Origin of the sequence: Nostoc sp. DedSLP04 (assembly GCF_034530775.1) — a bacterium.
GTDB lineage: Bacteria > Cyanobacteriota > Cyanobacteriia > Cyanobacteriales > Nostocaceae > Nostoc.
This window is the reverse complement of sequence record NZ_JAVRCL010000035.1, coordinates 1-57,671: the sequence shown is the minus strand read 5'-3', so window position 1 is coordinate 57,671 and position 57,671 is coordinate 1. Positions and strand designations below refer to the sequence as shown.

50 protein-coding genes, 2 tRNA genes and 1 pseudogene (1 of these 53 running past the window's edge) are annotated in these 57,671 nt (G+C 41.8%); 23 read left to right on the top strand and 30 right to left on the bottom strand.

The genetic code is table 11. From position 1 onward, the window contains the following. Positions 1 to 1,227, bottom strand: partial view of an Asp-tRNA(Asn)/Glu-tRNA(Gln) amidotransferase subunit GatA gene (gatA, locus tag RMX89_RS20265; protein ID WP_322690198.1) — the 5' portion only. Its footprint begins 234 nt before the window's first position; only the first 1,227 of its 1,461 coding nucleotides appear in the window; its start codon is at positions 1,225 to 1,227; the stop codon falls past the left edge of the window. A gap of 566 nt (positions 1,228 to 1,793) precedes the next feature. Here gatA and RMX89_RS20260 point away from each other — a divergent pair. Both RMX89_RS20260 and RMX89_RS20255 read left to right on the top strand, forming a co-directional pair. Next, entirely contained in the window at positions 1,794 to 3,146 is a 1,353-nt protein-coding gene (locus RMX89_RS20260) for an OB-fold nucleic acid binding domain-containing protein (RefSeq protein WP_322690197.1), read from the top strand. 202 nt (positions 3,147 to 3,348) lie between these two features. Beyond that, the gene (locus RMX89_RS20255) at positions 3,349 to 3,945 is read left to right on the top strand and encodes a hypothetical protein (protein WP_322690218.1); all 597 of its coding nucleotides are present in this window, start codon (positions 3,349 to 3,351) and stop codon (positions 3,943 to 3,945) included. A gap of 114 nt (positions 3,946 to 4,059) precedes the next feature. Here the strand turns inward: RMX89_RS20255 and RMX89_RS20250 are convergent, their stop codons facing one another. The 5 genes from RMX89_RS20250 to RMX89_RS20230 all read right to left on the bottom strand — a co-directional run bounded on the left by RMX89_RS20250 (position 4,060) and on the right by RMX89_RS20230 (position 8,581). Then, on the bottom strand, positions 4,060 to 4,662 hold the full coding sequence (locus RMX89_RS20250; RefSeq protein WP_322690196.1) for a heme-copper oxidase subunit III: 603 nt from the start codon (positions 4,660 to 4,662) through the stop codon (positions 4,060 to 4,062). 97 nt (positions 4,663 to 4,759) lie between these two features. Further along, positions 4,760 to 6,421: a cytochrome c oxidase subunit I gene (ctaD, locus tag RMX89_RS20245; RefSeq protein ID WP_322690195.1), complete on the bottom strand. Its 1,662-nt coding sequence runs from the start codon at positions 6,419 to 6,421 to the stop codon at positions 4,760 to 4,762. A 13-nt stretch (positions 6,422 to 6,434) separates the two neighbouring features. Beyond that, positions 6,435 to 7,361, bottom strand: coding sequence for a cytochrome c oxidase subunit II (locus RMX89_RS20240; protein ID WP_322690217.1), 927 nt, complete (start codon positions 7,359 to 7,361; stop codon positions 6,435 to 6,437). Between the two features lie 105 nt (positions 7,362 to 7,466). After that, a complete protein-coding gene (locus RMX89_RS20235; protein WP_322690194.1) occupies positions 7,467 to 8,084 on the bottom strand; it encodes a DUF2231 domain-containing protein in 618 nt (205 codons plus the stop codon). Then, positions 8,081 to 8,581, bottom strand: a complete 501-nt coding sequence (locus RMX89_RS20230) for a DUF2231 domain-containing protein (protein WP_322684619.1) — start codon at positions 8,579 to 8,581, stop codon at positions 8,081 to 8,083. Before RMX89_RS20230 ends, RMX89_RS20235 begins: the two co-directional genes overlap by 4 nt. Before the next feature lie 806 nt (positions 8,582 to 9,387). Between RMX89_RS20230 and RMX89_RS20225 the strand changes: the two genes are divergently transcribed. The 5 genes from RMX89_RS20225 to RMX89_RS20205 all read left to right on the top strand — a co-directional run bounded on the left by RMX89_RS20225 (position 9,388) and on the right by RMX89_RS20205 (position 15,046). After that, positions 9,388 to 10,386, top strand: a complete 999-nt coding sequence (locus RMX89_RS20225) for a metal ABC transporter substrate-binding protein (protein WP_322690193.1) — start codon at positions 9,388 to 9,390, stop codon at positions 10,384 to 10,386. Between the two features lie 149 nt (positions 10,387 to 10,535). Beyond that, positions 10,536 to 11,315, top strand: coding sequence for a metal ABC transporter ATP-binding protein (locus RMX89_RS20220; protein ID WP_322690192.1), 780 nt, complete (start codon positions 10,536 to 10,538; stop codon positions 11,313 to 11,315). 45 nt (positions 11,316 to 11,360) lie between these two features. Next, positions 11,361 to 12,224 (top strand): metal ABC transporter permease, encoded by an 864-nt coding sequence (locus RMX89_RS20215; RefSeq protein ID WP_322674946.1) that lies wholly within the window; start codon positions 11,361 to 11,363, stop codon positions 12,222 to 12,224. 64 nt (positions 12,225 to 12,288) lie between these two features. Beyond that, the gene (locus RMX89_RS20210; protein ID WP_322690191.1) at positions 12,289 to 12,861 is read left to right on the top strand and encodes a chemotaxis protein CheB; all 573 of its coding nucleotides are present in this window, start codon (positions 12,289 to 12,291) and stop codon (positions 12,859 to 12,861) included. 4 nt (positions 12,862 to 12,865) lie between these two features. Next, on the top strand, positions 12,866 to 15,046 hold the full coding sequence (locus RMX89_RS20205; RefSeq protein WP_322690190.1) for a response regulator: 2,181 nt from the start codon (positions 12,866 to 12,868) through the stop codon (positions 15,044 to 15,046). Between the two features lie 89 nt (positions 15,047 to 15,135). On the opposite strand, the gene RMX89_RS20200 is transcribed toward RMX89_RS20205, so the two are convergent. Next, a complete protein-coding gene (locus RMX89_RS20200) occupies positions 15,136 to 15,507 on the bottom strand; it encodes a DUF2237 domain-containing protein (RefSeq protein WP_322690189.1) in 372 nt (123 codons plus the stop codon). A 1,041-nt stretch (positions 15,508 to 16,548) separates the two neighbouring features. On the opposite strand from RMX89_RS20200, the gene psbA reads away from it, so the two are divergent. The 3 genes from psbA to RMX89_RS20185 all read left to right on the top strand — a co-directional run bounded on the left by psbA (position 16,549) and on the right by RMX89_RS20185 (position 22,269). Further along, complete coding sequence (gene psbA, locus RMX89_RS20195; protein WP_322690188.1) at positions 16,549 to 17,631, top strand: photosystem II q(b) protein; 1,083 nt, start codon at positions 16,549 to 16,551, stop codon at positions 17,629 to 17,631. Positions 17,632 to 18,434: 803 nt separating this feature from the next. Beyond that, a complete protein-coding gene (locus RMX89_RS20190) occupies positions 18,435 to 20,783 on the top strand; it encodes a PAS domain S-box protein (protein WP_322690187.1) in 2,349 nt (782 codons plus the stop codon). After that, on the top strand, positions 20,770 to 22,269 hold the full coding sequence (locus RMX89_RS20185) for an ATP-binding protein (protein WP_322690186.1): 1,500 nt from the start codon (positions 20,770 to 20,772) through the stop codon (positions 22,267 to 22,269). The genes RMX89_RS20190 and RMX89_RS20185 overlap by 14 nt, the downstream gene beginning before the upstream one ends. A gap of 15 nt (positions 22,270 to 22,284) precedes the next feature. On the opposite strand, the gene RMX89_RS20180 is transcribed toward RMX89_RS20185, so the two are convergent. After that, complete coding sequence (locus RMX89_RS20180; protein WP_322690185.1) at positions 22,285 to 23,199, bottom strand: rhodanese-related sulfurtransferase; 915 nt, start codon at positions 23,197 to 23,199, stop codon at positions 22,285 to 22,287. A 68-nt stretch (positions 23,200 to 23,267) separates the two neighbouring features. Here RMX89_RS20180 and RMX89_RS20175 point away from each other — a divergent pair. From RMX89_RS20175 to RMX89_RS20165, 3 genes are all read left to right on the top strand, one after another. Next, positions 23,268 to 23,340 (top strand) — tRNA-Ala (locus RMX89_RS20175). Positions 23,341 to 23,617: 277 nt separating this feature from the next. After that, entirely contained in the window at positions 23,618 to 24,064 is a 447-nt protein-coding gene (locus RMX89_RS20170; RefSeq protein ID WP_322683097.1) for a DUF2127 domain-containing protein, read from the top strand. A gap of 166 nt (positions 24,065 to 24,230) precedes the next feature. Beyond that, positions 24,231 to 25,637 (top strand): 1-acyl-sn-glycerol-3-phosphate acyltransferase, encoded by a 1,407-nt coding sequence (locus tag RMX89_RS20165; protein ID WP_322690184.1) that lies wholly within the window; start codon positions 24,231 to 24,233, stop codon positions 25,635 to 25,637. A 40-nt stretch (positions 25,638 to 25,677) separates the two neighbouring features. On the opposite strand, the gene RMX89_RS20160 is transcribed toward RMX89_RS20165, so the two are convergent. Both RMX89_RS20160 and RMX89_RS20155 read right to left on the bottom strand, forming a co-directional pair. Then, positions 25,678 to 25,749 (bottom strand) — tRNA-Val (locus RMX89_RS20160). Positions 25,750 to 26,254: 505 nt separating this feature from the next. Further along, on the bottom strand, positions 26,255 to 26,743 hold the full coding sequence (locus RMX89_RS20155) for a DUF1499 domain-containing protein (protein ID WP_322690183.1): 489 nt from the start codon (positions 26,741 to 26,743) through the stop codon (positions 26,255 to 26,257). A 324-nt stretch (positions 26,744 to 27,067) separates the two neighbouring features. Here RMX89_RS20155 and RMX89_RS20150 point away from each other — a divergent pair, with 324 nt between their 5' ends. The 5 genes from RMX89_RS20150 to opcA all read left to right on the top strand — a co-directional run bounded on the left by RMX89_RS20150 (position 27,068) and on the right by opcA (position 33,872). Further along, a complete protein-coding gene (locus RMX89_RS20150; protein WP_194043027.1) occupies positions 27,068 to 27,331 on the top strand; it encodes a hypothetical protein in 264 nt (87 codons plus the stop codon). Between the two features lie 819 nt (positions 27,332 to 28,150). Next, on the top strand, positions 28,151 to 29,200 hold the full coding sequence (gene fbp / locus RMX89_RS20145) for a class 1 fructose-bisphosphatase (RefSeq protein WP_322674815.1): 1,050 nt from the start codon (positions 28,151 to 28,153) through the stop codon (positions 29,198 to 29,200). Positions 29,201 to 29,492: 292 nt separating this feature from the next. Next, positions 29,493 to 30,638: a transaldolase gene (tal, locus tag RMX89_RS20140; RefSeq protein WP_322690182.1), complete on the top strand. Its 1,146-nt coding sequence runs from the start codon at positions 29,493 to 29,495 to the stop codon at positions 30,636 to 30,638. Between the two features lie 165 nt (positions 30,639 to 30,803). Further along, positions 30,804 to 32,333, top strand: coding sequence for a glucose-6-phosphate dehydrogenase (gene zwf / locus RMX89_RS20135; RefSeq protein ID WP_322690216.1), 1,530 nt, complete (start codon positions 30,804 to 30,806; stop codon positions 32,331 to 32,333). Between the two features lie 162 nt (positions 32,334 to 32,495). Further along, on the top strand, positions 32,496 to 33,872 hold the full coding sequence (gene opcA / locus RMX89_RS20130; protein WP_322690181.1) for a glucose-6-phosphate dehydrogenase assembly protein OpcA: 1,377 nt from the start codon (positions 32,496 to 32,498) through the stop codon (positions 33,870 to 33,872). Positions 33,873 to 34,578: 706 nt separating this feature from the next. Here the strand turns inward: opcA and RMX89_RS20125 are convergent. Further along, complete coding sequence (locus RMX89_RS20125; protein WP_322686594.1) at positions 34,579 to 35,214, bottom strand: glutathione S-transferase; 636 nt, start codon at positions 35,212 to 35,214, stop codon at positions 34,579 to 34,581. 237 nt (positions 35,215 to 35,451) lie between these two features. Here RMX89_RS20125 and RMX89_RS20120 point away from each other — a divergent pair, with 237 nt between their 5' ends. Continuing rightward, the gene (locus tag RMX89_RS20120) at positions 35,452 to 36,885 is read left to right on the top strand and encodes a cobyrinate a,c-diamide synthase (RefSeq protein ID WP_322690180.1); all 1,434 of its coding nucleotides are present in this window, start codon (positions 35,452 to 35,454) and stop codon (positions 36,883 to 36,885) included. A 310-nt stretch (positions 36,886 to 37,195) separates the two neighbouring features. Here RMX89_RS20120 and RMX89_RS20115 read toward each other — a convergent pair whose 3' ends face one another. From RMX89_RS20115 to RMX89_RS20080, 8 genes are all read right to left on the bottom strand, one after another. Next, positions 37,196 to 37,618 (bottom strand): TerB family tellurite resistance protein, encoded by a 423-nt coding sequence (locus RMX89_RS20115; protein ID WP_194043291.1) that lies wholly within the window; start codon positions 37,616 to 37,618, stop codon positions 37,196 to 37,198. 57 nt (positions 37,619 to 37,675) lie between these two features. Continuing rightward, positions 37,676 to 39,112, bottom strand: a complete 1,437-nt coding sequence (locus RMX89_RS20110; RefSeq protein ID WP_322690179.1) for a 16S rRNA (cytosine(967)-C(5))-methyltransferase — start codon at positions 39,110 to 39,112, stop codon at positions 37,676 to 37,678. Positions 39,113 to 39,300: 188 nt separating this feature from the next. Further along, positions 39,301 to 40,752 carry a glycoside hydrolase 100 family protein gene (locus RMX89_RS20105; RefSeq protein ID WP_322690215.1) on the bottom strand — a complete coding sequence of 484 codons (1,452 nt, stop codon included), beginning with the start codon at positions 40,750 to 40,752 and terminating at the stop codon, positions 39,301 to 39,303. Between the two features lie 706 nt (positions 40,753 to 41,458). Beyond that, positions 41,459 to 42,079 (bottom strand): Uma2 family endonuclease, encoded by a 621-nt coding sequence (locus RMX89_RS20100; protein ID WP_322690178.1) that lies wholly within the window; start codon positions 42,077 to 42,079, stop codon positions 41,459 to 41,461. Between the two features lie 57 nt (positions 42,080 to 42,136). Further along, a complete protein-coding gene (locus RMX89_RS20095) occupies positions 42,137 to 43,876 on the bottom strand; it encodes a DnaJ domain-containing protein (protein WP_322690177.1) in 1,740 nt (579 codons plus the stop codon). Continuing rightward, positions 43,860 to 44,666, bottom strand: coding sequence for a hypothetical protein (locus RMX89_RS20090; protein ID WP_322690176.1), 807 nt, complete (start codon positions 44,664 to 44,666; stop codon positions 43,860 to 43,862). The genes RMX89_RS20095 and RMX89_RS20090 overlap by 17 nt, the downstream gene beginning before the upstream one ends. A gap of 215 nt (positions 44,667 to 44,881) precedes the next feature. Beyond that, positions 44,882 to 45,280, bottom strand: a complete 399-nt coding sequence (locus RMX89_RS20085; RefSeq protein WP_322690175.1) for a type II toxin-antitoxin system VapC family toxin — start codon at positions 45,278 to 45,280, stop codon at positions 44,882 to 44,884. 6 nt (positions 45,281 to 45,286) lie between these two features. Further along, the gene (locus tag RMX89_RS20080) at positions 45,287 to 45,520 is read right to left on the bottom strand and encodes a hypothetical protein (RefSeq protein WP_322674803.1); all 234 of its coding nucleotides are present in this window, start codon (positions 45,518 to 45,520) and stop codon (positions 45,287 to 45,289) included. Between the two features lie 60 nt (positions 45,521 to 45,580). On the opposite strand from RMX89_RS20080, the gene RMX89_RS20075 reads away from it, so the two are divergent. Then, positions 45,581 to 45,814: a hypothetical protein gene (locus RMX89_RS20075; RefSeq protein ID WP_322674802.1), complete on the top strand. Its 234-nt coding sequence runs from the start codon at positions 45,581 to 45,583 to the stop codon at positions 45,812 to 45,814. Between the two features lie 62 nt (positions 45,815 to 45,876). Beyond that, positions 45,877 to 47,562 (top strand): SulP family inorganic anion transporter, encoded by a 1,686-nt coding sequence (locus RMX89_RS20070; RefSeq protein ID WP_322686589.1) that lies wholly within the window; start codon positions 45,877 to 45,879, stop codon positions 47,560 to 47,562. Positions 47,563 to 48,050: 488 nt separating this feature from the next. Here the strand turns inward: RMX89_RS20070 and RMX89_RS20065 are convergent, their stop codons facing one another. The 3 genes from RMX89_RS20065 to RMX89_RS20055 form a co-directional block, all read right to left on the bottom strand. Next, a complete protein-coding gene (locus tag RMX89_RS20065; RefSeq protein WP_322690214.1) occupies positions 48,051 to 48,722 on the bottom strand; it encodes a pentapeptide repeat-containing protein in 672 nt (223 codons plus the stop codon). A gap of 115 nt (positions 48,723 to 48,837) precedes the next feature. After that, the gene (locus RMX89_RS20060) at positions 48,838 to 48,960 is read right to left on the bottom strand and encodes a hypothetical protein (protein WP_322690174.1); all 123 of its coding nucleotides are present in this window, start codon (positions 48,958 to 48,960) and stop codon (positions 48,838 to 48,840) included. 2 nt (positions 48,961 to 48,962) lie between these two features. After that, positions 48,963 to 49,637, bottom strand: coding sequence for a cadmium resistance transporter (locus tag RMX89_RS20055; RefSeq protein WP_322674799.1), 675 nt, complete (start codon positions 49,635 to 49,637; stop codon positions 48,963 to 48,965). 587 nt (positions 49,638 to 50,224) lie between these two features. On the opposite strand from RMX89_RS20055, the gene RMX89_RS20050 reads away from it, so the two are divergent. Continuing rightward, positions 50,225 to 50,665 (top strand): Crp/Fnr family transcriptional regulator, encoded by a 441-nt coding sequence (locus RMX89_RS20050; protein ID WP_069074674.1) that lies wholly within the window; start codon positions 50,225 to 50,227, stop codon positions 50,663 to 50,665. A 126-nt stretch (positions 50,666 to 50,791) separates the two neighbouring features. Here RMX89_RS20050 and psb35 read toward each other — a convergent pair whose 3' ends face one another. From psb35 to RMX89_RS20020, 6 genes and pseudogenes are all read right to left on the bottom strand, one after another. Beyond that, the gene (psb35, locus tag RMX89_RS20045) at positions 50,792 to 51,019 is read right to left on the bottom strand and encodes a photosystem II assembly protein Psb35 (RefSeq protein ID WP_322674798.1); all 228 of its coding nucleotides are present in this window, start codon (positions 51,017 to 51,019) and stop codon (positions 50,792 to 50,794) included. A gap of 315 nt (positions 51,020 to 51,334) precedes the next feature. Then, entirely contained in the window at positions 51,335 to 52,375 is a 1,041-nt protein-coding gene (locus tag RMX89_RS20040; protein WP_322690173.1) for a D-alanine--D-alanine ligase, read from the bottom strand. A 39-nt stretch (positions 52,376 to 52,414) separates the two neighbouring features. Beyond that, positions 52,415 to 52,576, bottom strand: a pseudogene (locus RMX89_RS20035) (SET domain-containing protein-lysine N-methyltransferase); the annotation flags it as partial. A gap of 40 nt (positions 52,577 to 52,616) precedes the next feature. Beyond that, positions 52,617 to 53,771, bottom strand: coding sequence for a KamA family radical SAM protein (locus RMX89_RS20030; protein ID WP_322690172.1), 1,155 nt, complete (start codon positions 53,769 to 53,771; stop codon positions 52,617 to 52,619). A gap of 375 nt (positions 53,772 to 54,146) precedes the next feature. Continuing rightward, positions 54,147 to 54,770 (bottom strand): Uma2 family endonuclease, encoded by a 624-nt coding sequence (locus tag RMX89_RS20025; RefSeq protein WP_322690171.1) that lies wholly within the window; start codon positions 54,768 to 54,770, stop codon positions 54,147 to 54,149. 72 nt (positions 54,771 to 54,842) lie between these two features. Next, positions 54,843 to 55,775: a hypothetical protein gene (locus RMX89_RS20020; protein WP_322690170.1), complete on the bottom strand. Its 933-nt coding sequence runs from the start codon at positions 55,773 to 55,775 to the stop codon at positions 54,843 to 54,845. Between the two features lie 184 nt (positions 55,776 to 55,959). Here RMX89_RS20020 and RMX89_RS20015 point away from each other — a divergent pair, with 184 nt between their 5' ends. Then, positions 55,960 to 56,295: a hypothetical protein gene (locus RMX89_RS20015; protein ID WP_292733993.1), complete on the top strand. Its 336-nt coding sequence runs from the start codon at positions 55,960 to 55,962 to the stop codon at positions 56,293 to 56,295. A 186-nt stretch (positions 56,296 to 56,481) separates the two neighbouring features. On the opposite strand, the gene RMX89_RS20010 is transcribed toward RMX89_RS20015, so the two are convergent. Beyond that, on the bottom strand, positions 56,482 to 56,787 hold the full coding sequence (locus RMX89_RS20010; protein ID WP_322674792.1) for a hypothetical protein: 306 nt from the start codon (positions 56,785 to 56,787) through the stop codon (positions 56,482 to 56,484). Between the two features lie 241 nt (positions 56,788 to 57,028). After that, the gene (gene coaE / locus RMX89_RS20005; protein WP_322690169.1) at positions 57,029 to 57,625 is read right to left on the bottom strand and encodes a dephospho-CoA kinase; all 597 of its coding nucleotides are present in this window, start codon (positions 57,623 to 57,625) and stop codon (positions 57,029 to 57,031) included. Between the last annotated feature and the right edge of the window lie 46 nt (positions 57,626 to 57,671).

Genomic DNA, 57,671 nt, shown 5'->3' with positions numbered 1-57,671 from the left:
TTTGAATGCTGTAGTGGGAGATGTGGGACAAACTAACACATCGACCGCGCCAAAAGCCTTTTCAAAGTCTTGCTTAATCAAAGTACGGACTTTTTGCGCTTTCAGGTAGTAAGCGTCATAATAGCCAGCCGAAAGGGCGTAAGTGCCAATCATAATCCGGCGTTTGACTTCTGTACCAAAACCAGCGGCACGGGTACGAGTGTACATTGATAGCAGATTATCTGCATCAGGAGCGCGATACCCATATTTAACGCCATCGTAACGAGCCAGATTTGCTGATGCTTCTGATGGGGCGATGATGTAGTAGGTGGGTAAGCCATAGCGAAAGCGGGGACAGGAAATTATATGAATTTCGGCTCCCAAACTTTGTAGTTGATCTACTGCTTTGGTAACAGCTTGTTCCACTACAGAGTCTAAACCTTCACCAAAAGTTTCTTTAATGATACCAATTCTTAGCTGACCTCTAGGTTTGAAGTTTGGTTTTAAGCTAGCAGCATAGTTGGGAATGGGAACTTTCAGGCTGGTAGAGTCTTTGGGATCGTAACCTGCGATCGCACCTAATAATATTGCCGCATCTTCTACCGTATTTCCAAATGGCCCAATTTGATCCAAAGACGAAGCGTAAGCCACCAAGCCATAACGGGAAACCAAACCATAAGTAGGTTTCATTCCCACCACACCGCAGAAAGATGCAGGTTGGCGAATCGAACCGCCAGTATCAGAACCGAGAGCAACTACACATTCTTGAGCCGCCACCGCCGCCGCCGACCCTCCAGAAGAACCACCTGGAACTCGTGACAAATCCCAAGGATTAGCCGTGACTTGATAGGCAGAGTTTTCTGTAGAACTACCCATTGCAAACTCATCCAAGTTGGTTTTACCTACCATTACCGCCCCAGCATCTGCCAGTTTTTGCGTCGCTGTTGATTCATAAGGCGGCACAAAATTTTCCAAAATCCGGGAGGCGCAGGTGGTAGGAATCCCTTTGGTACACATATTGTCCTTAATACCCACAGGAATGCCCGCTAGCAGCCCAATTTCTTCTCCTGCGGCAATTTTGGCATCCACAGCACCCGCCTGCTCTAATGCCCGGTCTGCCGTTACACATAAAAAGCTGTGCAATTTCGGCTCTAACGCTTGAATGCGCTCTAAAGCTTCTTGGGTAATTTCAACGGCAGAACGTTCTTTTTTAACCAGCTGTTGGTGCAACTCGCGGATGGATGCCATGATTGCTCTCTTTGTGACTCAAGTCATTGATTCTAGTACATATTGGTCAAAATTGGGTATTGGTTATTGGGCATTAGACTTCTTGCAGCAGTTGGGTAAAGGGTAAAGGGGAAAGGGATAGAATTAACATTCCCCTTTAACATGAACCCCCTTTCCCTACAAGAGTGCAAAAGGTACAAATGCCAAGAAACTTCATGAGTGGAACTTACAAGGAACAATAAAAATATCTCTTCCCCAGTCCCCAGTTCCCAGTCCCCAGTCCCCAGTCCCCAGTCCCTATTTTTAAGGCAGGTCTATTGCTTATTCTCCTCTGCTTGCCATTCCCCATTCATCTGACTAAGCGGATTAATATGTATTGAAATGTGTTTAATATGTTTTTAAAAACAGCAAATACATGGCTATCAACCTTCTATTGAATAGTTTGTCAAAGTTTTCATATATATTGGCTGCTTTTGTGTAAGAGTATAGCAGTGTTTTCTAATGATATAATTTTGTATTACACCTTATTAATACTACAAACTTCATAATTTTATTCAACTCCACAAAATTTTTCGAGGTGAGGTAGGATGATAAAAATAGCCACACGTAAATATTTAGGCAAACAAAATGTTTATGACATTGGGGTGGAGCGTGACCATAATTTTACGATAAAAAATGGCTTAATAGCTGCTAATTGTTTCAATAAATCCCATTCGACAGCCTATGGTTATGTAACATATCAAACAGCATATTTAAAAGCTAATTACCCATTGGAATATATGGCGGCCCTGTTAACAGCTAACAGTGGTGATACCGATAAGGTACAGAGATACATTACTAACTGTACAAATATGGGGATATCCATAGATCCACCAGATATTAATCGTTCTGGTGTTGATTTTACGCCAACGGCAGGAAAAATTCTGTTTGGATTTTCAGCAGTGCGTAACGTGGGACAAAATGCGATCGCTTCTATTTTGTCAGCGAGAAATGAGACAGGAGAGTTTAAATCACTCGCTGATTTTTGCGATCGCGTCGATTTGCGTGCTGTTAATCGCCGAACTCTGGAGTCGCTGATTTACTGTGGAGCCTTTGACAAAATTGAATCCAACCGCCAACAGTTAATTAACGACTCAGAATTAGTGTATGATTGGGCACAATCTCGTGCGAAAGATAGAGCTAGTGGTCAAGGGAATCTATTTGATTTATTGGGCGACGGCTTTTCTTCGACTCAGAATAAAAGAGCAAATAATGCCTTTGAAACTGCTCCCAAATCTAAACCTGTGACAGATTTACCCCCACAGAAAAAGTTGCAGATGGAGAAAGAATTATTAGGCTTTTATGTATCAGATCATCCACTGAAATCCTTACGGCAAATAGCACCGCTTTTGACACCAATTAACCTTTCGCAACTAGGAGAACAAAGGGAAGATACACGGCTTTGTGCAGTTGTGATGTTAAATAACGTCAAAAAAGTGGTGACAAAAAAAGGCGATCAGATGGCGATCTTGCAAGTAGAAGACCTAACTACACAATCAGAAGCTGTAGTTTTTCCGAAAACTTATGAACGCATAAGTTCCCTACTCCAAGTTGATACTAGATTGATTATTTGGGGCAAAGTAGACCGACGTGACGAGCAAACTCAATTTATTCTTGAAGATGCAGAACCAGTGGAAACAGTACAAATGGTAATGGTGGAATTAAATCCCCAGCAAGCAGGTAATATGGAAGATTTACATCGCTTGAAAACGATTTTACAAGACCATTCAGTAGACAAAGAAAAGGCAAAAATGCCAGTGATTGGAATTATTCAAACTGAAACTTCTCGTAAACTTGTTCGCTTAGGTTGGCAATTTTGTGTACAAGATTCTCGAATAACTGTTCAAGCTTTGCAAAACGCCAGTTTTCCTGCTCATATAAAATCGCTGACTGGTAGCTGAGGCCAGGTGTGAAAAATCCACCAATACTGAAAAGCAACTTAAAAATTCCTTTGATTGAACTGTCAACAGTAAATTGCCTTAAGTATCTAGGATTTTAATCGTTTTTTTAGTTACTTATGCGGATGATAATTTCCTTGAGAGAGTGGTATCTTTTGATGCTAAGACCCTTAAGGCTGCGACCGGGGGAAGGAGTTAGAACTTGATGATTGTCAACGAGCTACATAGATTTGTTTCATACTGTAAAAAAATTCAACCCCAAACTCATGAGGACATTCAAAAATTTTTTGAAGGAGTGATATTATTTCCTTATGATAAGGAACTTCTATTGCAAGCTTATTTATTTCTGAATATTAAAGAATTGTTTCCCTCGTGCGCTGAATTACTGTTATTTGAAAAGTCTCCAATTTCAGATTATACAGATTTAGGAAAATGCGATTTTGTCTTCCTAACCTTTAAGGGTAGTCTCTTTTTAATTGAAACTAAGTTTATTGATACAGAAGCAACTGGAGCAACAGAACGAAAAAGGAGAAATAAGCATAGAAACAAAGTATTTGAGCAAGTCATTACTTTAAAAGGTCGATTTAGCGAATATTGGAATATGAGGCTAGATCAATTAGAGTGCGGGGTTTTCACAACAGATTCAGAAGTTGCTTGGCGAGGAAATGGTGTGAATGTTACATCTAAATCAATATCTATAGATAAGCTCGAACAATGGCGAAGAAATTATCACAGTAGTGAAAAATTTTTATCTCATCAAGATGGGTCAAAGTTTGAGAATAAGGTTAATTTAAAAAGTTGAACTAAGACCCAAATATAGTTATTACAGTGAATGGTGTATGGGGCATAAAAGTAATTAACAATGCCACATACACCAACCCAGAGAGTTTATCTGGGTTTTCCTTCCCACCAATCTTTACTGCCAAACATAGATAAGGATAAACAAAATAATCCAGATAACATCGACGAAGTGCCAAAACAATGAAGTTGCATTGACGCCGAAGTGACCTGTATCGTAGTTGCCAGGTAGAAAAGAACGTACCAAAATTATCAATTGCAACAGAATACCAGTGAAAACGTGCAAACCGTGGAAGCCTGTAAGTAGATAGAAGGTTCCACCAAATACCCCGGAGGTGAAACCAAAAGCCAGGCCGTTCCATTCAATCGCCTGTCCAACTAAAAAGTAAGTTCCCATCGCCATTGTTGCTAAGAGAAACAGGCGAAATTTCACTAAGTCATGGCGTTGAAGGGCGCGTTCTGCTAAGTAAATTACAAAGCTACTAGCAACAAGAATTACTGTGTTGATTGCCGGTTCTTTTACTTCTAATCCAGAAACACCTGCTGGTAGCCAGTTAGGGGTTGTTGTTTTGTAGATGGCATATCCGGCGAAAAAACTCAAGAAAATGACGCTTTCTGAGAGCAGGAAGACGATGAAGCCAAACATTTTGTTGCCTTCTTCGTCGTGGCTGTGTTCTGCGCTTGTATGGGGCAATTCGTGGGAATTGATATAGCTGTCCATTTTGATTTTTGAGGGGGGAGAATTTGAAACGCAAAGGTACGCAAAGGGAAGCGCAGAGGTACGCGGAGGGTTTTTGCGTCTTCCCGATAGTTTGCGTTTATTCTGGGAGATTGGCTGTTAAGGGTTCTGATTTGCCGTAGCCGTAGGGTTCGGAGATGATGATGGGAGTTTCTTCAAAGTTTTCTACTGGGGGTGGTGAAGAAACTAACCACTCTAGTCCGATTGCTCGCCAAGGGTTAGCGGGTGCTTTCTCGCCTTGCATCCAAGAAATCACCATGTTGAAGATGAAGGGCAAGGTGGACATTCCTAAGAGAAATCCGCCGAGGCTGGCGATGATATTCCAGAATTGATACTCTGGGGCGTAGGAAGCAACTCGGCGTAACATTCCTTGCAATCCCAAGGGGTGCATGGGCAAAAAGTTGAGGTTTGTGCCGATGAAGGCTAACCAAAAGTGGATTTTACCCCAGCTTTCGGAGTACATCCGTCCAGTCATTTTGGGGAACCAGTGATAGATGGCTGCAAATAAGCCCATCGTCACGGTGCCGTAGAGGACGTAGTGGAAGTGTCCGACTACAAAGTAGGTATTGTTAACGTGGACATCGACCGGCACTGAGGAAAGCATGATGCCTGTGATGCCGGCGAAGACAAACATGATTAATCCGCCCAAGGCAAAAAGCATGGCGGTATTTAGCCGCAGTTTACCGCCCCAAATAGTTGCTACCCAAGCAAATACTTTAATTCCCGTGGGGACAGACACGCACATTGTCGTCAGCATGAAAATCAACCGCATCCAGCCTGATGTACCACTGACGTACATGTGGTGTACCCAAACAATGCCGCTTACTCCTGCAATCAAGATGGATGAAATAGCAACTACTTTGTAACCAAATAAAGGTTTACGTGAATAAACTGGGAAGATTTCTGAGAAAATCGCAAAGACAGGCAGAATGATCACGTAAACGGCGGGGTGGGAGTAGAACCAGAAGTAATGCTGGAACATGACTGGATTCCCACCTTTGCTAGGGTCAAAAAAGGCGGTGCCAGCTGTGAGGTCGAGTAGCAGCATCACCGCGCCAGCTGTCAATGCAGGTAGTCCGAATAGTTGGATAATCTGGGCGCTAAATACTCCCCAGACAAACAAGGGCATCCGAAAGAAGCCCATTCCTGGGGCCCGCATCTTCACGATTGTAGTGACAAAGTTGACTGCCCCCATAATTGAGGATACGCCGGATATTGCCACTGCTAAGAGCCAGAGAACTTGACCATTAATCAAGTTACCTGTGGGATTCTGGAGACTGACTGGCGGGTAAGACCACCAACCGGCTTGGGCTGGGCCACCAGGGACGAAGAAGCTCCCCATCATCAAAATCCCAACTACTGGCACCATCCAAAAGGCAACGGCATTCAGGCGGGGAAATGCCATATCTCGCGCCCCAATCATCAGGGGTACTAGATAGTTGGCAAAACCAACCAGTGAGGGAAATGTCCACAAAAACAGCATCACAGTGCCGTGCATGGTGAACATACCGTTGTAGATGGTGCGATCGACTAAATCTGATTCGGGTGTCATCAGTTCTCCCCGCATCACCATCGCAAAGATACCGCCAACGAGAAAGAAGAAAAATGAGGTAACGAGATACTGGATACCAATTACCTTGTGGTCGGTACTAAAGCTGAAGTATTCTTTCCAGCTACTTGAAGATTCGTGGTTATGCTTCTCATCAGGGAGAAGAATACCTTCAATAGGAACATTAGTCATGATTACTTTCCTTTCAACCAGGTGAATTGACTAGAGGTGGTGCAGCAGGTGGAACTGTAACCCAACCTGTTTGGACTGATTGATTGGATGTTTGGGCATACTCAGAAGCTGCCTGATTATTTGCTAGGGATGGCTTTTGGATTGCAGCTTGTGCTAGCCACCGCTGATAATCTTCAGGAGATTCGACGACTACATTTGCTTGCATCGTCGCAAAGTATGTGCCGCTATATTGGGAATCGGTTAATCGGTATTGTCCGGCGCGGATGGGAGTAAATTCAAAGTCGATCGCATGGTTGGGAATAATATCCTGCTTGAGGCGGAACGCAGGAATATAGAAGCCGTGGAGAACATCCTGTGATTTCAGCGCTAAACGTATCCGGCGATCGCTAGGTAAATGCAATTCGCTACTGGTAATATCTTTTTCAGGATAATGAAAAACCCACGCCCACTGTTTAGCTAATACGTCGATTTTTTCTACAGGTTCCGCTAAAGCGTTAGCTGGTACATCTTTTGGTTCTGCATGAGCCGATTGCATTGCTAGCGGATTATGCAGGTGAACTAATTCCGATGGGCCTTGAATCCCCATTTGTTCATAAACTTGGTAGCTGTAACCCGCAATCCAAAACACCAAAAGAATTGGGATTGCTGTCCAGACAACTTCTAAGGTGACATTGCCATGAATTGGGGGGCCGTCAGTGAAGTCATCTTTGATGGCCCGATGGAAGACCACAGAATACATTAAAGTACTTGTTACTCCCAAGAAAATGAAGGCACCGAGGGTTACTAAGAAGCTAATCAAATCATCAATTAGTAGGGATTCGGCTGCTGCTTGGGGGGGAAGCCAAAAGTAAGCCTGCTTCCCGATCCAGAGACTCGTAACAGTCACTGCGATCGCGCCTGTAAGCAGCGTCAAAATATTTAAAATCTTCTGGATTTTCATCATTGGTTATTAGTCATTGGTCATTGGTCATTGGTCATTGGTATTAGTCATTGGTCATTGATCAAAGGACAAATGACAAAGGACTAAGGACAAATAACAAATGACTTACTTGAGTGTTGTATTGAGGTCTTGGCCTAATCGCAGCAAACTATCTGCGGTATTGTGTACGCCAAATTCGGTGGCTAGTTGCGCTCCTAGTGTGCCGTGGATGTACAGGATGAACATGATTCCTATGCCTGCGAACAGATAGATCCATTGCACTTCTCTATCTGTCTGTTTATATTCTTGTTTGCCCCAAACGAAGTGCTGCCATGCTCTCCAGATGGTCATGCCAACAATCAGCGCTAATAAGAACACACCACCCACACCATGCCAAAGCATAGTTTCCATTGCCTGCAATCCCCAGGCACTCTTTATATCAGCTGGTGGTGCTGCCAATAGCATTTCGTAAAAGCCTGCTCCCACTGTGAAAAATGTGATGATGCTGGCAGCTAACATGTTGTACCAGCCAACAGCAAATAAGTTGTCACGTTCGACAGTAATTGCCAAAAATTTGAAGACCCATTTTTCAAAGGGGAACAGAACACCAGCAATATCGAAGGTCATCGCAATGATGAACAAACCTATTGTCAGATGCACTAAGTTGGGATGAATGGGAATTGTGTAAGGTAATCCGTTTGCACCTAAAGAACCGTTCAATTGGTCAATTAATTCTGAGTTCATCGCAACACACCATCCTTTACTGCTTCCACAACTGGCACGGTATGCAATCCATATACCCAAACAAGTTCATCTCCGAGATATACTTGTAAGCCAACTATCAGGGTTAAAACTAGTCCGGCTCCCAAATAATAAATCGGTACTTTTTTAGGATTGCGGGCACGAATTACATAGCGCCAAGCTGTAATCGCTGTGATAATTCCTGAAAGCGACCAACCAATTAGCGTATGCAAATTCAGCACCGATTTCGCTAGGCTGTAAGGCTGTGCTAAACCCGCTTCAAACTGACCAAAAATAATCGCGACGAAGATGGCGATCGTGGCAACTAACATATTCCACCAACTCACCTCAAAAAGACCGGATTTACCAGTAAAATAGCCAATTACATCGCAGAAGAAGGAAAACAACACCATCGCAATTACGAAGTGGACAACGATGGGATGAATCGTATCTGGATAGGGCAAATTGTGGTCGTTCAAAGATGTCAAATACTCAAGCATCGTCTTCTCCTGGACATATCTACCGCACTTTGGTCAATAAATTTTGGATTTTGGATTTTGGATTTTGGATTGCGATCGCGCAGTCTTAGCGAGCGTCTTTTAGATTTATTCCGTCTCAGACGAGATATAAACTAGAAGACCCTAATCAAAAATCTAAAATCGCTAGTCAAGCTTCAATAATTTATGGATACTCACTAACATCACCACAAGTATCCATCCATAATTGACCGAATTCTGTTCAATATCTGCGCGGTGCAATACGCTTAATCATGTCTTAGCTTTTTGTAGCCAAATTTGGTTAAATTGCCTACATGGAATAATTTTTGTTTTGATTCATTTCCTTATACCAATAGTCTGCAACAGCAATTCTTGATGTAGCTAAATCAAATCGCTGTCGTTTGTTGATTTGCTTAACCTATCCTTTAGCTTAAGTAAATTTTTATGAATTGTCAAAACAATAAATATTAAACTTTTAAAGGTTAGTTTTTTAACAAAAAAAGATTTTCATAATGTATTTACTTTTGCATTTTTTTAAATACAAAAAAGCCGAAAAATCATATTTGTCTGTAAGTTATTTCACAATAGTAAAATATTTGTTTGTGATGTAAATAACAAAAATATTTGAATCAGTCAAAAAAACCTTTAAAAAGACAAAAGTAAGGAATCATGGTTAAGCCAGAACTCAGAAATACAGTTTATTGCAATAGGTTCGCTTTTTTGCTCTGAAATTATTTTCATAATTCTTTCATTTTTATCTTACTTCTGCTAAAGTGAAACAAAAGTGAGAAGATTATGAAATTGCTATAATGAGATTTAATATCAATAACTTTCAGATGCAACTACCGCAGCACGGACAAAAATTGCCTGTAGCGTCTGGGCTGCTATTGTGGCTATGTTTGAGTGGGTGTAGCCCGTCAATCTCCAATTCTCAACCACAGTTAAGTCCAAACCCAGGCACAACTAACACCAACCTAGATAAAAAAGGTAAAAAAGTAGTTCTTACCACCTTTACAGTCATTGCAGATATGGCGCAAAACGTGGCAGGAGATAAGGCGATTGTTGAATCTTTGACCAAACCAGGGGCAGAAATTCATGGTTACGAACCAACTCCTAGTGATTTGGTGAGGGCGCAAAAAGCAGACCTCATTTTGAATAATGGTCTGAATTTAGAGCGTTGGGCACAGAAATTGTATAACAGTGTCCCTAATGTCCCTCACGTTACCTTAAGTGAGGGAATTAAGCCTGTTGAAATTGCGGAGGATGCTTACAAAGGGAAACCTAATCCCCATGCTTGGATGTCACCAGAAAATGCCTTAATTTACGTAGAGAATATTCGTAAAGCATTGGTTAATTTGGACTCAGCGAATGCAGAGACTTATAACACCAATGCCAAAGTATACAGTCAAAAGATTAAGGAAGTTGATGAGAAACTGCGAAAAGCCGTGTCGGTAGTTCCAGCAGACAAGCGCTACATGGTAAGCTGTGAAGGCGCTTTCTCATACGTCACCCGCGATTATGGCTTGAAAGAAGCTTATCTCTGGGCAGTCAACTCTGAACAACAAGCTACTCCCAAACAGCTAGAGAAAGTCATTGATATAGTTAAAAAAAATAAAATACCTGTAGTTTTCTGTGAAAGTACAGTTAACGATGGAGCGCAACGTCAGGTAGCTAGAGAATCGGGAGCAAGGTTTGGTGGAGTGTTTTATGTTGATTCCCTGTCTCCAGCCAATGGGCCAGCACCAACTTATCTCAAGTTGCTAGAAGGTAATATTAATACTCTAACTCAGGGATTAGAGCAAAAATGAGCAAGTATGCAAGAATAAATCTAACTATTGTAAATAAGCTTGTAGTAACGAATTTAGTCCTATTTTGTTCTCTGGAAAACGTTACGTCTTTGGAAAGAGGGCTGAAGCCGCTCACTACAAACTATTAATTAATTTTAGAGGTGATTTTAATGAAATCCATTAGTATTGATGTCGAAAATTTGACAGTAGCTTACCACGGCAAAGTTGCTTTACATGGTGCTTATTTGCAAATTCAAGCAGGTTCAATCAGTGGTTTAGTAGGGATGAATGGTAGTGGTAAATCAACCCTATTTAAAGCGATTATGGGTTTTTTGAAGCCAGTTACAGGAAGGGTTTTGATTAATGGTTTACCGATAAAGACTGTACAGAAAAAAAGCTTGGTCGCTTATGTACCACAGTCAGAAGAGGTGGACTGGAATTTTCCAGTAAGTGTCCATGATGTGGTGATGATGGGACGCTACGGATACATGAATATACTGCGAATTCCATCGGCGAACGATCGAAGAGTGGTAAGGGAGAGTTTAGAGAGGGTACAAATGTGGTCGATGCGCGATCGCCAAATTGGAGAACTCTCTGGGGGACAGAAAAAACGTGCCTTTCTCGCCCGTGCTTTGGCACAACAGGGAACAGTTTTGCTATTAGATGAACCTTTCACCGGGGTAGATATCAAAACAGAAAAAGCGATGATTGACTTATTACTGGAATTGCGAGAGGAAGGTCATACAATTTTGATTTCTACTCATGACTTAGCATCTATCACTACTTTCTGTGACCAAGTAGTACTCATTAACCGTACTATTTTAGCTTATGGTGATACATCCGAAGTTTTCACAGAAGAGAATCTCTCACGGACTTTTGGCGGTTCTCTTGGAGATTTATCTCTCAACAAAAGTCAGCTAATCCGTGGAAATCAAGGTGAATCTGATTGATTGAGAATTTTTAGTTGATATTGCTTGGATTAAAGTTATAAAAATATGAATACTCTTGCATTCTTAGACTGGTTCACTACACCCCTACAGCATGAATTCATGGTGAAGGCAATTTGTGTAAGTGCCTTAGTTGGGGTGGTTTGTTCTGTTTTATCTTGTTTTATGACCCTCAAAGGTTGGGCACTAATGGGAGATGCTGTTTCTCATGCAGTAATGCCTGGGGTTGTAATTGCTTATGTTTTAAATATCCCTTTTGCTGTGGGTGCTTTTGTTTTTGGAGTGGGTTCAGTTATTGCGATCGGTTATATCAAAGCGAAAACGAGAATTAAAGAAGATACTGTCATTGGACTTGTATTTACAGGATTTTTTGCTCTTGGTTTGGTACTAGTTTCCAAAACTCCAAGCAGCGTAGACTTGACCCACATCTTGTTTGGAAATGTCTTAGGTATTTCTAATGAAGACATTATCCAAACGGTGATTATTAGTGTAATTACTTTAGTAACAATAGCTGTTTTACGCAAAGACTTACTATTATTTTGTTTTGACCCCACTCATGCACGTTCCATCGGCTTGAACACAGGAGTACTGCACTATATTTTACTATCATTACTCTCGCTAACTGCTGTCGCCGGACTCCAAACAGTGGGAATTATTCTGGTTGTCGCTATGTTAGTTACTCCGGGAGCAACGGCTTATTTGTTAACAGACCGTTTCGACCACATGATACTAATTGCAATGGCATCGGGCGTATTTTCTAGTGTCATGGGGACTTACATCAGCTATCATATCGATGGTGCAACTGGGGGTTGTATAGTGGTGTTACAAACCTTGTTGTTTATCATAGCAATGATTTTTGCACCTAAACATGGGTTACTGGTAAGAGCAAAGAAGCAAGAAAACACTGACTGATTCAGTATGAAATACCCTTTGCTATTTACGTAACCCCCATTCTACAGGTGTGAGGGCGAAATAAGTGTCGTTTAAAATTGTGGTAATTGGTACTTCTTTAGGCGGATTATCAGCATTGAAAATCGTCTTGGGTAATTTACCCGCAGACTTTCCTGTAGCGATCGCGATTGTACAACACCGTCATAAAGAATCTAGCAACACACTCCAGGATTTATTACAAGAATCCACTTTGTTGAAAATTCGCGAAGTGGAAGACAAGGACGAAATACTACCGGGATATATCTACATAGCCCCAGCAGATTATCATTTACTGGTTGAACCAGGTCACTTTGCTCTTTCGACTGATGAGCCTGTTTCTTATGCTAGACCATCTATTGATGTGCTGTTTGAGTCGGCAGCCGATGTCTACACAGAAGAAGTTATTGGTGTAATATTGACAGGAGCGAACCAAGATGGTATGCAAGGTCTTAAGAAAATAAAAGCGCGGGGAGGAATTACTATTGTACAAGAACCTGCCACAGCTGAAAGCGACATTATGCCAGAGGCAGCAATTTCTGCTATTGAAGTAGACTGGATTTTGACACTCTCAAACATTGCTTCCCAGATGGTCAAGCTTTGTCAATTATCACCGAAATAAACCGATGCAGATGGAACGCAAAGTCAACATCCTCCTAGTAGATGATAAACTAGAAAATTTGCTGGCACTAGAGGCAATCCTAGAAAAATTAGGGGAGAATCTCGTGAGAGCTACTTCCGGGGAAGAAGCTTTGAGGTGTCTGCTTCATCAAGACTTTGCGGTGATTTTGCTGGATGTGCAAATGCCTGGGATGGATGGCTTTGAAACTGCTACCTTAATTCGTAATCGGGGGCGATCGCGTCACACTCCAATTATCTTTCTCACCGCCTTTAGTACCAGCGACCAAATGCTGTTTAAAGGTTATGCCTTGGGTGCTGTTGATTATCTGCTCAAACCACTAGACCCCAATATTTTGACTTCTAAAGTCACCGTATTTGTAGAACTATTTAAGAAAACAGAAGCCATCAAGCAACAAACAGCGCAATTGGTAGCTGTAAATACCGAACTCAGGCAAAGTGAAGAACGATTCCGATCGCTAAGTACCTGCTCACCCGTTGGCATTTTTGAAACTGATACCGAAGGTGACTGTAAATATACTAATCCCCGATATCAGATAATTTGTGGCTTGAAAGCCGCAGAGAGTTTAGAGAAGAGATGGCTGGAATCTGTTCATCCAGAAGATAGAGAACGAGCGATCGCTAGTTGGTCTGCTTACATTTGTGAAGGTCGGGAATACTCAGAAGAATTTCGCTTTCAGGCTGCTCATGGTAATATTCGTTGGGTTCAAGTTCGCTCATCACCGATGCTTTCCAGTCAAGGAGACTTATTGGGTTATGTAGGCACTCTTGAAGATATTACCGAACGCAAGCAAGCAGAAGAAGTCCGCGCTCAAGTGATTCGCGAACAAACGGCAAGACAAGAAGCAGAAGCTGCAAATCGGATGAAAGATGAGTTTCTAGCAGTTCTTTCCCACGAACTGCGCACGCCTCTAACCTCAATGCTGGGCTGGTCAAAAATCCTCCGCACCAAGAAACTTGACGAAAAAGCCACTTCTCGCGCCTTGGAGGCGATCGAACGCAACGCCATATCTCAGATGCAACTAATTGAGGATATTTTGGATGTATCCCGGATTATCCGCGGTCAGTTGCGGTTAAACGTATCGGCAGTGAATCTAATCTCGGTGATGGAAGCAGCTTTAGAGGCAGTGCGTCCCCTAGCAGAGCCAAAAGAGATTCAATTAAATACTCTGCTGGATACTTCCATAGGATCAGTCTATGGCGATCCAGCCCGTTTACAGCAAATTGTCTGGAACCTACTAACTAATGCAATAAAATTTACCCCTAAAGGTGGCAGGGTAGAGGTTAGGCTATCAAAGCATTTTGGATTTTCGATTTCAGACTTTGGTGTGGGCGCTACTTCCACAACCATCAGTACAAGCCAGTCGAACAATTTGAGATTTGAATCTGATAGTGAAAATTTAGACTCTGCAAATACTGATGAAAGCAATAATCTAAAATCTAAAATCCAAAATCCAAAATCTCAGTACGCCCAAATTGAAGTTATCGATACGGGCGTTGGTATCAGTTCCGAGTTTTTACCCAAAGTATTTGAGCGTTTTCGCCAAGCAGACAGTACCACAACGCGATCGCACAATGGATTAGGACTAGGATTAGCGATCGTCCGTCATCTAGTGGAACTGCACAAAGGTGCAATCTTTGCCGAAAGTTTAGGTACTGGACAAGGAGCAACCTTTACTGTAAGACTACCACTTCTACAAGATAATAAGGGTAGTAGGGTGAGTAGAGAAGCTACAGGAGAAATTTCTTCCCCTGTGGCATCGACGCCCCTTGCTGGATTAAAAGTTTTAGTTGTAGATGATGAAGCAGATACCCGTAACTTTCTCAGTTTTATGTTTGAGGAGTATGGGGCTTTTGCCAGTGCGGTAGCATCAGTTGATGAAGCCCTAGTAGTAGTTGAACAAGCAAAACCAGATATCCTGATTAGCGACATCGGTATGTCAGAGCAAGATGGTTATACACTGATTAGGAAACTGCGCTCTTTAGAACCAGAAAAAGGTGGACGCATCCCCGCGATCGCTTTAACAGCATACACGCGAGAGGAAGACCGCTTGAAAGCCCTAAAAGCTGGGTTTCAGCAGCATTTATCTAAGCCAATTGACCCCAATAAGTTGATTTCTGCGGTTGCCAATATATTACAACTGCCTTTGGAAGTTCCAGTGAGTTGATTTGGAATTGGGGAGGGGAAGCAGGGGAGCAGGGGAGCAGGGGAGCAGGGGAGCAAGGGAAGAATTAATGCCCTATGCCCTATGCCCAATCAAGACGAAGTTAGGGCATGTTTTTTCAGTTCGTCTAGAGAAACTACTTCCAAAGCTCTAGCATGGGTTGCTGAAAGTATTACGGGTGGAGCAACACCAGCTTCGAGAGCTTCTTGCCAGCGAGAAGCACACAAACACCAGCGATCGCCAGGTTTCAATCCAGGAAAATTAAAATCAGCAACAGGTGTGCTGAGGTCGTTCCCTTGTGATTTGGTAAACTCCAGGAATTCTGATGTTACTTGGGCACATATGACATGGGAGCCGAAATCTTGACCACCTGTCCGACAAAAGCCGTCGCGGTAAAACCCAGTCACGGGAGAAGTACAGCAAACCTCTAGGTTTCCATCGATTACATTTTTAGCGTCTGTCATCGTTAATTCGTTGTACTTGATTTTTCCACTTAATATAAGCTTATATTTATTGTCAATTTTCTGGTTGAATAAAAATCGCGATCGCTAATTAATTCCCAAAAGCAGAGAATGCTAAAATTATTTACTCAAAATCGTTAAAAATAAATTTTTCAGCAGAATATTTAAGAGCGATCGCTCTCAGTTAAAATAAAAACCCCTGGCTAATTACCAGGGGTAATGCAAGTCAGTACTTTCGCATGGAATGTATCCTACTCAAATACCATAGCAACCCTCTAATTTACAGATATGCCATTTTGCCAAACAAAAAAAGCCCTCAGTGGTAAGCTGAGGGTTAATTTTTTAGAATAGCGGTAATATACAAACTTATTATTCCCAGAAAAGTAAGCAAATAATACTTGTAGTCGTTTTTTATTGGTGTAATAGAGGAGCCAGTCTTTACAAATCGAAGTGGCTTCTGACGATCAGAATTTCTTGTTCCCTTTTCTACGAAAGGCTATGCGAACAGAGGGTTACTTGCGAATCTGACTTTTCACGGTATCTGGAAAACCTCTCTTCTATTTCTCTCTTTTTTCAGGAGAGAGACTTTGAATTTTCCCCCTTCCCTCATAGGGAAGGGGGTTAGGGGGTTAGGTCAATCGTTGGCTTTTCCACATAACGTGAAAAGTCAGACTTGCGAATGGCACGCTGGTTAAGATACAGCCCTTGCCCTAACTGGTTAAGAGCCTCCAAGCTGGGAAACCTCGAAGGCTCCGCCTCCATAGCTTGACAAGAGGCAGAGCCTCGCAAAACTCATTCCCAGCCTGGAGGCTGGGAACGACGATACAATAAGTCTTTGAGCTTTACAAGCGTGCCATTCCGCTATATAAAGATAACTTTGGCGTATTCTTGCCTCGTTGTTTGGTTTTAAATAAGCAAAACTGATAACTCATATCAGATTTGCTGTAGTAATAAAACTTGATTAAAAATTGTAAAGCAGTGTAAAGTAGTTTCACAGGCAAAGACGAAACCGCCTGATTCATAAATAACCGCAATCATAAAACAATGACAACAACCATCCAACAGCGCCAAAGCGCCAATGTATGGGATCGATTCTGCGAATGGATCACCAGCACCAATAACCGGATCTACATCGGTTGGTTCGGCGTAGTCATGATCCCCACCTTGCTAGCCGCCACCGCTTGCTTCGTAATCGCCTTCATCGCTGCTCCTCCAGTAGACATTGATGGCATCCGCGAACCAGTAGCAGGTTCCTTGATTTACGGAAACAACATCATCTCTGGTGCAGTAGTTCCTTCCTCCAACGCCATCGGTTTGCACTTCTACCCAATTTGGGAAGCAGCTTCTCTTGATGAGTGGTTGTACAACGGCGGCCCTTACCAGTTGGTAATCTTCCACTTCCTGATTGGCGTATTCTGCTACATGGGTCGTGAATGGGAACTATCCTACCGCTTAGGAATGCGTCCTTGGATTGCAATTGCCTATTCAGCACCAGTAGCAGCAGCAAGTGCAGTATTCTTGGTATATCCCATCGGACAAGGTTCATTCTCTGACGGTATGCCTTTGGGTATCTCAGGAACATTCAACTTCATGATCGTGTTCCAAGCAGAACACAACATCCTGATGCACCCCTTCCACCAGTTAGGTGTAGCAGGTGTATTCGGCGGAAGTTTGTTCAGTGCAATGCACGGTTCTCTTGTAACTTCTTCCTTGGTTCGTGAAACAACCGAAACCGAGTCCCTTAACTACGGTTACAAATTCGGTCAAGAAGAAGAAACCTACAACATCGTTGCAGCCCACGGCTACTTCGGTCGGTTAATCTTCCAATACGCTTCCTTCAACAACAGCCGTTCACTGCACTTCTTCCTCGCAGCATGGCCTGTAATCGGAATCTGGTTCACCGCCTTGGGTGTAAGCACAATGGCGTTCAACTTGAACGGTTTCAACTTCAACCAATCAATCATTGACTCTGAAGGTCGTGTGATTTCAACTTGGGCGGATGTAATCAACCGCGCTAACCTGGGTATGGAAGTAATGCACGAGCGTAACGCTCACAACTTCCCTCTCGATTTGGCTGCTGGCGATTCTGCTCCTGTAGCAATAAGCGCTCCTGCTATCAACGGTTAATTCTGAAGTTTAGCTAAATAAGAAAGCGCCCTCTGGTAACGGAGGGCGCTTTTTGTTTTAATGTATAAGAATTACAAGTTGCTTTAACCCACTTTTCCTAACAATTCAAAATATATATATGGGAATAGACATCAATTATTAGTTCGGTCAATTACTACGTAAATGACTTGAGTTAAGGAAAAATATATTTCTAGCCAGCCAATTTTTTACTATAGGAAACCATATCTCTTCAACATTTATATAATTTAAAGATCAAAACCGTTGAATTTTCTTTCATCTACTTTCATAAAGTATTGCTATGGTAAAGCCGTAGCAAATGCTTCTATGTTGATAGTTTTTATCGATTGTAATAAATTAGGATTTTTAGTATTAAACAAGTCCAAGTCCTGTTTCAGGTGTCTTTCGTAGAATTCAGACAAATTTATCATTAAAGAAGGCTTATTGATAATTAAGTCTTTTTGTTGTTTTATCATAAATTGCCACATTATTTAATATGTAGGCATTTCAGGCTATTTTATCTTCCCCCTAGCTGTGCAAGTGATATTTTCTTAGTGTAAACTATCAGACATATTTTACACTGGAGATTTGCATAAATATTGAACCGACATGTATCTCTGTAAGAAGTCTCTTTGAGTACAGACCAATTTTTTATCCCCAAATATCAAAGAGCTTATACATGAAATTCTGAATCAGTAGAAGATTGGATCGTAAAAAACAAATTTTGCAAAAAAATTAATAATTATTTTAGATTTAAAATAATTAAATTTTAGTACATAATAAAAACTTTTATCACAAAACCACTAATGCTATTTTCTGAAAATGAAAGCCAAAGGAGTTTTAATTTCCTTTTCTCTAAAAATCCCAATCCTATGTGGGTATATAACCAGAATAATCTGCAATTCTTAGATGTAAATGAAGCTGCTGTTGTTCACTACGGCTACTCACGAGAAGAGTTCTTGCAAATGCGAATAAGTGACGTTCGCCCTTCAGAAGATGTGCCTCTCTTACTTGAATATTTACGACAAAAGCATTCTAGCTTGGACTTTACTGGACGATGGCGACATCAGCGAAAAGACGGACAGATTATTGATGTTGAAATTTTCACACAGACAATAGACTATGGCAATTATAAGGCTCGTTTAGTTCATATACGAGATATCACAGAACACAAACAAATAGAAAGAACTCTTCAACAAAGTGAAGCTAGATTTCGAGTTATTTCTGAAGCTATTCCTGTTCCATTCATTATTTCGCGTGTGTCTGATGGGTTAGTTTTATACGCTAATACAGAGTTGCTTCAAACATTTCAGTTTTCTCCAGAGTATTTAGTTAATCGCAAAAAAATTGTAAGTTTATATCATAATTTGACAGATTTAGAAGCGCTGTTAACAGTTCTTAATCAACAAGGGTTTATTCATAATTATGAATTGCAATTAAAAAAAGCAGATGGAACTCGTTTTTGGGCGATCGCTTCTTTACAATATTTAGTTTTTAACAATGAATCAGCCATTTTAACAGTATTTAATGATATTAATGACCGCAAAAACGCCGAAACAAAACTTCAAGAACAAAATGAGTTTTTGCGGATAATTTTTGAGAACATACCATTGATGATTGCCCTGATCGATACCAATGGTGAACTCCAGTGGGTGAACCAAGAATGGGAAAATATTCTTGGTTGGAAATTTCAAGATTTCCAAACTCGTGATCTCTTGAAAGTGCTATATCCTAATTCTGAATATCGACAGGATGTAATTAATTTTATTCAGTCTGCACAACGCATTTGGGGTGACTTTAAAACTCAGGTGCGCGATGGTCGTCTATTGGATACATCTTGGACTAATGTTTACCTTTCAAATGGTCAAATTATCGGTATTGGGCAAGATATCACAGAACGTAAGCAAACTGAACTAGCTCTAAAAGCTCAAGCCGAGCGGGAGCAATTGATGCGAACTGTTGCTCAACGGATTCGTCAATCATTGAATCTTCAAGATATTTTGAATGCAACAGTTCAAGAAGTGCGAGATTTACTTGGGGTCGATCGAGTAATAGTCTATCAGTTTGACTCAGAAATGATCGGCACAATTATGGCAGAATCAGTGGAACCTGGATGGACGGTTTCGTTGGGTGTAGAGATTCACGATACGTGTTTTCAAACAGGCTCAGGAGTGGAATATTATCAGGGACGCAAACGAGCGATCGCTAATATTTATGAAGCTGGACTAACTGATTGCCATATTCGCCTGTTAGAACAGTTTGAGGTGAAAGCAAATTTAGTTGTGCCGATTTTACTAGAAGTAAGCTCTCAAAGCCCTGGCTCTCACATTTGGGGTTTACTAATTGCTCACCAATGCTCTGGTTTTCGCGAGTGGGAAGAAAATCAATTAGATTTGCTCGATCGAGTAACAGTCCAATTAGCGATCGCAATTCAACAATCCAGCATCTTAGCGCAAGCTCAAACTGAACTTCTTCAAAGACAAAAAGCTCAAATAAAGTTAAAAACAGCCTTAGCTGAAAAAGAAGTTCTTTTAAAAGAAGTTCATCATCGAGTTAAAAACAATTTGCAAATTGTCTCCAGTTTATTACAACTTCAGTCTCAAACACTCAAAGACCCAGAAATAATCAAAGTTCTTCGAGAGAGTCAAAATCGAATTGAGTCAATATCTCTAATTCACAAAAATTTATATACTTCCGCTAATATCGGACAAATTGATGTCGCTGACTATATCAATAATTTAGCAGCTAGCTTACTAATTTCCTATCAAATATGCCCTGGTAAAATTTCTCTAGAAACTGATATAGATTCAGTAAGCTTGAATGTCGATCAAGCTATTGCCTGTGGATTGGTAATTAACGAATTAATCTCCAATGCCCTCAAACACGCTTTTCCCAATCAACAAGTAGGCACAATCAGTATCGCTTTACACAATATTGACAACAGTATCGAGATGACTATCCGAGATAATGGGATTGGTTTACCAGATAATTTAGATTGGAGAAATACTGATTCTTTGGGTCTGTCGTTAGTACATGACTTGGTTACAGAACAACTAGAAGGCGATATTACTCTAGAACGCGATCGCGGAACAGTATTCAACATAAAATTTACGCAGTTAACTTTGCATTCATCAATATCAAATGGATCGAGCTAGGATTTTAGTCGTTGAAGATGAAGTGATTGTGGCTAGAACTATTGCTAGTCAACTCAATCAGCTAGGATACATTGTTACGGGTACAGCTTCATCTGGAAAAGTTGCCATTGCCAAGGCATCGGAAACTCAACCAGAACTAGTATTAATGGATATTATTCTTAAAGGTGATATGGACGGTATTGCTACTGCCACTCAGATTCGCGAGCAGTTAGATGTACCTATAATTTATTTAACCGCTTATGGCGACGACCATACCTTAGAAAGAGCCAAAATTACCCAGCCTTTTGGATACATCGTTAAACCATTTACTACAAAAGATTTAAAAATTGCGATCGAGATTGGTTTGTTAAAACACCGATTAGAACGCGAACTGCGGGAAAATCGAGATCAGTTAGCAACCCTTTTAAACTCAATGAGTGATGCTGTAATCGCTACTAATGAGCAGGGAAAAATGACATTCATGAATCCCGCAGCTGAAGCACTGACTGGGTGGGAGCAAAAAGATGCTTTAGGAAATGAAGCAGCAAAAATTTTTCATATTGTCGATGAAGTGACAGAGACAACATTAGAAAACCCTGTGACAAAAGTGCTGCGAGAGCAACAGGCTGTTTATTTAGGGGAATTCACATCTCTGATTACAAAAAATGGCAAAAGAATTCCCATTGGCGATAGTGCTTCACCACTGAAGCGAGGAACTGACCAGATAAATGGTGTAGTAGTTGTTTTTTGGGATCTTAGCGAACGACGGCAAACAAAATTGCTAGAGCAAGCATTAGAGAAGGAGCAAGAACTTAACCGTCTCAAATCCCTATTTATCTCTACTGTATCTCATGAGTTCCGTAATCCTCTAACTGTTGTTCAAACCGCAGTAGAACTCATGGAAATGCAGGGAGCAAATTTAACAGATACAAAAAGAGGCATCTATTTAAAGCGAATTCAAGGCGCTGTCCAATCTATGGAAAAACTCATGGAAGAAGTGCTGTTTATGGGTCGAGCAGAAGCAGAAAAACTCATATTCAACCCTGCTCCCCTTAACCTAGAGCAATTTTGTCAAGAGTTAATCGAAGATTTTTTGATGGTTAAAAGCAGCGCTTGTGAAATTGGTTTTACCTGTCATAGTGAGAATACGTCCGCTGTCATGGATGAAGGACTCTTACATTACCTATTTGCAAATCTTCTCTCAAATGCGGTTAAATATTCTCCCCAAGGTGGCAAGATTCAGTTTGATTTAATATGTGACGCAATTGAGAAAGTAGCAACTTTTTATATTCAAGATCGGGGTATGGGTATTCCAGAAGCAGACCAAGCTCGACTGTTTGAATCATTCTACCGAGCCTCAAATGTCAAATCAATTCAGGGTACTGGATTGGGGTTAGTAATTGTTAAAAGATGCGTTGATGCTCATCAGGGTCAAATCAGTGTCACAAGTGAAGTTGGAGTTGGTACTAAATTTACAGTAATTTTGCCCTTAAATTCTGAATCATGAGTTATAAATTATTCTTCAACTCACATCCTGATTTTTGTTGCCAACTTGGGTTTGATAGTAGCGCCATTTTTCTTGCTGACGCGCTCTTTTCTCCTCGGTGAGGCTATCAAAACAATAGGGACAGGAGATACCTTGCTCATATTTGGGAGACACTTTATCTTCTTCTGAAATCGGACGCCCACAACAGAGGCACAACTCATAACTTCCTTTCTCCAATCCATGACTAACGGCTACCCGCTCATCAAAAACAAAACATTCTCCTTCCCATAAACTTTTTTGTGCTGGAACTTCTTGCAAATACTTCAGAATGCCGCCCTTGAGATGATAGACTTCTGCAAAGCCTTGTGCAAGCATGAAAGATGAAGCTTTTTCACAGCGAATGCCGCCTGTGCAAAAGAGAGCAACCTTTTTGTGTTTAGTTGGGTCGAGATGGTGGCGCACATAATCGGGAAATTCGCGGAATGATTCAGTTTGGGGATTTTCTGCCCCTTGGAAAGTACCGATATTCACCTCATAATCATTGCGGGTGTCAATCACCGTTACTTCTGGATTGGAAATTAAATCATTCCATTCTTGGGGATTGACATAGATGCCAACTTGCTCGGTTGGGTCAATTTCTGGCAACCCCAAAGTAACAATTTCTTGCTTCAACCGCACCTTCATCCGCTCAAAAGGTGGGGTTTCGGTATAGGACTCTTTGGATTCTAAGTCTGCTAGACGGGGGTCAGAACGCAAAAACCAGAGAACTGAGTCAATGGCCTGACGCGAACCAGCAATTGTCCCGTTAATCCCTTCAAGTGCCAGCAAAATAGTGCCCTTGACACCTTGCGTTTGGCAGTAAGACAGCAGAGAATCTCGTTTCTCGGCAAAATCTGGCAGCTTAACAAATTTATACAGTGTGGCGACAACTTGGATATTTTCTGGCTTCATTCCTTTGGTAATAGAACGATATAAGTTACAATAACAACGGTAATCAAAGTTATCTACTATTTTAGTATGGGGGTTTAGCTCAGTTGGTAGAGCGCCTGCTTTGCAAGCAGGATGTCAGCGGTTCGAGTCCGCTAACCTCCATTGAAAATTTTTGATTGAAATGTGTGATGCCTGCTATTTTTGCTAGTCTACGCACATTAAAATCAATTAAAACCCGATTCATTTTCAAAAAATGGGATTATTTTTCCTTGTTAAGCAGGGGGTTCGGGGAGAGGAAATTATAGTATTGCATTCATTGCACCGATTCAAAGCCGTACTTAGTTAGAAGAATCTCTGGATAAGGAGGTGAACTCTGACTTGACAGCACTCAGGTAATTTTGACGTTCAAAATTTGACTTATCTATGCTTAGGGGGTTCTTTGAAAAAGCGTCCATTGGGGTTAGTGGCAATTGTTCTCTACAAAACATTTACCGCCTTGCTGCTTATGGTTACTTCGATCGCTTTATTATTGACATTAAAAAATTATCAAACTCTAGAGGCGTTTTCAGAAAATTATGTTTTAGAAGGTAAATCGATCGTTATTGATTGGCTTTTAAAGAAAGTTGTTAACTTAAATCCTAGAACTCTAGCATTTAGCAGCATCGGAACCGGAATATATGCTATTGTTACCACTATTGAAGCCGTTGGTTTATGGTACGAAAAGCGTTGGGCACATGTCTTAGTATTGGGACTTGTCGGTATCAGTATTCCACCAGAGATTTATGAATTGATTCGAGGAATATCTCCGATTAAAACATTAGTTTTTGTGTTAAATTTAGCTGTATTTGGCTATTTATTGCAAAATTTTCCGAAACATCCAAACTAATTTTTGATTCGATACTTAGGGTCTATCGTTGAAAAGTTTAGGAATGCTGAGTAAGCAAAACAGCGAAAGGTAGCGATCAAAAAGCTTAACCGTCAAAGCTCAGGGTTTACGCAAAACCAAGACCCCCACGTTGTACAATCGCTAGAAATATAATCTGGAGAGCGACTTGCCTAGATCGATTCAGTCTACTCAACCACCATTGAAATTTATTCCCCAACGGTTGAATCCGCTGGTACTCCAGATTGTTCGGTGGTTACTGCCGATCGCACTACGGTTTCGCACTCGTCCTTGGCTACCAGCTGGGATTGTCAAAATTGAAGCCACGAATGTTGAAGTATTAGCTGAACTCTATCAACAATTTCAGGCTGGAAAAATTCGCTTTTTGTTAGCATTTCGCCACCCAGAGGTGGAAGATCCCCTCTGTATGCTGTATTTGCTTTCTCGGATTGTGCCACAAGTTGCTCGTCAAAAAGGTATTACATTAAAATCCCTGGTTCACAGCTATTTTCTTTATGACCGAGGTATGACAGTTTGGGCTGGAAAGTGGCTAGGTTGGCTGTTCTCTCTGCTGGGGGGTGTGCCGGTTCGTCGTGGTAGGCGACTAGATCGGCAAGCTATCCAAAATGCACGAGAGTTGTTTGCTAATGGCGCACTACCGATCGCAGTAGCGCCGGAAGGCGGTACTAATGGTCATAGTGGCATTGTTAGCCCCTTAGAACCTGGTGTTGCTCAAATGGGGTTCTGGTGTGTAGAAGACTTAGAAAAAGCTAACCGTTCTGAGACTGTAATTGTTGTGCCGATCGCTATCCAATATAGTTACGTTGAGCCACCTTGGTCTAAACTGGATTGGTTGTTAAGTAAGTTAGAAGCTGATGGTGGCTTGAAAGTTTTGGAAATTGATTCGGGTAATCGCGAAGAGATTTACCATCAACGCCTCTGTAGGTTGGCTGAATATCTAATTACCGAGATGGAAGAGTTTTATCGTCGCTTCTATCATCAAGATATCCCCAAAACCATCTCAACTGATGAATCGAAGAGTGTTAATCAGGTATTAATTGCCCGACTCCATCGCCTACTAGATAAGGCATTACAAGTTGCCGAGCAATATTTTGGAGTTCAAGCGCAGGGTAATTTTATTGACCGTTGTCGCCGCTTAGAAGAGGCTGGCTGGAGTTACATTTACCGAGACGATTTGCCAGATATCAATGCTTTAGCACCCTTCAAACGCGGTTTGGCAGACTGGATTGCAGAAGAAGCTGACTTGCGAATGCGGCATATGCGGATAGTGGAAAGTTTTGTTGCAGTCACAGCTACTTATATTCAGGAACAACCGACGGCGGAACGGTTTGCAGAAACAGCTTTGCTTGTATTCGATATGCTTTCTCGAATTCAGGATACAACACTACCGGGGCGACCTCGGTTAGGTTTGCGACAGGCACAAATCACTGTGGGAGAGCCAATTTCAGTTACAGAACGCTTCAAAAATTGTCAAGGCGATCGCCAAGCATCTAAACAAGCTGTGAGTGATTTGACAAAAGATTTGCAAATCGCTTTAGAGAAGATGATTAGATAATAGAAATTCTCAGATTTTTGCGTTTGTCGCTCTATATAAGTGGGCGATACTGGATTTGAACCAGTGACCCCATCCGTGTGAAGGATGTGCGCTACCCCTGTGCTAATCGCCCAAGACCTTTTATATTACCATAACTTATTAAATAACGACGTAAGTTGAAATGCTCAGGGCTGAGCAAATAATTCGTAATTCGTAATTCGTAATTCGTAATTAATAAATTGAGGATACAAGCCGCTTAATTTATTAATGGAAAATAAAAAAAGTTATTCATTATTCAAGCCCCAACATGCGGTATGGGGTGTAATTACGAATTACGAATTACGAATTACGAATTACTTTGACTTGCTGTGCCTACGCAATTGACGTTATTCTTCATCGTTCCCGTATGTCACGCAAGGACTGTCAATGATGAGTGCTGGCTCAAATGAATTGCAGAAAATAACGGTAGAACAATTAACCCCAAATTCGTCAGGATGAATGCACGTTATCGCTTTTTCTACTAAGGTGTGGAAAGCACAATCATTGCAGATAGTCTGACATTTCTCCATTAAGTATAAATTTTAAATGGTATTGCGATCGCACTTCTCTCAGTTAAATGAGAATAAGTGGCGACAAAATCAAATGTTTAAATCGCGTAGAGCCAGACGAATTTGTTCGGCTCGTCTGCGGTTGACACCGAGATCCGACTCTCCCACGCGAGATGCCGATCGCAGATGAATTACTGACTCATTAGGAGGTAAATAAAATTCTACATCATCAACAAATTTGAAGATACGGCTTTTAGAAAGAGCGTGGATGTAATTATCTGTTTGTTCTACAATTTCTGTACGCGGAACAACACCGATAACTTTTAGTAAGATTTCTCTAGCTGCATTGCGGTCTACATGATAATGAATCGGGTCGATGGCGTGTTTTTCATCTGCGTTTTGACTGACAACACAGTTGTCTGAAGCCGGACAAGAACTAAGATGACCATTATCAACTCCCAAGCTAGAAGCAGCCCAAGTAGCCCCAGGAAGTATTAAACTACTAATCAAAGTTAAAAGTATTGCTTTTGCAATACTCCGTAAGAATCGCTGCCGGAATGCTGTTAGTAAACGGGACATAATAAATTTAGTCCTTTTGTGCGGTTATTTTGAGTGAGTACTGCGAATTGCTGGTTCGCTCTACAGATTATCATCTATCCAGCCGCACTCTGAGTTTGGGCAATCCCAATGTAGCTGCGCTGACCAGTCTCTTGTGCGATTATTCCTGCCAATAACGGAATCAAGCCAAAAAAGTGACCAATAATTCAGATTTCCATTGACTACGAACCCAAAATCATTAGCAGGGGTTGCGACTGCATTCCCTGATGATTCCAGCTTTGATTCGCTTGAATTGGCTGGTATCGGCTTTGTTGTGGCCAATGTTAGAAAGTTTGATGGTTGTAGATGAATATAGGAATAATCCAGTCTTACAGTAACGGGTTTTTAGAAGTTGTACCAGAAAGCGATTATTGGCAGATTGCAGCTATACACATCAATGGCCAAGCTTACTGTCCTACTCCTCAGCTTTATCGTTCAGAAAAAGTGGCATTAGCAAAAGCAACACAAATTTATGATTGGATAGCTGACCACGAACACCAAATCAGTGATGAGGCTTACTACTGCTCTGAATTGAAACTCATCCTATGGCAGCAACCAAAAGTATCTTAGTACAGCATTTCATTAATTCGTACCGAATTAAATTGGCAATACACGACAATGTTAATGCATGGGCTTGCGTTGTTAATGCATGGGCTTGCGTTGTTAATACGTTGGCTTGGATTGTTAATACGTTGGCTTGCATTGTTAATGCGTTGACTTGCATTGTTAATGCGTTGGCTTGCGTTGTTAATGCGTTGGCTTGCATTGTTAATGCGTTGGCTTGCGATGTTAATGCGTTGACTTGCATTAAAAACGCTACACTTTTACGCAAAGCTGTACTTAGTTAACCAGGCAGATTGCTTGCCTTGTGCAAATCTGATACTAGTTTCGTATTAATGTTTCAGAGTCAGCCTATAGTCCCTGCCGCAAATGTGGGGATTTTACAAAGAAAGGCAGAAGGCAGAAGGAAAGAAGTACTAACGAAAACTTTAGTTATGGATTATTGCCCACTAGTATAAAAAAATTGTGTCTCCTGCCACGCATCTCGACACAAGGCATCCTTACTTCAATTCCACGTTTAAAAACGTGGGTTCCCTTCTGCCTTCTACCTCCTGCCTCCTGCCTCCTGCCTTCTGCCTCCTACCTCCTGCCTCCTGCTTCCTGAATTGGTTGATAGTAAGCATAGGCATACCCGCCCGCTTGAGAAATTCATGTTAAGTCGAAGTAGCTAGGATCTAGGTACAGGAGTCACTGAAGATTCATTTCTTTAGTTTATCTAAAGTCGCATCTAAGTTATCAAATTACCTTTCTAAGATAGAAGCAGCAACTATAAGTTGCTATAGATGACTAAAACCCAATTAACAGCTAGTGGCTGCGGAGAACATAAAAATGGCTAAAGCGCCAGAATCTTTAGACTTATCTGCTTACGATGCTACAGACAGAGCTTTAGACCGTGACTGTACAACCTTATCCCGTCACGTCCTCCAACAACTTCAGAGTTTTTCGCCAGATGCACAGGATTTGAGTGCGCTGATGAATCGCATCGCCCTGGCCGGAAAACTGGTGGCTCGTCGTATGAGTCGCGCCGGTTTAATGGAAGGCGTTCTGGGATTTACTGGGGAAGTTAATGTCCAAGGCGAATCCGTCAAAAAGATGGATGTTTATGCCAATGATGTATTTATCTCAGTGTTTAAGCAAAGTGGCTTAGTCTGTCGCCTCGCTTCTGAGGAAATGGAAAATCCTTACTATATTCCCGAAAACTGCCCCATTGGCCGCTATACCCTGCTGTATGACCCAATTGATGGCTCATCCAACACTGATAATAATCTCAGCTTAGGTTCCATTTTCGCCATTCGCCAACAAGAAGGAACTGATAGCGATGGTAAGGCAACTGACCTACTCGCCAACGGACGTAAGCAACTCGCTGCCGGATACATCCTGTATGGGCCATGCACGATGCTGGTTTATACTATAGGTAAGGGGGTTCATTCCTTTGTTCTCGATCCCAGCTTAGGAGAGTTTATCCTCACAGAAGAAAATATTCGCATTCCTAACCACGGGTCTGTTTACAGCGTGAACGAAGGTAACTTCTGGCAGTGGGAAGAATCAATTCGGGAATACATTCGCTACGTTCATCGCACAGAAGGCTACAGCGCTCGTTATAGCGGCGCAATGGTGAGCGACATCCATAGAATTTTGGTTCAAGGCGGCGTGTTTCTCTACCCAGGCACAATTCAAAATCCAGAAGGAAAATTACGCTTGCTTTATGAAACGGCTCCTCTCGCCTTTTTAATTGAGCAAGCAGGCGGCCGTGCTACTACAGGACTAGTAAATATCTTGGATGTGGTGCCAAAAAAACTGCATCAGCGCACACCTTTAATTATTGGTAGCAAAGAGGATGTAGCAAAGGTGGAGTCTTTTATTCAAAACGGACACTAGAAGATAATTCGTAATTCGTAATTCGTAATTACTGTTACGTAAGGATTTTAGACGTTTTATAAGAGTAACTTATTTCCTCTGTGCTGTACTCTCATCTGGCATTAATTAAAAGTTAATCATGGTGATTTAGGATCAGGGATGCAATGTAGCGCTTTTTGAAGATCAATTAAAGATTATCTCAGCTGGCCGATGCGATAAGTGATTAGCAACGCCACAATTCAAAAGTAAGTATCGATGCGTTTTGCCAACTTCACTTAGAAACATCACTATACAGGAGTGAAATAAACTAGCTATGACTACCAATCATCTACTAGAAATTAACCAATACGGTCAAAGTATCTGGATGGATAATTTGACCCGTGACATTATTCAATCAGGTGAACTCAAAGACATGGTTGAAAATCAAGGTATATCTGGGATTACTTCTAACCCAGCTATCTTTGAAAAAGCGATCGCTGGTAATGTTATTTATGATGCCGATATCGAAGCCGGAGTTCGGGCTAACTTACCCATAGACAAAATTTACGAATCCCTAGTTTTTGCAGATATCCGTAATGCCTGTGATATTTTACGCCCTGTTTATGAAGCCTCGAATAGACTAGATGGTTATGTGAGTATTGAAGTACCGCCAACCATTGCCCATGATACTGAAGCAACCATAACCGAAGCCCGACGATATTTCCAAGAAATTGGTCGGGAAAATCTGATGATTAAAATTCCCGGTACAGAACCTGGTTTGCCAGCAGTAGAACAGGTAATATCCGAAGGGATGAATGTTAATATTACGCTGCTGTTTTCTGTAGAAAGCTATGTAAACACAGCAATGGCTTATATTCGGGGCTTAGAAAAACGGGTGGCTGAAGGAAAGGACATCAGTAAAATTGCTTCAGTTGCTAGCTTCTTCCTCAGCCGGATCGATAGCAACATTGACGGCAAGATTGATGCTAAGTTGAAAAAAGGCGTTGATGATATTTCCGTGGAAGCAAAGCTAAGAGCTGTTAAAGGAAAAGTAGCGATCGCTAACGCTAAGATTGCGTATCAAGAATACAAGAAAATCATTAGAAGCGAGCGTTGGCAAGATTTGGCAGCAAAAGGGGCTACACAACAACGCCTACTTTGGGCTAGCACCAGCACCAAAGACCCCAACTACAGAGACGTGATGTATATCGAAGAGTTGATCGGCCATGATACCGTCAACACCGTACCACCAGCGACCATTAAAGCTTGTGCCGATCATTGTAACGTAGGCGATCGCTTAGAAACAGATTTAGATAATGCTTACACGCTGATCGAAAACCTCAAAGATCCCGACATCAACATCGATCTTGATAACGTCATGGATGAACTGTTAGTCGATGGCATTGACAAGTTTATCCAGCCCTTCCAGTCCTTGATGAACTCTTTAGAAGACAAGATCAAGGTATTGTCACCAGTGTAGGGACTGGGTATTGGGGGCAAGGGGACAAGGAGGACAAGGGGGCAAGGAGGACAAGGGGACAAGGAGAATAACCCATGCCCAATGCCCCATGCCCCATGCCCAATGCCCCATGCCCCATACCCAATGCCCAATCTCAAAATCCAAAATCCAAAATCCAAAATTGTTATGGTTAGTCTGCTAGAAAATCCCTTGCGTGTTGGTCTGCAACAACAACGGATGTCCGAACCCCAGATTATAGTCATTTTTGGCGCTTCTGGCGATCTCACCTGGCGCAAACTAGTGCCAGCACTTTACAAATTGCGGCGAGAACGGCGTATTCCACCAGAAACTACCATTGTCGGTGTAGCACGTAGAGAATGGAGCCATGAGTACTTCCGCGAACAAATGCAAAAAGGCATGGAAGAAGCACATGCCGATGTCGATTTAGGGGAACTCTGGCAAGATTTCTCTCAAGGTCTGTTCTACAGCCCTGGGGATATAGACAACCCCGAAGGCTACCAAAAACTGAAAAACTTATTGAGTGAATTAGACGAAAAACGGGGCACACGAGGTAATCGAATGTTCTACCTCTCAGTTGCCCCCTCATTCTTTCCCGAAGCGATTAAGCAGCTAGGAACCGCCGGGATGCTAGAAGATCCCTACAAACATCGTCTAGTAATTGAAAAACCCTTTGGTCGGGATTTGGCTTCTGCCCAAAGTCTTAACCAAGTGGTACAGAAATATTGCAAAGAAAACCAAGTATACCGGATTGACCACTACTTGGGTAAAGAAACAGTTCAAAATTTGCTGGTGTTTCGCTTTGCCAATGCGATTTTTGAGCCGTTGTGGAATCGTCAATTTGTTGACCACGTACAAATTACCGTAGCAGAAACCGTGGGAGTGGAAGATCGGGCTGGTTATTATGAAAGCGCCGGCGCATTGCGGGATATGTTGCAAAATCACCTCATGCAACTTTACTGCCTAACAGCGATGGAAGCGCCCAACGCAATGGATGCCGACAGCATCCGCACAGAAAAAGTGAAAGTACTCCAAGCTACTCGTTTAGCTGATGTTCAGAATCTGTCGCGGTCAGCAGTCCGCGGTCAATATAGTGCTGGCTGGATGAAGGGTCAAGCAGTGCCAGGGTATCGGACAGAACCAGGCGTTAATCCCAACTCCACCACACCGACCTACGTCGCCATGAAGTTTGTGGTAGATAACTGGCGTTGGAAAGGTGTTCCTTTCTACTTGCGTACCGGGAAGCGGATGCCGAAAAAAGTCAGTGAGATTGCCATTCACTTCCGCGAAGTTCCGTCTCGGATGTTCCAATCAGCTGCCCAACAGACAAACACCAATATTTTGACGATGCGGATTCAGCCGAATGAAGGTATTTCCCTGCGTTTTGATGTGAAAATGCCAGGGGCAGAATTCCGTACCCGTTCCGTTGATATGGACTTTAGTTATGGTTCCTTTGGCATCCAAGCCACATCTGATGCCTACGATCGCTTATTCCTTGATTGTATGATGGGCGATCAAACTTTATTCACCCGCGCGGATGAAGTAGAAGCCGCTTGGCAGGTCGTAACGCCAGCCCTTTCCGTTTGGGATGCACCCGCCGACGCCAATACTATTCCCCAGTATGAAGCTGGAACCTGGGAACCAACAGAAGCAGAATTCTTAATCAACCAAGATGGCCGTCGCTGGCGCAGACTGTAAAAAGTTAGGAGTGATGAGTTAATAGTTAGGAGTAATAAATTATGAGTTTTTGAGTTAATAATTTCAGTTATTCTAACTCCTAACTCCTAACTCCCAACTTTTAACTCCTAACTTCTAACTCCTAACTGATTCACCAAACAAAGCTGACAACTCAAAACTACTATGGCTCCCCAAGCTTCTACAATTTTTTCACTTCAGACGCCAAAAGATATTTCGCTTAACGAAATAGAAGCGGAACTTCATCAAATTTGGCAAAGTTATGGCATTACTGGCGAGGACGGTGGGCTTCCTGCTGCCACCCGCGCCACGACATTTACCTTAGTGGTTTACGAACCCGAAGAAACCCAGTATCTTTTGGCTACTTTGGGATTTTACAACGGCCCGCTTGATGGGATTCTAGGGCCTCAGATGGTAGCTGCCTTGCGCCAAGTACAGACAAAATATCGACTGCCAGATACGGGAACAGCAACCCCTGAAACCCTGGCTATCTTGAGAGAAGAATTCATTAAACGTCAAGGAAACGGTGCTGCTGGAGATAATGGTTCTATCGATCTTCCCAGCTTAAATGCCCCAAGCCCCAGAATTGCTGATGAAATTGCCCTCCGCAACCCCTGTCGCATCATCGCGCTATTTCCGATTACTGGCGAAGATGAAGGGGTCAAAGCTCAAGTTTCTGCCTATTGCCCTATCCAGAAGCAATCATCAAGCACACTAATTTGCTGCGAATACATCACTATCAGTGGTACTGCTGCTGCCTTGGAACGGGTAGGGGGGATGATTCCAGCATTGTTGATTGGCGGCTTACCGAAGTTTCTCTGGTGGAAAGCAACACCACACCCCAACAACACTCTATTCAAGCGGCTGGCAGCCGTCTGCAATAATGTGATTGTGGATTCTTGCCGCTTTAACGAGCCAGAAAGTGACTTACTTCGTCTCCAAGAATTGGTAGAAAGTGGTGTTCCCCTAGCTGACCTTAACTGGCGTCGCCTCTCAGCTTGGCAAGAATTGGCAGCTGAAGCTTACGACTCGCCTCATCGTCGGGCTGCCCTTCGGGAAGTTAACCGAGTAACTATTGATTACGAAAAAGGCAACCCCGCACAAGCACTGCTGTTTTTGGGTTGGTTGGCAAGTCGTCTCGCATGGCAGCCAGTTTCCTATCAAAAGGAAACCGGAGATTATGAAATCACTCGGATTAACTTTATTGCCCAAGACCAACGCCAAGTAGAAACCGAATTAGCGGGTGTTCCCCTGGCTGATGTGGGTGAAATTGCTGGCGACTTGATTGCTTTGCGCCTCAGCTCGACCAATCCGCAGGCAGACTGTGGTACAGTAATTTGCTCGGAAACTGGTGGTTGTATGCGGATGGAAACCCACGGCGGCGCTCAATCTGCTGGTCTGTTTCAACAGGTGACTTCACTTTCTGAACAAAAGGCGGAAGCATTGCTGAGTCAGCAGGTACAACGCTGGGGTCGCGAGTCACTTTTTGAAGAAAGTCTGGGAGTGACTGCGAATATTTTCAAATTGGAAACAAATAGTTAGTTGCGCTTGGAAACAATTAAAAGTTACCAAAATTACGAACATCAAACACAAACTCTTCAGATTTTTGGATATTTCAATAATCTGGAGGGTTTTTCTATTTTCCTTGGTGTTAAATCAACGTGAGTTTGACGAGTGCTATTTTGACCTCTCCCCCAGCCCCTCTCCTACCAGGAGAGGGGAGCAAAAACCCTATAAATTGTCCCAACTTTCTCTCAAGCTTGAACTACGCTGTACACATAAGTCTTTTAGAGTTGCTGTGTAACTTCTGACTTTTCACGGTATCTGGAAAACCTCTCTTCAAAGTCTCTCCTCTTAAGAGAAAGACTTTGAATTTTCCCCCTTTCCTCACAGGGAAGGGGGTTAGGGGGTTAGGTCAATCGTTAGCTTTTCCACATAATGTGAAAAGTCAGGTGTAACTTAGGGTGGGCTAATCTTTGCAGGTCGATGCATTAACATAACAGGTTTATGTATTGGCATAGCAGGTCGATGCATTAACATAACAGGTTTATGTATTGGCATAGCAAGTCGATGTATTAACATAACAGGTCGATGCATTAACATAACAGGTCGATGTATTGGCATAGCAAGTCGATGCATTAACATAACAGGTCGATGCATTAACATAACAGATCAAGACGTGGGAAAACTTTAGAAGACTTTTGTGTCCACCGTAGCCTTGCTTGGGAGAGGGATTTATGCAAGAAGTCTATTGAAAAGATACCTCGTATTTACCTCCACGCTCCAAGGCGCGTTTGTAAGCAGGTCGTTCATGAATGCGCTCGACAAATTCTTTCAGCTTTGGCCGGTTCTCGACTTCTTCGGGGAGTGCAGCCACCACTTCTAGGGGAAAGCTCATTTGGATATCGGCGGCGGTAAATTCATTGCCTACAAACCACGTATTTTTACGGAGTTCGTCTTCTATGTAGTCAAAGTGAAGTTTGATCTGGGGCGCGACGAATCCGCTAACCACACTGCTGTCGCCTGCCCCGAAATTGTTCAATACCAGCCGCATCACCAACAGTGGCATTGCCGAACCTTCGGCGTAATGCAGCCAATACTTGTAGCGCAGATGCTCCGGCGTACCGGATGCTGGGACTAACCGACCATTACCATAGCGATCGACTAGGTATTCGATAATTGCACCCGACTCAGCGATCGCCAAGTCTGCATCTGTGATTACTGGTGACTTTCCGAGAGGATGAACTTGGCGCAGCGATTCCGGTGCCATCATCGTTTTAGCATCGCGTTCATAGAACTCGATCTCGTATTCGATACCTAATTCTTCAAGCAGCCACAGCACCCGCTGCGATCGCGAGTTGTTAAGATGATGCACTACAATCATAAACTTTCCTCTTTTGGTAGCTGATTATTATCCGATCTCGGCTAATCTCCAACTGTATTATTAAACAGACGTTTTCAACCTAACTCCCCTAATTGGGTAGTTTTCTGGTTTCTAATTGGTATAAGTTTGAGTTAATTGGTTTGATAAACTGGTACATCTGCTTTTGCATAAAGCGACGATGGACGCACAGCCAATAATCAAAATAGTTGCTGCATAAAAACCTAATTTGTTTCATTTATGGCTTTAGTCATTGCTGGGGAACGTAGTGGGGTGGGTAAGACAACAGTCACGCTCACCCTTTTAGCATCTTTACGCCGTCGCGATCGCTTGGTGCAATCTTTTAAGGTAGGGCCAGACTACATCGATCCGATGTTTCATCAACACGTAACTGGTCGTGCTTGTCGCAATTTAGACCCAGTATTGACTTCCGAAGCCTACGTTCAGCAATGTTTTGCCCGTCATAGTCAACTGAGTGAATATACCCTCGTGGAAGGGGTGATGGGGTTGTTTGATGGGATTTCGTCATTAGTCACTAGTCATTTGTCATTTGCAAATAACGAAGGACAAAGGACAAATGACAAAGGACAAATTACTGATTTTGCAAGTACGGCACACATTGCACGGCTTTTAGATTTGCCTGTGATATTGGTGATTGATTGCAGCCGTTTATCTGGTTCTGTAGCTGCGATCGCTCACGGCTATCGATCTTTTGATCCCCGAATTAAAATAGCTGGGGTAATATTAAATCGCGTCGGGAGCGATCGCCATCTCTCTCTCTTGAAAGATTCCCTAGAACCCTTACAATTACCCATTCTCGGCGTCATGCGCCGTCAAGATAACATTACAATTCCCGATCGCCACTTGGGTTTAGTACCCACAGCCGAACTTTCCGAACTCAATGCTTTAATCGATCGCCTCGCCGATTTAGGAGATAGTTGCTTCGATTGGCAACGTTTATTACCTTTGTTAAAATCAGAACCCCTTTCTTTTTCTGCTTCATCTTCCTTATCTCCCTCATTCCCAGTTAGGATTGCAGTAGCCCGCGATCGCGCTTTTAATTTTTACTACCAGGACAATCTCGATTTGCTGCAACAGCTTGGTGCAGAATTGGTTTTCTGGAGTCCCTTAGAAGATGCTGACATCCCAAAAGATATCCAGGGAATGTATTTTGGCGGTGGTTTCCCGGAAGTTTTTGCCCAGCAACTCGCAGAAAATACCAGCGTTCGTGATGCAGTGAAAACGGCAATACTTAAAGGAATGCCTACGGTTGCCGAATGCGGCGGGTTGATGTATTTGTGCGAACAAATTATCGATTTTGAAGGTAAATCTTGGTCGATGGCGGGAGTGCTACCAACATCTGCTGTGATGGGTGGACGTTTAACTTTGGGCTATCGTCGTGCTGTCGCTTTGCAAGATAATTTGTTAGTTAAGGCAAATACAACTGTTTACGGACATGAGTTTCATCGTTCCCATTTAACCTTAACTCCGACTCAACCCCTATTTGAAACCTCTCGCTACGATTGTGACGAAAATATGGGATGCGAAGGATGGGGTTTACCTGCAAATATTCATGCTTCTTATATTCATCAGCATTGGGGAGAAAGTAGAGAAATTCCCCAGCAGTTTCTTAAAGAATGTCTAAAAGTGGCATCTTTAGGAACGTGGATTTAAGCCAATACAGTTCAGATAACCCAAAACCCTCATGTAGAGACGCGATTTATCGCGTCTTGATTTATCGCGTCTTGATTTATCGCGGGGTATGGGGACAAAGAGACACAAAAAGGCAGTGATATCATGTCCGCATAATTAGTTATGCTAGCCACAGTCATTACACCCCACCCCCAACCCCTCCCCGCAAGCGGGGAGGGGAGACAAAGCATAACTTTGGCGGGGGTGGGGTTCTTCGGGTTTAATAAGCAATCAAGCGGACATGATATGAGATAATTCACCGCCTCCTCTTGGATCAACTCATAGTTCCATGTTAGTTTTGGACTTCAACCCAACGGCGGTAAAGCTTTTGAATTTGTTTGAGAAGCGCAGTATGAGCTGGTTGATTTGACTCATTCGGCTTCGCCATATCCTGCAATTGGGTTAGGAGTCTGGCTTCTTCGACAGCAACTTCACCATCGCTATAAATTAAACCACTGATGGCTTCAATCAGATTTTCGCAATCTTCAAGACTGGGGCGATCGCCTAGATACTCCCGCACCCAGTCGTAACATTCTTTTGGCTGCACAGGAACTAATTCGTACAGCCAAGGCTTAATTTCTGGGTCGTTAGCTAAACCTTTTGCTTGAGCTATTTCGCGGAGATATTGCCGTTCTTCTGGCTGGATTCTGCCATCGATCCAGGCTGCTCCAATCAGGATTTTAACTAAGTTTTTCACATTGGAAGGGGAAACCATTGCTGCCTCCTCTGGTAGATTCAGGCCTCCACCAAATCGTACAATCCCAAACAGTATTCACTCGGAATTATTGGTTTTTCTTAAGCGCACCATAAAAAAACCATCCATATCCTGTCGATGGGGCCAAAGTTTAAACCAACCTTGAGGCGCACTATCGGTAGAATCAGGTAACTCAACGCCAATAGGAGACTCAATTTGCCACTGAGGTGAATCAGCTAAAAATGCCGAAATCACTTGTTCATTTTCTGCCGGATGCAATGTACAGGTGGCATAAACTAGTACACCACCAGGTTTGACAAAAGTTGAGGTATGTGTCAATAATTCTCGTTGCAGTACCGAAAGTTCTCGGACGGATTCTGGTGTCTGTCGCCAACGCGCATCAGCATGACGGTGCATAGTTCCCAAACCAGAACATGGAGCATCAAGTAATACTCGGTCTGCGGTATTTTGAAATTGCTTGAAGTGGCGACTGTCGCCAGTGTAAATTTGAATAGATTGTAAATTTAGCCGTTGAGAATTTTCTTGGAGTTTGCGAAGACGAGACGGAGTGCGATCGCAAGCCCAAATTTTACCGTCATCTGCCATTAATTCAGCGATGTGGGTTGTTTTCCCCCCTGGTGCAGCACAAGCATCAATTACCACCTCACCTGGTTGGGGGTCGAGCAAATGACCTACCAATTGAGCGCTAGCATCTTGTACAGTCCACCAACCTTCTTTAAAACCCGGTAGTTTTTGAATTGACCCAGTATTACCAATAAATCGTAAAGCTTGGGGTAAATGAGGAATCCGTCTCACCAAAACACCAGCAGATTGCAAAGCCGCCTCAACTTCCTCAATGGAAGTGCGAAGTGGGTTGATGCGTAAATCGATTGTTGGTGATTGGTTCATCCATTCACACAATTGTTCTGTCTCAGTCAAACCCAGTTGTTCTAACCAAACTTGAACAATCCAGTCAGGAAAACTGTGTAAAATGCCCAAGCGTTTCACAGGGTTTTCTGGAAGTTCTAACGGATCAAAATAGGTAACTGGGGACTGGGGAAGTAACAAAGAATCTTTCTCCTCTGCCTCCCTGCTCCCCTGCTCCTCTGCCCCCCTGCCCCCCTGCCCCCCTGCTTGTCTAAGATACTGGCGTAATAGACCGTTAACAAAACCCGTCAGTCCAGAAAAACCGTTTTCTTTAGCGAGTTGGACTGTGGTATTAACAGCAGCTGAGGCGGGAATACGCTCTTGATAACGCAGCTGGTAGAAGCCCAGATGTAAGATAGTGCGGAGGTCTTGTGGTTGTTGATGAGATTTCTTTTTGGCGAATTGATCGATGAGAGTATCGAGGGTGCGTTGCCTTCTGACGCTCCCATAAACCAATTCTGTCACTAAGCGGCGATCGCAATCAGGCAAATTAACTTTTTGCAGCACTCTATCTAGGGCAACATCAGCATAAGCCCCCTTATGAACATCTCGTAGGGCGATAAAAGCTAATTGACGGGCGTTTGTCATGAAAACACGATTCGGGAGTCAGGAGGCTTTTGTATTCTAACTCCCAACTCTTTACTAATTCGTAATTCGTAATTCGTAATTGTCGAGTTGAATTCCCCCTTGTTTATAGGTGGTCTTGCTTTTATTCGGGTCTAAATTTCTGTCTAGAACTGCCTTTTAATTACGAATTACGAATTATAAATTACGAATTATTGCATATATGGGTCTACACTGGCAATTTCTAACTCACACGCTCTAGAAACCTGTTCTGCTGGTAATTTTCCAAAGCTGATTAATGGTAAAGAACTGGGGTCTGCCATCAGTTCTTTTGCTAATAAGAACCCAGTGATTGTCCAAGTTTGATATTTCCTAGCTTGTTTGCCAATCAGTCGCCCTTTTTTTCCATCATAATACTCTGGCCATTCATCTGTACTAAGGCGTCCTTGGGCAGTTTGAATCGCCTTTTGTGCGAGATTTGTTCTATTAGTTTTTACAGCCGCCGCCGCTAACATCCACATTAAAACAGGCCAACTACCAGCATTATGATACGACCAAGGTATATTTTTGGGGTCACATCCAGTCACAATTCTGTATTCTTCATGTTCCAAAGCTGGGAAACAAATTTTCATTGGCATATCTCCCACCAAATCATCCCATCGTTCCTCAATAAGAGTCATAATCGCTTGTGACTGTTCTTCGGTGGCTAAGTCGGAAATGATTGCCATTAAGTTTCCGAGTGAAAAGAAGCGAGTATCTAGCTGCGACGGGCCAACATTACCTGCTAGATAACCACCTTTTCTTGGTAGCCACTTGTCCAATTCATAATAGGGAACAGAATCTACATATATGTTGAACAGATTAACAGCAGCCTTGCCATATTCTTCACTTTTGAAGCGATAAATTGCATTCAGACGATTAATATCTATCCAATAATGCTGGCGAATATGAGCGCATAATAGAGGCAAACGGTTATCAATGGCTTCAACAATATCAGAATTACCTTGACAAATTAACAGTTCGCGAGATGCACGCAATGCCGTGTAAAAGAGGACTTGTAATTCTAGAGGATGCCCATAAATGCCCATACGACGGTCAATCATACAAGCGCCATCTGGAACCAACAGCGTTGGGTACATATCAAAACGATTCGCCAAGCAGATTTCCATGATTAACCTGATTCCATTTTGAAATTCAGGTTGATAGGCGAGAGAAAAATCTTTTGTGGCGACTATATAAGCGCGCAACAAAATAATCCACCATAGGCAAGAATCTACAGGCGTAACTCTAGCGATCGCATGTTCGCCAAAGTCGGCTTCTAAATATTCTTGCCCGTTTTCTGATACTACTTTAAAGCTAGCTGGGATTAATCCTCGTCCAGGCTTATAAGCATCTAATGCTTTTTCTTTAGGCTGTAACTTTAAAGTTTCTTCTAAGAAATTACGAACAATATCGGTTCTACCTTTGAGCAGAAAAATTAGAGCAGAAGAAACAAAATCTCGGACAAAGCACTGATCGTAATTGAGCGCTTCTACAGAGGCATCATAAGCGGCTACTGTCCCAACAGGGCGACCTTGATAATAGAGAATTGATTTTTCTAGTGCTAGCCATGCTTCTTCCACTTCTTTTAAATTCTCAGTAGTTTCCAATTCATTTAGGTGCATTGCCAGAATAACTCCATAAGGATTGTGAATTTGTGGTAGATGTGTCTTCATTTATTATTTTTGCTATTCTCAGCATAACAAAAACGATTCTTTTAATAGCAAAAATAATTGAGAAAAAAATAATCAACTAACAAGAAATAAAATTACTGATATTTAGACAAATTTATTGTTAGTTAATTGCTTCCCATCTATTACTATTTTGGTGAATTATAGTTGTTATTTTCCACCGCAACTAGTAAGATAATTCCTAAAAACAGTCACATAAGATATACTTTTAGATTATTTATTGTTCCGTTGTCTGTCCAGAATCTTTGCTTTACCAAACAAAAACATATCTTCAGCGCTGTTTAGGAGTTGTGTGAAGTTAAACTGGTTGCAGTATATTTACTTGAGCAGGATTAGTTTTTGACATTAAGAAGCCAGATTATTCCCCTATTCTCTAATAATTTATAACGTTTTTTCTGAATATGCAAGATGAAGGCTATAAAATTTTAATATGTCAATACTTCTCAAGGGTTAAATATCTTACCCTGCTGACAGATGACATGGGGCGTTTATAGGAGTCTATCCAAAGATAACGAAGAGTGCTGAGTCAAAGACTGTTCGCAAGGAACGCAGTATGTATCCAATTATATAAGTAACAAGTATTAGTACAATGTTTATCGTAAGTAAAAGAGTTGAATTTTGAATTTTGAATTTTGAATTGTTAATACTGTTCTCCCGAAGCAGCCTTAAACACTTGTTCGGCAGTTAGATTCAGCTCTGTTAAGCTTGGCGATTGAATTTGCTCATTACCACAAAACTGAGTTACTTGATATTCGCCATCCACTAATATATAAACTGATATTGTCGGTTGTTTAGGATTGCCGATAAACCGTTTTCCACCAAGAGCAGCATAGTCAACAATCCAATATTCTGGAATTCCAATTTCCTCATATTCAGCGAATTTGAGAAAGTAATCATCTCGCCAATTTGTACTCACAACTTCTACTACCAATGGAATTGATGCTGCTTGAGTAACTGTTGATGATTTTTTCCAAAGTGGTTCATTAATTAAGTTTGGGATATTCAATACCAGCACATCTGGAATATAACCAGATTTTTTATCGACAGATTTGATTAATGCTTGAGCCGGAATCGAATAAGCTAGGTTAAACCGGCGAATCTCAAAATTGAGTTCTCTAATCAGAAATGCTCTAACTAACTCATGTTCCCCTGTCGGCTGCATTTCAACTATTACTCCTTTATGTAATTCATATCTGCCGTTTTCTGGTTTCCATTCGACAAATTCTTCAAAATTTATCGCTTTTACTAAATGTTGAAACATAACACTATTTCCTCAAATATTATTCATATTTTGACTAGCATCGATAAACTGCTAACTTCATATTACCTGTCGCTGGAATTCTTTATAAGCTCGATTAATTGCTTGCATTGAGGCTTTTGCGATCGCAGAACTATTAACATCAGGATGATACAATCTTGCTAATCGACGGTAGGCAATTTTAACAACATTGGGGCGATCGCTCTGATTTACGCCCAAGACTTCCCACCATTCGCCCGATAATCCAGAGTCGAGAGTAAATTGACTCCAAATCTTGATGCTTCCGCCATTACCGCCGCTTACCAGCGTTTTACCATCAAGGCTGAAAGCAACGGGATTACACCCAGAAAGATTTTGTAGTAATTCCCCAGTGTGGAGGTTCCAAAGTTTGATTGTACCGTCTCGGCTGGCACTGGCCAAGGTTTTTCCATCGGGGCTGATGGCAACAGACAAAACCGCCGTTGAGTGTCCAGTCAGAGTAGAGATTAATTCTCCAGTTTGGAGATTCCACAGTTTAATTGTGGTGTCTGTGCTACCACTAATAAGAGTTTGACTGTTATGACTAATAACAACTGTATTCACCGCTCCCAAATGTTCAGTGAGAATATAGCGTTGTTCCCAAGTTTTGGTATCCCAAAGCCTAATAGTTTTATCGGCACTACCAGTTGCAAGGATTTTACCATCGGGACTGATGGTGACAGATAAAACTGCGTCTGAGTGTCCATTCAATGTGCGTTTTACTGTTCCCGTGTAGCGTCCCCAAATTCTAATCGTTTTATCAGCGCTACCACTAACAATAATTGCTCCATCAGGACTATATGCTACCGAGTTAACAAAGCCATTATGACTGTAGGGAGAATTTAAATAAAAGAATGTATGGAGAAATTTTTTTGTGTCTATCTGCCAACTGCTGATTTTGCGATCGACACTACCACTTGCAATCTGCTGTCCATCAGGGCTGATAGCAACAGATAAAACTGCTTCTGCTTGTCCAGAGAATGTATAAAGCCATTTTCCGGTTTTCAAATTCCACAAATTAACTTGTCTGTCATCACTGCCACTGATTAAGGTAGTACCATCGGGACTGATTGCGATCGCATTAACTGCCGCTAAGTGACTCTTGAGTGTGCGTACACATCTCCAAGTTTCAGGTAGCTGGGTTGTCAAAGATATTTTTTCTGGTTCAATATTGGGAGTAAAAGGTTTAGGGGTAACAAATTCTGATTTTTTATTGAATTCAGCCTTAAGCGCTTGTAACTCGTCTTCCATTTCCAAAACGGCAAATTTTTGGTTGAGATCGTCACCAGATAAAAATGCATCTAATTCCATCACTGCTTCGGAATAGTATCCCATCTGCAAAACTTTCTCTTCCATCCGCTCAAAAAGCTGTGCTGGAGTTTCGCTAATTCCTGATTCGTCTAACAGTTTGGCAATACCATAGGCGGCGAGTCCCATCACTGCACCAATTCCCGCCATCGGGACTGCACCAATCCCAAATGCCAGCCCTACTTTTGGTGCGACTAAACCCATACCACCGACGATGCTATAAACACCAGCACCACCGACTGCACCAATTCCCATTGCACCAAAAGCAACAGCATCTCCTTCTGCTATGGCTTTAAAAGCGCCATAAGCAGCTGCACCAGCCACAGCGCCAGCACCGACTACAGGAGTTACACCAATACCGACTGCGCCAAATCCGCCTGCTAGCCCCATCCCGCCTACAGTTGCGGAAACACTAGCACCTGCTAGGGTTCCGCCTGCAATGAATGCTGCCCCTGTTTTAGAATTCTGTGTCATTGCCTAATGTTTTCTTGAAATTTTCTAGAGTCATCAGATTTTGTCTGAGTAAAGTTACTGTTGCTTGCTGCTGTTGAAGCTGAGTTAGAAGAACAAGCACAATTTTATTTTGTATTTTTTTATTTACTACAGCTTGAAGAGCTAAATCATCATCATTGTTTTTCAAAGCGTCCTGAACTTTTTCGTTCCAGTATTTAATTTCTTTCTGGGCTTTTTCAAAATATTTCTCAATACCTTCTTGATTAGCAACAGCGCTGTTGACAGCTTTTTTTGTCTCATGAATAGCTTCTGTTAAAAGCACTTTGCTGTCTTTTTTAGCTTGAGTTTGCTCTTGAGGTTGAGGTGGTAGCATTAATGCTTTAAGTTGCTGTAATTCATCATCAATCGATACATCAACATCTTTATATTCAAAGCTGATGAATGTTGGTGAAACCTCACCGATGTTAGACTCACTCCGTAATACTTCATTCTGTGTTTTTGAAACCTTTTGCTCCCAAGATTGCAAACTACTTTTAATTGCGTCTACTTGTGGTTGTTGCTCCTCTACCAGGGTTTTTAGTCTACTAGCGATTGCTTGATATCGTTCCTTTTGGAATTTCGCTTGATTAATTAAATTCTGATTACCTCCTTGCACAGCAAGGTGATATTCTTGTTCCCATTTATCAGCTTCGGCTTGAGCTTTTGCATAGTCTCGTTGAGCAATTTCTTGGGCTACTCTAGAGTGGCTTGCTCCTTCGCGTAACTTTCGTAGGGCATCCTGTGATGATTGATTTTGGTCGTACAGTCCCATAAGTTTATCTGAGTAGCCTGATTACCCAGAGAGTATACTAATTAATACTATTGCGTCCTCGTAAAAATTACTTAAGCCTTGACTTTTCCTTTTAATGCTACTTCAGGAAAGTCTCAGTACAATATTTAATTAATTCGTAGCAAAATAAATTAGGCAAAGCTCTGCGTTAGTCTGCGTCCCTTTGCGTTTAAAAACATAACGATTTTACGCACTCATTACCAAATAATCGAAACTAATCCTGATGCAGTTATATTTGAATCACAGGTTAATAGTTGTACTTCATTACCTTTACTTGCTAAAACTAGTGCAGTCGCAGTAATTTGCCTATCGTGCATTTTATTAATAGCAGATAAGCTCATAGTTATTTTAATTACATCTTTGTCAAGTGGATAAATTACCACACGCGGATCGGCTTCAACTACTGAAAGTAAATTCTTGGCAGAAGGGATAGATGTTCTTCCTCTCTCAATAATCCAAACAGCTTCAGCTAATGTTGTAGCTGGTATAACTAACTGGGAATCAGGATTAGAAAGAATAGCATTGGCATTCGCACCTAATCGCGAATTTCCTTCAATAAACCAGATGAGAGCATGAGTATCAATCACGTACTTCATAATTACCTATGACCAGTCTAAGCCATCTTCGGTATCTCCATTAAATTCAGTAATTTTAAAATCGTTTTCTGTTGATTGTTTCTTCCCAGAAAACATACCAAACCGCATTATCTGCTTTTGGATTGGAGATTTTTCTGGTTCTAAAAAAGTTACAATAACACGGCTTTCTGACACATTAGATGGTAATTCTGAAAGTTGTATATTACCGTTTTTATACACTCCTTCAATCGATTGCAACATTAGTATTTACCAAATTTGTACTCATATAAATTATAAAGTGAATACTAAAAATAGGCTTATTTGTTTAAAAACATCAACTTTTTGGGCTGTACTGGCGCTAGCTGCTGTGCGTTTGGATTAAAGCAGAAATTTATCTCTGTAACTGAGACTTTAGGTAGCGATCGCATACCATATACACACTCTATCGATTATGTCAAGCAAGCCTGCGCTTTTATTAATCAGCAAATAGGCGAACTTGAACCAAAACCCATACGCAATCAGGGAATTCTCAATAACCCTGATGAAATCTACTAAAAAGATGGAATAACATTTGTGTGTGCTTCAGCAAATTGTGTATAAGAGTTAAAAATGACGATATGGCAACATCTAATATCCTCAAAGAACCACAGCTTTTGCGGCTGGGTAGCTTGTTTAGTGGGCTGCGTGGCGATTTCACGGGAGGACTAACAGCAGCAGTGGTGGCATTGCCTTTAGCTTTAGCCTTTGCCGTGGCTAGTGGTGTGGAACCAAAGGCGGGACTTTATACCGCGATTGTGGCGGGAATTGTCGCCGCAATTTTTGGTGGTTCCTCAGTACAGATTACAGGGCCAACAGGTGCAATGGCTGTGGTTTTGGTGGGAATTGTCGCCAAATACGGCCTTGAGAAAGTTTGGATTGCTGGGGTGATGGCTGGGATTATCCAAATTGCCTTGGGGGTTGCCAAACTGGGACAGTTAGTCAAATTTATTCCCTATCCGGTAACGGCAGGTTTTACTAATGGTATTGCCGTGATTATTTTTTGTGGTCAGTTAAATAATTTCTTTGGTTTAAAATTACCACGTAGTGAACATTTTTTACCCGGACTTTGGCAAAGTCTAACTCATGTAGAAGCTCTAAACTGGGCAGCAGTTGCCTTGGCAGTTGTGGTAATTGCCACCAATCTTTTGTGGCCGAGGATCAATACAACAATACCAGGTTCTTTAGTGGGACTAGTGTTAGCAACTGCGATCGCTTCTGCTTTCCATCTGAATGTACCAACAATTGGCACGATTCCTCAATCTTTACCGATGCCTCAAGGTATTCCCCACTGGAATGATTTTAGCCTGATTCGGGAACTAATTAACCCAGCTTTGGCTTTAGCTGCACTGGGGAGTATTGAATCTTTGCTATCGGCGGTAGTGGCAGATGGTATGACTGTCAGCGAGAAACATAATAGCGATCGCGAATTAATTGGTCAAGGGTTGGCTAATATGATTGTGCCATTTTTTGGTGGTATTCCTGCCACAGGTGCGATCGCTCGGACTGCTGTCAATGTCCGTTCTGGCGGCAAAACCCGACTATCTGGGGTAATTCACGGTGTTGCCTTAGCCATCATCGTTTTAACTTTAGCACCCCTAGCAGCACAGATTCCTTTAGCAGCACTTGCTGGGATTTTGATGGTGGTTAGCCTGCGAATGGTTGAGTGGGAAGCTATTGGTTTATTGATGCGTGCTACCTACTCAGACTTTGCTGTAATGATTCTCACCTGGCTAGTGACAATCTTATTTGACTTAGTTCTCGCTGTCGAAGTGGGATTGATTGCAGCCGGAGCCTTGTTCATCAAACGCATGAGCGAATTGAGCCTAGCCAAAATACCTGAAACCGAAGTATTTCCCCCTGGTACTCCTCTGGAATTAGGTAAAGAAATTGCCGTTTATCGGGTAGATGGCCCCGTATTTTTTGGTGCTGCTGAACGGTTTGCTACTTTCCTCCGCGATGAACCGGAAGTAAAGTATTTAATTCTCCGGTTGCGGTTTGTACCAAATATGGACACAACTGGGTTAGTAGCCTTAGAAGATATTTATCATGACTTGGAACGGCACAATTGCCGCTTAATTCTCACAGGTTTACAACCCGAAGTCCAACAACTACTAGAACGTACAGGATTGTTAAATACAATTGGGTTATCAAATTGTTTTGAAACAACCACAGAGGCGATTTGCTCTATCTCTCCTCAGATTGCATGTTCTCAACCTGTCGCGGCTGATTTGAAAACAAAAGAATTGCTGGAATTAAATGACTGAAAATATTTTGCCATTAAGAGGATGTTTGAAAAGTCGCAAAGTATCTTAGTACCGCAAGGCACAAGTGAAAAGTCACGCATAATTGTATTCCAAGCTCTTGCGCCATTTGCAATGGTATGTTTATTTACGTGGTACTGTACTATTACAATGTCTAAGTTAGTTAGGACTTACGCAAGTGTCACAAAAAAATCGGATTTGTAGTTTGTAGTAAGCGGCTCTAGCCCTTATTTTGAAGACTTTAGTCCTCTCTTCTCTTTCGGAGACGCTAACGCGAACGAGACGCTGCGCGAATACTACGAACTGAAAATAATATGCCAGTTGCGTAAGTCCTGTTAGTAATGAAAAATTTGTAGTAAGCACTAAAGTGCTTAGAAAATTAACGACTAAAGTCCTTACTACGAACTTGCCTATTAATTAAAGCCTGTATTCATTGCTGAATCAGGCTTTTGATATTTTTTATTCAACTCGTATGGAGAACTTCAGTTTAATTACCGAATAGCGAATCCTTCCGGTCTGATTGCATCTTCCAAATCAACACCCATCAGGTTAGCTCCTTGAATGTTTGCATTTGTCAGATTTGTATCTTCCAAGTCTGCGTTTTGTAGGTTAGCGGTTTGCAGATTGGCTCCCAGTAGATTGGCTTTCTCTAAGTCTGCATCAAATAGGTTTGCTCCCACCAGGTTTGCTCCCCAAAGGTTTACCTTGCCTAAATCTGCTCCTTGAAAGTTAGCCCCTTGTAAGTTTGTTTGCTGCAAGTTAGCTCTTTCTAAGTCTGCATTTTGTAAGTTAGCACCTTCCAAGTTTGCTGCTTGCAGGTTTGCATCCTTTAACATTGCCCCAGCCAGGTTACAGCCGACACATTCATTAGTTTGTAATAAATGTCTAAGGTTATCTGCTACTGACACTATTGGCGATACAACTGGAGATATTACTGGTGGTGTTACAGGCTCTATTGGTAATTGAAGCGGAGATATTACTGGTGGTGTTACAGACTCTATTGGCGATTCAACTGGAGCTAGTTCAGATTCCGTAGATATGGATGGTGTTAGTGCTTGCGCTCTAGCGCTGGGCTGGATAAGCAGAGTAAATCCCGCGACAACTACCAGAAACACTGCTTTTACGAGCCACTGAGTTAATTTTTTAGAGTTGGATTGATTCATTAGTTCCTTCATAATCTGATTCCTATTGGTGGGCTTGCTTTTATAAGAGCCATCGATAATGTGCTTTATTCTCACTTTAGATAACTTGATTGATAAGAGCAAATATTATTGTTATTCATATTGATAAATTCAAGTGATTAAAAAATCTTTTTGGATGGGAACCGATCGCTGATTTGCTTACATCATCAAAAATTGCGATCGCGTGGAGCGTCCACTCAAGGGGGAGCGATCGCTTCATACCTAATTCCCAAGCATTGCCAGACTAGGTAAAAGACGATATGTTTCACTTTTAATTAAGATAGACAGTCCCAAGTAAATTAAGATAAAGGGGAAGATTTTGCGACCATAGCGAGTTAAAACGGGAGTCATCAGAGGATTACGAGTCAAGTTGTAAGAGAGTAAACACCACATCCCAACAGCGCAATAACAAACACACAGAATTACGCCCAAACTTGGAAGATTGCTACTGGCAAACAACGGTACATAAATTCCAATGTTGTTTCCTCCATTGGCAATGGTGACAGCAGAAACACGGTAAGTTTGAGGATCGCGGATGGTTGCTAATAGTGATTTCTTCTGGCGTGCAGATTTTACCGGAGAGGTGAAGTCAACTGACACAGCTTGCACTGTCTCTTCTTGTTCTTCTCGACTGATGAGATTACTGATACCAATGGCGACGGGAAGTAAACCTAGTAAACCAATCCAGCTGCTAGGAATAATCAGACCCCCGAAGAAACCAGGGAGACTAGCACATACTAAGGTAGTAAATCCCAGGAATTCACCGAGAACAATATGCTTAGGACGAAAGCTACGATTGACTTTACCGAAAAAAGCTGTCAAATATAAGTTGTCGTCAAAGGTAGTTGCAAAAGCGACAGAGATTCCAATCAATAATGTACTAATTAGCCAAGCCATAATTGTTGCTCACAGTAATTCTAATGCTGTTTGTGTTAATCTTCTCTGCTTCTCGATCTGAGGGCAGGTTCAGAGATTTTGTGACTGTTTTTCTAACGACAACCGAGCGATATTCGTTATTTATCAGCCAATGATCCAATTTTTAGAGGCATTGCCTCCAATCAAATTGGTGATTTTTTCTCAGCAAGGTACCTTGGGAGCTCATGAAGTCAATATTATGGCTTGCAGCCAAATAAGAGCAAATACTCTTGTTTTTTAAAATGATAAATAAAAGTGATTGACAAAATTACTAAATGTTTTGGGCTTTGTACCCATTGACACTCATGAGGGAAAAACGGAAAGAAAATAGCCTTTAACCTTTTCCCTAAACTAAATTCTGAGTTCAAAATGCACAAAACGAGTAGTATTGAATACTGAGCTATTGTTTGAGAAACTTCTATGCAATCGCTCTTATTGAAGAGAACTCTTGTCAGATGATAAAGGCTCGGATATCCTTGACGGCTAGCATTCAACATCGGTAATATGACTAATCGCCCTCTGACTTCAGTTTTGAGATGTTCAGTAATGTTGAATTTTAACTTGTAATTATGCTAACCAGTGTTGACCGTTTATTATTTGTCCGGCGAGTCCCGATTTTTAAGGAATTGCGGGATGATTTTATTGTGCGGCTCACTTCAGTGATGAACGAATTGTCATTCCCAGCTAATTACACCATCTTTCGACAGGGAGAAGAGGGGCGATCGCTCTATATTGTCGTCTCCGGTCGAGTTAAAGTTCACATTGGGAATAAACAGTTGGCAGAGGTGGAACAGGGAAAATATTTTGGTGAGATGGCAGTATTCGATACTCAACCTCGATCTGCCACTGCCACGACTCTAGAACCTTGTGAATTTTTAGAACTGACGCAAGAGCAACTATATGATGCGATCGAAGAAACTCCCGAAATTGCGGTGAATATCATTCGTGAGTTATCCCGTTTGATTCGCAGATTGAACGACGATATGAATGTAACTTCTTTGCGGAGTTAATAGGCAAATGTAGAGATGTAGCACTGCTACGTCTCTACAAGGCTTCTGAATAATCTAAAATGTGGTTCAAAATAAATGAAAACTGCTGTAAGTTTGATTATTAAACTCAGCACTCATCACTGCTTATTATTTAGGTTCACCCACACCCGGAGTTTCTTCTTTATCAACTTTAGGCACAAAATCAGGACGTTCTTTGCTTTCCCAACCTGCGGGGCGTTTCGAGTTGTACCAAGCTATTGAGCCAATGGTGACAGCAGCAACAAAACCAACGACATACACCAAGGTAAAAGCAACAGGAAAATGAGGGGCAGCATCTATAGCTGGTGCTGCTGTTTGCATAAATAATAAATTCATGAGTATATTCTCCACAGTCAGGTAACACTATTGAACACCCTATAAGATGAGCGTATCACCTAACATCCCTCTGTAGTTTAGTTTGAGCAACTTCATATTGCATAAAAAAGGCAGAGGGGAGGGGGAAGTCGCTGACAGGTGTAGGTGTTGTTGTACCTGTCAGCCTGCCCCCTGCCTCTTCTTCAGCAGGCGTTGCAGAGAAAGTGTGATGATTTTGTTAGTTTTGTAGGATAGGCCGAAAAGCCCGTCTCTTGTATTTTAGGGCTATCGTGTCGCCCACCCTACAAGAATCATCCCTTGATTCAGCAACGCCCTTCAGCATTTATATCTTTGCCATGCAGACTCGACTATTTCAGCAATGATTTCTGTATATGTCATACCACCCAAACGTCCGATCATTGGTAAGTCTGAGCGGATATGATGTAGCCCTGGCAATGGGTTAACCTCCATAAACTGCAACACACCGCTAGGATCGCAGCGTAGATCCACGCGGGCAGCATCACGGCAACCAAGAGTATGGTAAGCATCCAGCGCTAGTTGCCTTGCCTGTGCTGCCAGTGGTTCGGGATCTATAAGCAAACGATAAGATACCCGTTCCAAATACTCATCTTTATTAAGGGTGGTGTAGGCGAAAGCTTCCACTTGACCTGTAAAAATTACTTCCATCACACCTACTACCCGTGAGTTGCTACCGTTGCCAATAATGCCTACTGTTACTTCTCTACCAGGAAGAAAGGTTTCCACGAGTATTGGTTGCCCAAAAAGTTCGTGTAACACTTGATAAGTATTGACTAGCTCCTCGCGTTCTTTGACAAGAGAACGCCCAGTTACCCCTTTAGAACTGCCTTCCGCCATAGGCTTAAGGAAAAGTGGCATTGGCAACGACACAGCTGCTGCCTCTGCGGTAGTATTCGCGACCTCAAAGGGGGCTGTCGGCAAACCGCGATCGCGCACTACTCTCTTAGTTAGTGCCTTGTCTAACGTCAGGGCGCAGGTAAGCGGATCGGAAAAGGTGTAAGCTTGAGCGAATAATTCGCAGATTGCCGGGACTTGAGCTTCGCGAGAACGACCCTTTAAACCCTCAGCAATATTGAAAACCAGATCCCAGCGATCGCCTTTTGCCAAACGCAGAGCAAGTTCTCTACCATTACCGACACGTTCAACCTGATGACCTAACTGCAATAGTGCAGTTTCCAGCCCGATGATGGTTTCTTCATCGTCGAACTCCATCACCTCAGAGGCACTGAAACCAGCCTTAAGGTAGTCTGCCTTAAGGTCAAAACACAGACCAATAAATAACCCCATACCCCGATAATTCCCAGTGAGAAAGCTTTCTCTGTTAGCTTTAACGTACAAATCAAATATCTTAATTAAAGAATTTCGATTACTAAATCCTTAATTAAGTGAAAATATCTCATCAACAACATCAAACCATATAGGAGATTTATCATCAGGAGAACCATTGTAGTTAGCAGTAATTTCTTCTCCCACTTCTATATCTCGGTAGGCAATCAGATCCAACTCTCGGTCAGCGAATTTTTTCACATAATAAGCATTGGGATTGAATGATTTAGGATTGCTATATGTAGGGTTAAACCTACTTTACTGGATCTATATATGTGTACGTCTTACCTGCCCAATTTTGCACTGTAGCTGTACCATTCTCATAAGCAACTAGAGTTTCGGCTTGAATTGGGACTTTGCCACCACCACCAGGGGCATCAATTACATAGGTTGGTACAGCGTAGCCAGTAGTATGACCGCGTAATTTAGAAATTAAATCAAGCCCAGTTTGCACGCTCGTTCGCAGATGTGCAGTCCCAACAACAGGGTCGCATTGATAAAGATAATAAGGTCGTACACGCAGCTTCAGAAGACCGTGAAACAGATTTTTCAGGGCTTTTTCAGAATCATTCACACCTTTTAACAGCACGGTTTGACTGCCTAGAGGAATGCCGCCATCAGCGAGGCGATCGCAAGCTTGTGCCACTTCTGGGGTAAGTTCCTGCACATGACAAAAGTGCAAAGATAGCCACACACGATGTTTACGTAGCAAGGCAACCAGTTCTGGTGTAATTCGCTGCGGTAAAAAACTCGGCACGCGGGAACCAATGCGGATAAATTCAATATGCTTAATGGCACGCAGCCGCCTAAGCAAATTGTCTAAAGGTTCATCAGCCATCAATAGAGGATCGCCACCGGAAATTAGCACATCACGGATCTCGGTGTGTTCCTCCAGGTAAGCGGCGATCGCATCCAACCGCCGCGTTACTGGGTACATCTCACCTTGGCTCACCAAACGAGAGCGGGTGCAGTAACGACAATAAGCAGCGCAGCTGTCTAGGGCAAGCAGCAACACTCGGTCAGGATAGCGGTGTACGAGTCCTGGTACTGGAGTGTCGCCATCCTCACCGCATGGATCTACCATGTCTGCTGGACTAACTATTAGTTCTTCTTGACGTGGTATCACTTGTAACCGTAGTGGACAAAGGGAATCTTCTGGATCGAGTAGCGATGCAAAATATGGAGTTACGGCTACAGCAAACTTCTCTGGTGCAATTAAAAGTCCCTGTTCTTCGGTAGCACTAAGCCTTAATAACTTCTGAAAGTGTTCCAGCTTAGTCAACCGATGCCGCATTTGCCAGCGCCAATCGTTCCAGTGTTCCTGGTTGTAAGTCTCTCCCAAAATCTGACAAATTTCTTCACACCGAATATCAGTTACTAGAGGATTTAGAGTAATGTTTTTGATCATAATCAGACCGAAATTAAGCTGAGAATAATAAACCAATCACAGCCTAATAGAGTGCGGCGCAAATCCAGCTACCATCTCAATTAAGCAAGCAGACAAGTAAGGGCAATTCATGAATTTCCCCTACTCAAGTCCCTTGTTAAAGGTAAGCAAATTTATCTCACAGTGGATTAGTATGTTTACTTAGATTTTTAGGTAAAATAAAAAATTTACTTTCAAGCTCACAATAAGTGTTTTTCTATACTAAGTAGATTGGGAGATCGTAGCGATCGCTCAATCTACAACTTGTGTAGAATAATGCAGTCAGCTACGTCACATTTGATTACCGTTGGGCGATTGTGGCGAGAAGACGACTAAAATAAATTTCTTCGTTGCTAATCAGCGACTCATTGCAAAAATCTGTTCAGCCGTTAAGGGAATGTTCGGAAACAATCTAAAATCAATTCGATCCTGCCCTCGAAACACCTTTGGGGGTAAATACTCTCCATCTTCAAGTTGGTAGATTGTAATAGTTGGCTGTTTGGGAGAGCCAATGAACCGAATGCCACCAAAAGCAGCATAGTCCACAATGATGTACTCAAAAACGCCCAAGTCCTCATATTCAGCAAGTTTTGTCAGATAGTCGTCCTTCCAGTTGTTGCTAACGACCTCAATGACTCCGGGTGGTGGAATATATGCAGCAGCAGAACTAGAGCTAGTTTTCATCCTCTGCCATTCAACTCTTGCAAATATGACAATATCTGCTTTCCGGCTTTTTTCCTTTTCGCCTGGTGCTGTTTTGAGGCGAACCTGCTTGGACTGGCGCGACACGTAAGGCAGGTCATTTTCTTGGCAGTGATTTTCTAAGTAAGCACACAGTCGCTCGATCAAATCCTCATGATTTGCATTTGGTTCTGATAATGGCACAGGAATCCCATCCAATAGCTCAAACTCTCTGCCTGAACCATCGTCCCAGGCAAGAAATTCTTCAAAAGTCAGTGGTTGTGTGACGGTTGCGTACATCGCCCTCGCTCCCTTGCTGACGGGTACTTCACTCAATGCTACCAAGATGTACAGCTTTATCTATGGCTTCAATCATCTCATAGGTCTTGGATGGACACACCTTTCTAAAAGTTTTTGTGTCTTTCCTAACAAATTATATGCAATGATGTTTGATGTGATATTACCATCCAGATTATCGCAAAAGTACGAAGAATGAGCATCTTCTGCTCCAACAACCATTGCCATATCTGATTGACCCATATTTCTTAATGTTTTCTCCATCGCGTTTGCATACTGCCACACATACTGATCGCAGAATAATAAATCTGAGCTAATCTCATCTTCTATGGCAGCTTTGAGAGGATAGGCAATTAAATCAGAGGAATGAATTATATTTACCCATCTCAACTTCTGCAATCCAGCAGTTTTTTCTTTATTAAAATTTTTAAAATAATAATTGATAACCGAGAAATCAATATCTAGCATTTGCTTAAGGAATAAGAGAGGAGAACCCAATGTCGTAATGCTAGCTAAATTTAACAGATTTAGTTTCTCACGAAAAATAAAAGCTGGATCATCATTGTCTAAAGTATCTGAAAAAATGAGATCCCACAGAATTAAACTACCTAGAGAATGAGCAATCAAATGAATTTCTTGTTGATTTGAGTGGTCATTTAAGAACTGACTCAGTTGTTCAACGATAGCTTTACGTATTGCTTTATCGCGATCGGGATTTTGATAGATTAAAAAATCACCTAAAAAATTACTGATTATCTCATTTCTTCGTTTTCTGTATCTGTAAATATCATCATACGAACCTTTATATTCTTTATGATGTTCACAAAATCTAGAAAAATCCTTCTCAATACATCTAATAGTTTGATGTTTTTTATTGTTGAATAAGTTCCCCCAAAAACTTGAGTAAAAGTTTGCAGGAATTGCTAGTTTGTTGTGGATTTGTTTTATGATTACGTCAGCATATCTAGAATTCTGAGTGTTGACACCGTGGATAAAGAATACAAGCATACTGGTGAATAATTACAGTTATAACTGCTAGGAATTGTACTGTTATAATATTTCACCATAACCAACCTTAAATCACTGCGCTATAAAACAATTGTTATTTGATGTTGAGCCGTACAAATTTCGGGGAACACTAAACTTGAAACCCAATGAGTCTGTTATATCAGTATTTATTAGAGGATATAGTATGGATGAATTTGTAAGGAAAGCAGCTGGAATAGGTTTGCCTGCAATTGTACTTATAATTACGATGGCTACTACAGGTCTTACTGGTGCTGCTGCTATTACAGCAGCTTTAGCAATGTTGGGGCCAGGAGGGATGATAGGTGGTATAGTTCTGCTGGGAATAATAGGATTGGCAGCTGATATGTTATCTAAGTTTGGTCTAGAGGCGTTGTTAATAGCCATCTATAGACAACGCTTACAAAATGGGGAAACTCGTAACAATATCTGCCAAGAAATTAACTGGCTACCTATCTCTGGAGATTTAAGGCGCAGGCTTAGAGAAGAATTTGGGTGCTAATTGCTCTAAGTAAGCGATATTTGTTAGTGAGTATCGCCTCATCTGCTAAATTTAAGGAGAGATTCTGGAAATGCGATCGCGTACGGCGGGGCCTAGCCCATCGCACAAATGCCGCTCATCTTCTTTCACAGCTGTACTATTGTGCAAATAATCGCTCACGCAATTTCAAGCTTTCGCTAACAATATTTAGTCATTCGGTATTTGCTTGAGTAAAGCTATCCACATATCAGATGGAGCGGAGTAATAATCAATTTCTTCAACTTGATATTGATAAGATTCACAACCTTCTCGTAAGATAATGCGATCGCAAGCTTTAACGCTTTTCCCTACTCCAGTCATGTACCCGATTGTTCCTTCATTGAAGCGCTCAAATATGTAGTCGCCTCCACAAACTTGTTGTCTGTAATCATGGATTTTATTCTTTTGTTTTAATTCTGTTACTGGCGAGATAACCAAAGCTAATTTATTTAAAAAACTAAAACTTAAGTTCATACCTGTTATGATTGAAGAGAAGGCACTTAAAAACATTTAAAAAATAGAACTTATAATTTATTTAAAAGTCATTCTTTTAAATTTACAGTACTATTAATCGCATATTCAACTGTAAAATCACCTAACTGTAGGACAATATCTGGTGAGATATAAGTTTTTTGCTTAACTATCTAGTATTAATTAATAAGCTTTTTATGTCTTGAAAATGTCATATATGTATATATTTTAATAAAAATATAATTTAGTTACTACTTGTCGTAGCTAGAGCTACATCTATCTGCTTCAGTAGTATTTCTAGGGTAAAAGAGTTATCTAAAACGACATCTGCATGAGCCACTTTTTCTTCGATGGATAATTGGCTGTTAATCCTGGCTCGTGCCTGTTTTACATTTAAATGGTTTCGTTGTATCAATCTTTGTAGTTGTTGCTCTTGAGAACAACGCACTACCCAGATTTCTGTTACCAAATCAGTCATCCCAGCTTCAAATAATAGAGGCACTACTAACACCAGTATTTGTGACGAAGATTGAGCAATTGCTTTGAGGAAGCGATCGCGCACATCAGGATGAATCAAATTGTCTATCCAGTTGCGTTCATCTTGGCGATTAAAGATAATTTCGCCTAGCTTTTGGCGGTTGAGGCTGCCATCTGGTAGTAAAATTTGTTCGCCATAACGTTGAGCGATCGCATCCAAAATAGGCGAACCTAAAGATACTGCCTCTCTAGCATAAATATCTGCATCCAAAATCGGCAAGTTATAAGTGCTAGCTAAATAATTGGTGACAGTAGTTTTGCCTGTGGCAATACCACCAGTTAAGCCGATTATGCGTTTTGTCATTTGTCATTTGTCATTTGTCATTTGTCATTTGTCATTTGTCATTTGT

Bases quoted from the DNA above. Each gene is read 5' to 3' on its own strand.
- RMX89_RS20090 (WP_322690176.1), bottom strand. From the start codon at position 44,666: ATGGGACTGTACGACCAAAATCAATCATCACAGGATGCCCTACGAAAG.
- RMX89_RS20185 (WP_322690186.1), top strand. From the start codon at position 20,770: ATGGATCGAGCTAGGATTTTAGTCGTTGAAGATGAAGTGATTGTGGCT.
- RMX89_RS20215 (WP_322674946.1), top strand. From the start codon at position 11,361: ATGAATACTCTTGCATTCTTAGACTGGTTCACTACACCCCTACAGCAT.
- RMX89_RS20240 (WP_322690217.1), bottom strand. From the start codon at position 7,361: ATGAAAATCCAGAAGATTTTAAATATTTTGACGCTGCTTACAGGCGCG.
- RMX89_RS20110 (WP_322690179.1), bottom strand. From the start codon at position 39,112: ATGACAAACGCCCGTCAATTAGCTTTTATCGCCCTACGAGATGTTCAT.
- RMX89_RS20220 (WP_322690192.1), top strand. From the start codon at position 10,536: ATGAAATCCATTAGTATTGATGTCGAAAATTTGACAGTAGCTTACCAC.
- RMX89_RS20180 (WP_322690185.1), bottom strand. From the start codon at position 23,199: ATGAAGCCAGAAAATATCCAAGTTGTCGCCACACTGTATAAATTTGTT.
- ctaD (WP_322690195.1), bottom strand. From the start codon at position 6,421: ATGACTAATGTTCCTATTGAAGGTATTCTTCTCCCTGATGAGAAGCAT.
- opcA (WP_322690181.1), top strand. From the start codon at position 32,496: ATGGCTCCCCAAGCTTCTACAATTTTTTCACTTCAGACGCCAAAAGAT.
- psb35 (WP_322674798.1), bottom strand. From the start codon at position 51,019: ATGAATTTATTATTTATGCAAACAGCAGCACCAGCTATAGATGCTGCC.
- RMX89_RS20065 (WP_322690214.1), bottom strand. From the start codon at position 48,722: ATGAATCAATCCAACTCTAAAAAATTAACTCAGTGGCTCGTAAAAGCA.
- RMX89_RS20260 (WP_322690197.1), top strand. From the start codon at position 1,794: ATGATAAAAATAGCCACACGTAAATATTTAGGCAAACAAAATGTTTAT.
- tal (WP_322690182.1), top strand. From the start codon at position 29,493: ATGACTACCAATCATCTACTAGAAATTAACCAATACGGTCAAAGTATC.
- RMX89_RS20055 (WP_322674799.1), bottom strand. From the start codon at position 49,637: ATGGCTTGGCTAATTAGTACATTATTGATTGGAATCTCTGTCGCTTTT.
- RMX89_RS20115 (WP_194043291.1), bottom strand. From the start codon at position 37,618: ATGGTTTCCCCTTCCAATGTGAAAAACTTAGTTAAAATCCTGATTGGA.
- RMX89_RS20085 (WP_322690175.1), bottom strand. From the start codon at position 45,280: ATGAAGTACGTGATTGATACTCATGCTCTCATCTGGTTTATTGAAGGA.
- RMX89_RS20080 (WP_322674803.1), bottom strand. From the start codon at position 45,520: ATGTTGCAATCGATTGAAGGAGTGTATAAAAACGGTAATATACAACTT.
- RMX89_RS20060 (WP_322690174.1), bottom strand. From the start codon at position 48,960: ATGAAGCGATCGCTCCCCCTTGAGTGGACGCTCCACGCGATCGCAATT.
- RMX89_RS20030 (WP_322690172.1), bottom strand. From the start codon at position 53,771: ATGATCAAAAACATTACTCTAAATCCTCTAGTAACTGATATTCGGTGT.
- RMX89_RS20235 (WP_322690194.1), bottom strand. From the start codon at position 8,084: ATGAACTCAGAATTAATTGACCAATTGAACGGTTCTTTAGGTGCAAAC.
- fbp (WP_322674815.1), top strand. From the start codon at position 28,151: ATGGCTAAAGCGCCAGAATCTTTAGACTTATCTGCTTACGATGCTACA.
- RMX89_RS20125 (WP_322686594.1), bottom strand. From the start codon at position 35,214: ATGATTGTAGTGCATCATCTTAACAACTCGCGATCGCAGCGGGTGCTG.
- psbA (WP_322690188.1), top strand. From the start codon at position 16,549: ATGACAACAACCATCCAACAGCGCCAAAGCGCCAATGTATGGGATCGA.
- RMX89_RS20190 (WP_322690187.1), top strand. From the start codon at position 18,435: ATGCTATTTTCTGAAAATGAAAGCCAAAGGAGTTTTAATTTCCTTTTC.
- RMX89_RS20150 (WP_194043027.1), top strand. From the start codon at position 27,068: ATGAATATAGGAATAATCCAGTCTTACAGTAACGGGTTTTTAGAAGTT.
- RMX89_RS20100 (WP_322690178.1), bottom strand. From the start codon at position 42,079: ATGTTTCAACATTTAGTAAAAGCGATAAATTTTGAAGAATTTGTCGAA.
- RMX89_RS20095 (WP_322690177.1), bottom strand. From the start codon at position 43,876: ATGACACAGAATTCTAAAACAGGGGCAGCATTCATTGCAGGCGGAACC.
- coaE (WP_322690169.1), bottom strand. From the start codon at position 57,625: ATGACAAAACGCATAATCGGCTTAACTGGTGGTATTGCCACAGGCAAA.
- RMX89_RS20200 (WP_322690189.1), bottom strand. From the start codon at position 15,507: ATGACAGACGCTAAAAATGTAATCGATGGAAACCTAGAGGTTTGCTGT.
- RMX89_RS20205 (WP_322690190.1), top strand. From the start codon at position 12,866: ATGCAGATGGAACGCAAAGTCAACATCCTCCTAGTAGATGATAAACTA.
- RMX89_RS20105 (WP_322690215.1), bottom strand. From the start codon at position 40,752: ATGCACCTAAATGAATTGGAAACTACTGAGAATTTAAAAGAAGTGGAA.
- RMX89_RS20155 (WP_322690183.1), bottom strand. From the start codon at position 26,743: ATGTCCCGTTTACTAACAGCATTCCGGCAGCGATTCTTACGGAGTATT.
- zwf (WP_322690216.1), top strand. From the start codon at position 30,804: ATGGTTAGTCTGCTAGAAAATCCCTTGCGTGTTGGTCTGCAACAACAA.
- RMX89_RS20070 (WP_322686589.1), top strand. From the start codon at position 45,877: ATGGCAACATCTAATATCCTCAAAGAACCACAGCTTTTGCGGCTGGGT.
- RMX89_RS20250 (WP_322690196.1), bottom strand. From the start codon at position 4,662: ATGGACAGCTATATCAATTCCCACGAATTGCCCCATACAAGCGCAGAA.
- RMX89_RS20255 (WP_322690218.1), top strand. From the start codon at position 3,349: ATGATTGTCAACGAGCTACATAGATTTGTTTCATACTGTAAAAAAATT.
- RMX89_RS20020 (WP_322690170.1), bottom strand. From the start codon at position 55,775: ATGCTTGTATTCTTTATCCACGGTGTCAACACTCAGAATTCTAGATAT.
- RMX89_RS20050 (WP_069074674.1), top strand. From the start codon at position 50,225: ATGCTAACCAGTGTTGACCGTTTATTATTTGTCCGGCGAGTCCCGATT.
- RMX89_RS20025 (WP_322690171.1), bottom strand. From the start codon at position 54,770: ATGTACGCAACCGTCACACAACCACTGACTTTTGAAGAATTTCTTGCC.
- RMX89_RS20230 (WP_322684619.1), bottom strand. From the start codon at position 8,581: ATGCTTGAGTATTTGACATCTTTGAACGACCACAATTTGCCCTATCCA.
- RMX89_RS20015 (WP_292733993.1), top strand. From the start codon at position 55,960: ATGGATGAATTTGTAAGGAAAGCAGCTGGAATAGGTTTGCCTGCAATT.
- RMX89_RS20010 (WP_322674792.1), bottom strand. From the start codon at position 56,787: ATGAACTTAAGTTTTAGTTTTTTAAATAAATTAGCTTTGGTTATCTCG.
- RMX89_RS20225 (WP_322690193.1), top strand. From the start codon at position 9,388: ATGAGATTTAATATCAATAACTTTCAGATGCAACTACCGCAGCACGGA.
- RMX89_RS20120 (WP_322690180.1), top strand. From the start codon at position 35,452: ATGGCTTTAGTCATTGCTGGGGAACGTAGTGGGGTGGGTAAGACAACA.